The 55,457-nt window shown below is 76.1% G+C and carries 51 protein-coding genes (2 of these 51 cut by a window edge); 25 read left to right on the top strand and 26 right to left on the bottom strand.

What is annotated here, in order from left to right; all coding sequences use genetic code 11:
* Together BDZ31_RS01295 and BDZ31_RS01300 are read left to right on the top strand one after the other, a co-directional pair.
* Positions 1-304 carry the 3' portion of an ArsR/SmtB family transcription factor gene (locus BDZ31_RS01295; RefSeq protein ID WP_343075499.1) on the top strand. Its footprint begins 41 nt before the window's first position, so 304 of the gene's 345 nt are visible here — the last part of the coding sequence; its start codon lies off the left edge, out of view; the stop codon is at positions 302-304.
* 268 nt (positions 305-572) lie between these two features.
* Positions 573-1,346, top strand: coding sequence for a 23S rRNA (adenine(2058)-N(6))-methyltransferase Erm(C) (locus BDZ31_RS01300; protein WP_183338228.1), 774 nt, complete (start codon positions 573-575; stop codon positions 1,344-1,346).
* Positions 1,347-1,498: 152 nt separating this feature from the next.
* Here BDZ31_RS01300 and BDZ31_RS01305 read toward each other — a convergent pair whose 3' ends face one another.
* The 4 genes from BDZ31_RS01305 to BDZ31_RS01320 all read right to left on the bottom strand — a co-directional run bounded on the left by BDZ31_RS01305 (position 1,499) and on the right by BDZ31_RS01320 (position 4,433).
* Positions 1,499-1,939 carry a YciI family protein gene (locus BDZ31_RS01305; protein ID WP_183338230.1) on the bottom strand — a complete coding sequence of 147 codons (441 nt, stop codon included), beginning with the start codon at positions 1,937-1,939 and terminating at the stop codon, positions 1,499-1,501.
* A 135-nt stretch (positions 1,940-2,074) separates the two neighbouring features.
* A complete protein-coding gene (locus tag BDZ31_RS01310) occupies positions 2,075-2,875 on the bottom strand; it encodes an ABC transporter permease (protein ID WP_183338232.1) in 801 nt (266 codons plus the stop codon).
* Entirely contained in the window at positions 2,872-3,870 is a 999-nt protein-coding gene (locus BDZ31_RS01315) for an ATP-binding cassette domain-containing protein (RefSeq protein ID WP_183338233.1), read from the bottom strand. The genes BDZ31_RS01310 and BDZ31_RS01315 overlap by 4 nt, the downstream gene beginning before the upstream one ends.
* Positions 3,871-3,929: 59 nt before the next feature.
* Positions 3,930-4,433 carry a MarR family transcriptional regulator gene (locus BDZ31_RS01320; protein WP_221242777.1) on the bottom strand — a complete coding sequence of 168 codons (504 nt, stop codon included), beginning with the start codon at positions 4,431-4,433 and terminating at the stop codon, positions 3,930-3,932.
* Positions 4,434-4,596: 163 nt separating this feature from the next.
* Between BDZ31_RS01320 and BDZ31_RS01325 the strand changes: the two genes are divergently transcribed.
* The gene (locus tag BDZ31_RS01325) at positions 4,597-5,778 is read left to right on the top strand and encodes a winged helix DNA-binding domain-containing protein (protein ID WP_183338235.1); all 1,182 of its coding nucleotides are present in this window, start codon (positions 4,597-4,599) and stop codon (positions 5,776-5,778) included.
* A 62-nt stretch (positions 5,779-5,840) separates the two neighbouring features.
* On the opposite strand, the gene BDZ31_RS25745 is transcribed toward BDZ31_RS01325, so the two are convergent.
* Positions 5,841-6,746: an FCD domain-containing protein gene (locus BDZ31_RS25745; protein WP_183338237.1), complete on the bottom strand. Its 906-nt coding sequence runs from the start codon at positions 6,744-6,746 to the stop codon at positions 5,841-5,843.
* A gap of 62 nt (positions 6,747-6,808) precedes the next feature.
* Here BDZ31_RS25745 and BDZ31_RS01335 point away from each other — a divergent pair, with 62 nt between their 5' ends.
* Complete coding sequence (locus BDZ31_RS01335) at positions 6,809-7,573, top strand: LamB/YcsF family protein (RefSeq protein WP_183338238.1); 765 nt, start codon at positions 6,809-6,811, stop codon at positions 7,571-7,573.
* A gap of 26 nt (positions 7,574-7,599) precedes the next feature.
* Entirely contained in the window at positions 7,600-9,090 is a 1,491-nt protein-coding gene (locus BDZ31_RS01340) for an amidase (protein WP_183338240.1), read from the top strand.
* A gap of 19 nt (positions 9,091-9,109) precedes the next feature.
* Here BDZ31_RS01340 and BDZ31_RS01345 read toward each other — a convergent pair whose 3' ends face one another.
* Complete coding sequence (locus BDZ31_RS01345; RefSeq protein WP_183338242.1) at positions 9,110-10,444, bottom strand: chloride channel protein; 1,335 nt, start codon at positions 10,442-10,444, stop codon at positions 9,110-9,112.
* Positions 10,445-10,563: 119 nt separating this feature from the next.
* Between BDZ31_RS01345 and BDZ31_RS01350 the strand changes: the two genes are divergently transcribed.
* Positions 10,564-10,950, top strand: a complete 387-nt coding sequence (locus BDZ31_RS01350) for a DUF7144 family membrane protein (protein WP_183338244.1) — start codon at positions 10,564-10,566, stop codon at positions 10,948-10,950.
* A gap of 111 nt (positions 10,951-11,061) precedes the next feature.
* Positions 11,062-11,877 (top strand): alpha/beta hydrolase, encoded by an 816-nt coding sequence (locus tag BDZ31_RS01355; protein ID WP_183338246.1) that lies wholly within the window; start codon positions 11,062-11,064, stop codon positions 11,875-11,877.
* Positions 11,878-11,908: 31 nt separating this feature from the next.
* Here BDZ31_RS01355 and BDZ31_RS01360 read toward each other — a convergent pair whose 3' ends face one another.
* Positions 11,909-13,891, bottom strand: coding sequence for an SGNH hydrolase domain-containing protein (locus BDZ31_RS01360; RefSeq protein ID WP_183338248.1), 1,983 nt, complete (start codon positions 13,889-13,891; stop codon positions 11,909-11,911).
* Positions 13,892-14,079: 188 nt separating this feature from the next.
* Here BDZ31_RS01360 and BDZ31_RS01365 point away from each other — a divergent pair, with 188 nt between their 5' ends.
* Positions 14,080-15,576 (top strand): sulfatase family protein, encoded by a 1,497-nt coding sequence (locus BDZ31_RS01365; RefSeq protein WP_183338250.1) that lies wholly within the window; start codon positions 14,080-14,082, stop codon positions 15,574-15,576.
* Positions 15,577-15,609: 33 nt separating this feature from the next.
* On the opposite strand, the gene BDZ31_RS01370 is transcribed toward BDZ31_RS01365, so the two are convergent.
* Positions 15,610-17,073: an FAD-binding oxidoreductase gene (locus BDZ31_RS01370; RefSeq protein WP_183338252.1), complete on the bottom strand. Its 1,464-nt coding sequence runs from the start codon at positions 17,071-17,073 to the stop codon at positions 15,610-15,612.
* Positions 17,074-17,281: 208 nt separating this feature from the next.
* On the opposite strand from BDZ31_RS01370, the gene BDZ31_RS01375 reads away from it, so the two are divergent.
* Positions 17,282-18,307 carry an NADPH:quinone reductase gene (locus BDZ31_RS01375; protein WP_183338254.1) on the top strand — a complete coding sequence of 342 codons (1,026 nt, stop codon included), beginning with the start codon at positions 17,282-17,284 and terminating at the stop codon, positions 18,305-18,307.
* Positions 18,308-18,433: 126 nt separating this feature from the next.
* On the opposite strand, the gene BDZ31_RS01380 is transcribed toward BDZ31_RS01375, so the two are convergent.
* The 3 genes from BDZ31_RS01380 to BDZ31_RS01390 form a co-directional block, all read right to left on the bottom strand.
* Entirely contained in the window at positions 18,434-19,882 is a 1,449-nt protein-coding gene (locus BDZ31_RS01380; protein WP_183338256.1) for an MFS transporter, read from the bottom strand.
* A gap of 64 nt (positions 19,883-19,946) precedes the next feature.
* Positions 19,947-20,360, bottom strand: a complete 414-nt coding sequence (locus BDZ31_RS01385) for a VOC family protein (protein ID WP_183338258.1) — start codon at positions 20,358-20,360, stop codon at positions 19,947-19,949.
* Positions 20,357-21,217 (bottom strand): MerR family transcriptional regulator, encoded by an 861-nt coding sequence (locus BDZ31_RS01390; protein WP_183338260.1) that lies wholly within the window; start codon positions 21,215-21,217, stop codon positions 20,357-20,359. Before BDZ31_RS01390 ends, BDZ31_RS01385 begins: the two co-directional genes overlap by 4 nt.
* 151 nt (positions 21,218-21,368) lie before the next feature.
* Between BDZ31_RS01390 and BDZ31_RS01395 the strand changes: the two genes are divergently transcribed.
* The gene (locus BDZ31_RS01395; RefSeq protein WP_183338262.1) at positions 21,369-21,731 is read left to right on the top strand and encodes a VOC family protein; all 363 of its coding nucleotides are present in this window, start codon (positions 21,369-21,371) and stop codon (positions 21,729-21,731) included.
* Positions 21,728-22,717 carry a UV DNA damage repair endonuclease UvsE gene (uvsE, locus tag BDZ31_RS01400; protein ID WP_183338264.1) on the top strand — a complete coding sequence of 330 codons (990 nt, stop codon included), beginning with the start codon at positions 21,728-21,730 and terminating at the stop codon, positions 22,715-22,717. The genes BDZ31_RS01395 and uvsE overlap by 4 nt, the downstream gene beginning before the upstream one ends.
* Before the next feature lie 113 nt (positions 22,718-22,830).
* On the opposite strand, the gene BDZ31_RS01405 is transcribed toward uvsE, so the two are convergent.
* Positions 22,831-23,535, bottom strand: a complete 705-nt coding sequence (locus BDZ31_RS01405) for an enoyl-CoA hydratase-related protein (RefSeq protein WP_183338266.1) — start codon at positions 23,533-23,535, stop codon at positions 22,831-22,833.
* A complete protein-coding gene (locus BDZ31_RS01410) occupies positions 23,532-23,714 on the bottom strand; it encodes a hypothetical protein (protein ID WP_183338267.1) in 183 nt (60 codons plus the stop codon). The genes BDZ31_RS01405 and BDZ31_RS01410 overlap by 4 nt, the downstream gene beginning before the upstream one ends.
* Positions 23,715-23,824: 110 nt before the next feature.
* On the opposite strand from BDZ31_RS01410, the gene BDZ31_RS01415 reads away from it, so the two are divergent.
* Positions 23,825-24,643 (top strand): alpha/beta fold hydrolase, encoded by an 819-nt coding sequence (locus BDZ31_RS01415; RefSeq protein ID WP_183338269.1) that lies wholly within the window; start codon positions 23,825-23,827, stop codon positions 24,641-24,643.
* Positions 24,644-24,767: 124 nt separating this feature from the next.
* On the opposite strand, the gene BDZ31_RS01420 is transcribed toward BDZ31_RS01415, so the two are convergent.
* Together BDZ31_RS01420 and BDZ31_RS01425 are read right to left on the bottom strand one after the other, a co-directional pair.
* Positions 24,768-27,518, bottom strand: a complete 2,751-nt coding sequence (locus BDZ31_RS01420; protein WP_183338272.1) for an AAA family ATPase — start codon at positions 27,516-27,518, stop codon at positions 24,768-24,770.
* A 10-nt stretch (positions 27,519-27,528) separates the two neighbouring features.
* Positions 27,529-30,270: an AAA family ATPase gene (locus BDZ31_RS01425; protein ID WP_183338273.1), complete on the bottom strand. Its 2,742-nt coding sequence runs from the start codon at positions 30,268-30,270 to the stop codon at positions 27,529-27,531.
* A 250-nt stretch (positions 30,271-30,520) separates the two neighbouring features.
* Here BDZ31_RS01425 and BDZ31_RS01430 point away from each other — a divergent pair, with 250 nt between their 5' ends.
* From BDZ31_RS01430 to BDZ31_RS01440, 3 genes are all read left to right on the top strand, one after another.
* The gene (locus BDZ31_RS01430) at positions 30,521-31,420 is read left to right on the top strand and encodes a sensor histidine kinase (protein ID WP_183338275.1); all 900 of its coding nucleotides are present in this window, start codon (positions 30,521-30,523) and stop codon (positions 31,418-31,420) included.
* Positions 31,421-31,564: 144 nt separating this feature from the next.
* Complete coding sequence (locus BDZ31_RS01435) at positions 31,565-32,503, top strand: RNA polymerase subunit sigma-70 (RefSeq protein WP_183338277.1); 939 nt, start codon at positions 31,565-31,567, stop codon at positions 32,501-32,503.
* Between the two features lie 145 nt (positions 32,504-32,648).
* Positions 32,649-33,596 (top strand): NAD-dependent epimerase/dehydratase family protein, encoded by a 948-nt coding sequence (locus BDZ31_RS01440; RefSeq protein ID WP_183338279.1) that lies wholly within the window; start codon positions 32,649-32,651, stop codon positions 33,594-33,596.
* Between the two features lie 4 nt (positions 33,597-33,600).
* Here the strand turns inward: BDZ31_RS01440 and BDZ31_RS01445 are convergent, their stop codons facing one another.
* Positions 33,601-34,233: an STAS domain-containing protein gene (locus tag BDZ31_RS01445; protein WP_183338280.1), complete on the bottom strand. Its 633-nt coding sequence runs from the start codon at positions 34,231-34,233 to the stop codon at positions 33,601-33,603.
* A gap of 155 nt (positions 34,234-34,388) precedes the next feature.
* Here BDZ31_RS01445 and BDZ31_RS01450 point away from each other — a divergent pair, with 155 nt between their 5' ends.
* Complete coding sequence (locus BDZ31_RS01450; protein ID WP_183338282.1) at positions 34,389-35,435, top strand: LuxR C-terminal-related transcriptional regulator; 1,047 nt, start codon at positions 34,389-34,391, stop codon at positions 35,433-35,435.
* 19 nt (positions 35,436-35,454) lie between these two features.
* Here the strand turns inward: BDZ31_RS01450 and BDZ31_RS01455 are convergent, their stop codons facing one another.
* The gene (locus BDZ31_RS01455) at positions 35,455-37,377 is read right to left on the bottom strand and encodes an acyltransferase family protein (protein WP_183338284.1); all 1,923 of its coding nucleotides are present in this window, start codon (positions 37,375-37,377) and stop codon (positions 35,455-35,457) included.
* A 118-nt stretch (positions 37,378-37,495) separates the two neighbouring features.
* Between BDZ31_RS01455 and BDZ31_RS01460 the strand changes: the two genes are divergently transcribed.
* The 5 genes from BDZ31_RS01460 (at position 37,496) to BDZ31_RS01480 (ending at position 41,923) form a co-directional block, all read left to right on the top strand.
* On the top strand, positions 37,496-37,996 hold the full coding sequence (locus BDZ31_RS01460) for a hypothetical protein (protein ID WP_183338286.1): 501 nt from the start codon (positions 37,496-37,498) through the stop codon (positions 37,994-37,996).
* A gap of 128 nt (positions 37,997-38,124) precedes the next feature.
* On the top strand, positions 38,125-39,528 hold the full coding sequence (locus tag BDZ31_RS01465; protein WP_183338288.1) for a Vgb family protein: 1,404 nt from the start codon (positions 38,125-38,127) through the stop codon (positions 39,526-39,528).
* Between the two features lie 144 nt (positions 39,529-39,672).
* Positions 39,673-40,044 carry a VOC family protein gene (locus BDZ31_RS01470; RefSeq protein ID WP_183338290.1) on the top strand — a complete coding sequence of 124 codons (372 nt, stop codon included), beginning with the start codon at positions 39,673-39,675 and terminating at the stop codon, positions 40,042-40,044.
* Positions 40,045-40,164: 120 nt separating this feature from the next.
* Positions 40,165-40,581: a YciI family protein gene (locus BDZ31_RS01475; RefSeq protein WP_183338292.1), complete on the top strand. Its 417-nt coding sequence runs from the start codon at positions 40,165-40,167 to the stop codon at positions 40,579-40,581.
* 94 nt (positions 40,582-40,675) lie between these two features.
* Positions 40,676-41,923: an RNA polymerase sigma factor gene (locus BDZ31_RS01480; RefSeq protein WP_343075542.1), complete on the top strand. Its 1,248-nt coding sequence runs from the start codon at positions 40,676-40,678 to the stop codon at positions 41,921-41,923.
* Positions 41,924-41,945: 22 nt separating this feature from the next.
* Here the strand turns inward: BDZ31_RS01480 and BDZ31_RS25750 are convergent, their stop codons facing one another.
* The 6 genes from BDZ31_RS25750 to BDZ31_RS01510 form a co-directional block, all read right to left on the bottom strand.
* Complete coding sequence (locus BDZ31_RS25750; protein WP_183338296.1) at positions 41,946-42,656, bottom strand: FCD domain-containing protein; 711 nt, start codon at positions 42,654-42,656, stop codon at positions 41,946-41,948.
* Between the two features lie 27 nt (positions 42,657-42,683).
* Positions 42,684-44,210: an aminomethyl-transferring glycine dehydrogenase subunit GcvPB gene (gene gcvPB / locus BDZ31_RS01490; protein WP_221242779.1), complete on the bottom strand. Its 1,527-nt coding sequence runs from the start codon at positions 44,208-44,210 to the stop codon at positions 42,684-42,686.
* The gene (gene gcvPA, locus BDZ31_RS01495; protein ID WP_183338298.1) at positions 44,207-45,598 is read right to left on the bottom strand and encodes an aminomethyl-transferring glycine dehydrogenase subunit GcvPA; all 1,392 of its coding nucleotides are present in this window, start codon (positions 45,596-45,598) and stop codon (positions 44,207-44,209) included. The genes gcvPB and gcvPA overlap by 4 nt, the downstream gene beginning before the upstream one ends.
* Positions 45,599-45,899: 301 nt before the next feature.
* Positions 45,900-47,411, bottom strand: coding sequence for an MFS transporter (locus BDZ31_RS01500; protein WP_183338300.1), 1,512 nt, complete (start codon positions 47,409-47,411; stop codon positions 45,900-45,902).
* 219 nt (positions 47,412-47,630) lie between these two features.
* A complete protein-coding gene (locus BDZ31_RS01505) occupies positions 47,631-48,695 on the bottom strand; it encodes a sigma-70 family RNA polymerase sigma factor (protein WP_183338302.1) in 1,065 nt (354 codons plus the stop codon).
* Positions 48,692-49,369, bottom strand: coding sequence for a TetR/AcrR family transcriptional regulator C-terminal domain-containing protein (locus BDZ31_RS01510; protein ID WP_183338304.1), 678 nt, complete (start codon positions 49,367-49,369; stop codon positions 48,692-48,694). The genes BDZ31_RS01505 and BDZ31_RS01510 overlap by 4 nt, the downstream gene beginning before the upstream one ends.
* A gap of 232 nt (positions 49,370-49,601) precedes the next feature.
* Between BDZ31_RS01510 and BDZ31_RS01515 the strand changes: the two genes are divergently transcribed.
* The gene (locus BDZ31_RS01515) at positions 49,602-51,050 is read left to right on the top strand and encodes a DHA2 family efflux MFS transporter permease subunit (RefSeq protein WP_183338305.1); all 1,449 of its coding nucleotides are present in this window, start codon (positions 49,602-49,604) and stop codon (positions 51,048-51,050) included.
* A 6-nt stretch (positions 51,051-51,056) separates the two neighbouring features.
* Here BDZ31_RS01515 and BDZ31_RS01520 read toward each other — a convergent pair whose 3' ends face one another.
* Positions 51,057-52,403, bottom strand: coding sequence for an NAD(P)/FAD-dependent oxidoreductase (locus BDZ31_RS01520; protein ID WP_183338307.1), 1,347 nt, complete (start codon positions 52,401-52,403; stop codon positions 51,057-51,059).
* Between the two features lie 150 nt (positions 52,404-52,553).
* Between BDZ31_RS01520 and BDZ31_RS01525 the strand changes: the two genes are divergently transcribed.
* Complete coding sequence (locus BDZ31_RS01525) at positions 52,554-53,201, top strand: MOSC domain-containing protein (protein WP_183338309.1); 648 nt, start codon at positions 52,554-52,556, stop codon at positions 53,199-53,201.
* A gap of 49 nt (positions 53,202-53,250) precedes the next feature.
* On the opposite strand, the gene BDZ31_RS01530 is transcribed toward BDZ31_RS01525, so the two are convergent.
* Together BDZ31_RS01530 and BDZ31_RS01535 are read right to left on the bottom strand one after the other, a co-directional pair.
* The gene (locus BDZ31_RS01530) at positions 53,251-53,766 is read right to left on the bottom strand and encodes a GNAT family N-acetyltransferase (protein WP_343075543.1); all 516 of its coding nucleotides are present in this window, start codon (positions 53,764-53,766) and stop codon (positions 53,251-53,253) included.
* A gap of 43 nt (positions 53,767-53,809) precedes the next feature.
* Positions 53,810-54,127, bottom strand: coding sequence for a hypothetical protein (locus tag BDZ31_RS01535; RefSeq protein ID WP_183338313.1), 318 nt, complete (start codon positions 54,125-54,127; stop codon positions 53,810-53,812).
* 142 nt (positions 54,128-54,269) lie between these two features.
* Between BDZ31_RS01535 and BDZ31_RS01540 the strand changes: the two genes are divergently transcribed.
* Both BDZ31_RS01540 and BDZ31_RS01545 read left to right on the top strand, forming a co-directional pair.
* Entirely contained in the window at positions 54,270-54,506 is a 237-nt protein-coding gene (locus tag BDZ31_RS01540; protein WP_183338315.1) for a hypothetical protein, read from the top strand.
* Between the two features lie 128 nt (positions 54,507-54,634).
* A protein-coding gene (locus BDZ31_RS01545) for an ABC-F family ATP-binding cassette domain-containing protein (protein ID WP_183338317.1) crosses the window boundary here: on the top strand, positions 54,635-55,457 show its 5' end (the start). 1,037 nt of this gene lie beyond the right edge of the window; 823 of the gene's 1,860 nt are visible here — the first part of the coding sequence; its start codon is at positions 54,635-54,637; the stop codon falls past the right edge of the window.

Here is a 55,457-nt window from a genome sequence, read left to right on the forward strand (position 1 = left end):
CGACCACGACGAGGCCGAGGCGCTCGCCGAGTCGATGCGGGCGTTCGCGACCGGCAGCCGGCTGCGGCTGCTGTGGGCACTGCTCGACGGCGAGCTGACCGTCGAGCAGCTGGCCGAACGGACCGGCCTCTCGCCGAGCGCCGCGTCGCACCAGCTGCGGGTGCTGCGCCAGGGGCGGCTCGTGTCGGTGCGGCGCAGCGGCCGCCACGCCCACTACCGGCTCCACGACCCGCACATGGTCGACCTGCTCGCGGCGCTGCGCCACCACCACGAGCACGTCAACCCGCCGGCGCCGGCCGCGTAGGCCGTGCCAGCCGCTACGCTCTCGCCCATGCTCGCCGGCATCCACTGCCCGCAGTACTTCATCCGGCTTCGCCGTCGCTGACGGCGAGGCCGTCCTGAGGCGCTGAGCCGCGCCTCCGTCGCGGTCCCTCCCGGGGCCGCGACGCTCTGGGCTGCGCCCCGTCGTCGCCGGGCGCCCTTCGCGGGCGCCCGCACCGTCGCGCGCCCGGACCGGCCTTCCGCTCACCCCGTCCGGGCGCCTTCGCGCACCCCGACGAAGGAGAGCCGCCATGCCGGCCAGGGCATCGTCCCGTCCCCGAGCCAACCACTCGGGCATCCACCATCTGCAGTCGTCCGCCGTCCTGCGCGCGCTCGTGCGCTCGGCGGCGATCGAGCCGACCGACCGCGTCTACGACCTCGGCGCCGGCCCGGGCACGATCACCGCCGCGCTCGCGCGCACCGGCGCGCAGGTCGTCGCGGTCGAGCGCGACCCGCGCTTCGCGCGCGAGCTGCGGCGCCGCTTCGACGGCGACGCGCGCGTCCGCGTCGTCGAGGCCGACCTGCGGACGGTCGCCGTCCCCCGCGACGCGAGGGTCGTCGCGAGCATCCCGTTCGCGACCTCCTCGGCGCTGGTCGCGCGCCTGCTCGACCCGCCCGGTCGACCGCGCGTCGGCGCCGACCTGATCGTCGAGCACGGCTTCGCGCGCCGGCTCGCCGGACGGCCGCGCTCGGAGCGCTCCGCCTGGTGGGCCGCCCGCTACGAGCTGCGGGTGGCGCGCACGGTCGGCCGCCGCGCCTTCGCGCCGGCGCCGGCGGTCGACGCGGCGCTGCTGCGGATCCGCCCGCGCGAGCCGCTCACCGCCGACGCCGAGCGGCGCCTGCGCGCGCTGCTGCGGATCGTCTACGGCGGCCGCCATGCGCGCGCGGGAACGGTCGCGCGACGGTTCGCCGGACGGACTGCCGGGCCGGCGCTGCTGCGCGCCGCCGGCGCCGATCCCGCCGCCCACCCGCTCGCGGTCGCGCCGCACGCGTGGGCGGCGGTCGCGGCGGGCCCGCGGCCGTAGGCCGGCCCGTGGTCGTAGGCCGGCCCGTGGTCGCGTCCGGTCCGCGTCCGTAGGCGAGCGCGCGAGAGGCGCGGCGCTCGACCGCCGTGGCTCGACGCGCCTCGCGGCTCATGCCGCGAGGCGCGAGCCGGCGGCCGCTCGCCGCCAGGCGCTCAGCCCTCGCCCTGCCGGGCGCGCAGCTCGGCGGCGAGCCGCTCCTCCTGCTCGGCGACCTCGGGGGTGTAGGCGTCGCCGAAGTCCTCGACCGTCGCGATCGGGCGGATCTCGAGGATCTGGCGCAGGCCGGCGTCGGGGTCGGAGGGGCATCTCTTCGCCCACTCGACCGCCTCCTCCAGCGAGTCGACCTCCCAGATCCAGTAGCCGGCGATCAGCTCCTTCGCCTCGGTGAAGGGGCCGTCGACGACGCTCACGTCGGCGCCGTCGAAGACGACGCGGGCACCGCGCTCGCTCGGGAGCAGCCCCTCGCCGCCGATCATCACGCCGGCTCTGACGAGCTGCTCGTTGTAGGCGCCCATCGCCTTGAACATCTCCTCGGTCGGGGCGATCTTGCTCTCGTCGGCGCCGGCGCCCTCGATCATCACGATGACCTTCATCTCTGACTCCTCGGTGTGGTGGTGTCGCGCCTCTGTCTCGTCGTCGAGGCGCCGTCTCAAACACGACGACGAGCGGGCGGCGGCGATTTCGACACGGTCGCCGCCACCCGCTGCTGTTGGCGCGTCGACGCTCGCCTACGCCCGCCGGAAGGCGCGCACGGCGAGCGGGACGAAGACGACCAGCAGGCCGGCCAGCCACGCCAGCGTCCCGAGCGCCGGGCCGAGCGCGTCGCCGTAGCCGATCGTCAGCGCGCGGGCGGCGTCGACCGCGAGCGACACCGGGTTGACGTCGGCGAACGCCTGCACGACGCCGGGCATCGACTCGGTCGGCACGAACGCCGAGGAGGCGAACGTGAGCGGGAAGACCCAGATGAAGCCGGCCGACTGCGCCGTCTCGGGGTCGCGGACGGCGAGTCCGATGAAGGCGCTGATCCACGAGAAGACGTACGAGAAGCCGAGCACGAGCAGCAGCGCCAGCGCGATCGACCAGACCGGTTCGTCGGGGCGGAAGCCGACCGCGAAGCCGACGAGCAGCATCACGCCCAGCGTCAGCACGTTCATCACCGCGTCGGCGGCGGTGCGGCCGACGAGCACGGCCGAGCGGGCGATCGGCAGCGAGCGGAAGCGGTCGATCGCGCCCGCGTTGAGGTCCTCGCTCAGGCCGATGCCGGTCATCAGCGCGCCGAAGACCGCCGTCTGGACGATGATCCCCGGCATCAGGAAGTTGACGTAGTCGACGCCGCCGGTGTTGATCGCGCCGCCGAAGACGTAGCGGAACAGCAGCACGAACATCACCGGCTGCACGAACGCGAAGACGATGAAGACCGGCTTGCGCATCACCTTGCGCAGCTGCCGCACCGCCATCACGCGACTGTCGGCGATCGTCTCCGCCAGCGTCAGGCGGGAGCGCTCGGCTCGGTCTGCGACGGCGCTCATGCGGCCTCCCCAACTCGTGCGTCGGCCGCTTCGGCGGCGGTCTCCTCGTCGGCTTCGGCGCGACGGCCGGTGAGGGTCAGGAAGACGTCGTCGAGGCTCGGCTGCTGCAGCTCGACCGCCGCGATCGCCAGCCCGCGCGCGTCGAGCCGGCGGACCGCCTCGGCCGACGCGCTCGAGTCGGCGACCGCGAGCCGGACCTCGCCGGCGGCGGCGTCGGCGATCGGCTCCTCGCCGGCGGCGAGCGACGCCAGCTCGGCGGCCGCCTCCGCCGTGCGGGCCGTGTCGGCGACGCGCACCGACAGCATCTCGGTGCCGACCGCGCCCTTCAGCTCCGCGGCGGTTCCCTCGGCGACGATCCGTCCGTGGTCGACGACCGCGATCCGCTGCGCCAGCCGGTCGGCCTCCTCCAGGTACTGGGTCGTCAGCAGCACGGTCGTGCCGTCGCGGCGCAGCTCCTCGACGGTGTTCCACAGCTCCTGGCGGGTGCGCGGGTCGAGGCCGGTCGTCGGCTCGTCGAGCAGGATCACCGGCGGGCGGCCGACGAGGCTGGCGCCGAGGTCGAGCCGGCGGCGCATGCCGCCCGAGTAGGTCGAGACGCGCCGGTCGGAGGCGTCGGTCAGCGACAGCCGCTCCAGCACCTCGGCCGCGCGGCGGCGGGCCTCCGGGGCGGACAGGCGGTAGAGGCGGCCGACCATCTCGACGTTCTCGCGGCCGGTCAGCTCCTCGTCGACGGCCGCGAACTGGCCGGCGAGGCCGATCCGGCGGCGGACGGCGAGCGGCTCGGCCACGACGTCGTGGCCGAGCACGGTCGCGCGGCCGCCGGTCGGGCGCAGCAGCGTCGCGAGCACGCGCACGAGCGTCGTCTTGCCGGCGCCGTTGGGGCCGAGCAGGCCGAAGACGGTGCCCTGCGTGACCTCGAGGTCGAGACCGTCGAGCGCGACGACGTCGCCGAAGGTCTGGCGGACGCCCTCGGCGCGGATCGCGGGGGCGGTCATCGTCGGCGGGCGAGTCGGGTGCGGGGCATGGTCTCTCCTGGGTGGGGTGGGAAGGTCGCTCAGTCAGGCCCGGGCAGCACGCCGGCGGCGCGCAGCTCGTCGCGGCGGACGCGCCACTCGGCGGCGATCGTCGGCATCCGCTCGGTCAGGAACTCGCCGAAGGCGGCGAGCTCCGCGAGGCGGGCGCGACGGGCCGGCGGCGCATCCGCCAGCAGCTCCAGGCCGGTCCGCGCGAGCGCCGCCAGCGCGGCGTACTCGGCCGACGCCTCGAGGCTGTCGACGCCGAAGCCGGAGCGGATCGCGACGCGGTCGGCGCGCTCGCCGGGGGGACGGGTCCGCTCCGCCATCCCCCAGCTCTCCAGGGTCGTGACGGCGCTGCCGACGGCGCTGCGGCTGATCCCGAGCCCCGCGGCGATCGCGGCGGCGGTCTGCCGCGGCGGCTCGCAGATCAGCAGCCAGCCGACGACGCGGCCGACGACCGGCGCGACGGCGTACTGGCGCGCGAAGTAGCGCCCGACCTGGTCGACGTAGGAGCGTTCCGCCTCGCTGAGCAAGGCGCCCACATTACAGGAATCCCAGGAAACTCAGTCAGCCGCCCGTTCCGCTCCCGGGAGGAGCGGCGCCTTGGGGGCGCATATCACCCCCTGGGCGCCACTCCTCCCGGCGCCGGGGGTGAGCCGGGCGGGGGCATGGCTCCTCGCGGCGCCGGGGCGGGATGATGGGGCGATGCCGACGATCTCGACCGCCGAGCGCCGCGCGCGGCTCGCGCTCCGCCACCGTCTCGCGCCCGGCCACCGCGCCGCCGACGTCGTCGAGGCGGCCGAGAGCCTCGTCGCGCTCCATGCGACCGACCAGCCGACGATCCACCTGTCGACGTGGGCGCGCGTCGACAGCATGACGACCGCCGACGTCGACCGCGCGCTCTACGACGACCGCACGCTCGTGAAGCACATGGCGATGCGCCGGACGCTGTGGGTCGTGCCGCGCGCGACGCTCGCGGCGGTCCAGGCCGGGGCGAGCGAGCGGGTCGCCGACAGGGAGCGGCGGAAGCTGGTCGCCGACGTCGAGAGAGCCGGGCTGCGGCGCGACGGCGCGCGCTGGCTGGCGGCCGCCTGCGACGCGGTCCTCGCGACGCTCGCCGACGGGCGCGAGGCGACGATGGCCGAGCTGCGCTCCGAGCTCCCGCTGCTGGAGGGGTCGATCTCCTACGGCGAGGGCAAGTCGTGGGCCGGGAAGATGCCGGTCGGCCCGCGCGTGCTGACCGTGCTGTCGGCCGAAGGGCGGATCGTGCGCGCCTCCAACGACGGCAGCTGGGCGGTCTCGCGGCCACGCTGGGCGTCGACCGCCGCGTGGCTCGGCGAGCCGATCGAGCCGCTGAGCGAGCAGGAGGGGACCGCGCGGCTGGTCGAGCGGTGGCTGCGCTCGTTCGGGCCCGGCACCGAGAGAGACGTGAAGTGGTGGCTCGGCTCGACGCTGAGGGCGGTCCGCCGCGCGCTCGAGCAGGTCGGCGCGGTCGCGGTCGGGCTCGACGGCGGCGCGACCGGCTGGGTGCTGCCCGACGACCTCGACGCGCCCGCGCCGATCGCGCCGTGGGCGGCGCTGCTGCCGTCGCTCGACCCGACGACGATGGGCTGGGCCGAGCGCGACTGGTATCTCGGCCCCCACCACGCGCAGCTGTTCGACAGCGCCGGCAACGCCGGGCCGACCGCGTGGTGGGACGGCCGCATCGTCGGCGGCTGGCGCCAGCGCGACGACGGCTCGGTCGAGCTGCAGCTGCTGGAGGATCCCGGCGCCGACGGCCGCGCCGCACTCGAAGCCGAGGCCGAGCGCCTGACCGCGTGGTTCGACGGCAGGCGCGTCCTCCACCGCTTCCCGTCCCCGCTGTCGAAGGCGCTCGCGGAGGGCTGAGCCCCACCGCCGCACCCGTCGGGGAGACGACGGCAGGCGGGGCGGGCGGCGGGCGGCGCGCGTCAGGCGCGCCGGGGCGGCTCGATCGCCGGGTGGGCCGGCTCGGCGGCGAGCGCGGCGATCGCGACCTCGTCCTCGCCGCGCTCGCGCAGGGCGGCGGCGCGCAGCTCGGCGAGGTGGCGCATGTGGACGTCGAAGGCGCGCTCGGCGGCGTCCGGGTCGCCGGCCTCGATCGCGGCGAGGATCGCCGCGTGCTGCTCGGCGATGCGACTGCGGTCGAGCAGGTCGAAGACGACCGTGTTGGTCCACGGCCGGATCAGGTGGATCGCCGTCATCGGCAGCTCCAGCACCTGGTTCTTGGCGGCGCGGCAGATCGCGATGTGGAAGTCGAGGTCGCGGCGCAGGAAGACGTCGAGGTCGCCGTCGTCGTCGCGGGCCCGCTCGACCGCCTCGCGGATCGCACGCAGGTCGTCGTCGTCGCGGCGGTGCGCGGCCAGCCGCACGCAGATCCGCTCGATCGCCTCGCGCGCCTCGCTGACCTCGGCCAGCGACGTGCTGCCGGAGGCGAACCAGAGCGAGAGCGTGTCGCCGATCGACGCCGCGACCGTCGCCGGCTCGGGCAGCACGACGAAGGTGCCGCCGGAGGCGCCGCGGGTCGACTCGACCAGCCGCGCCGCGGACAGCAGCTTGATCGCCTCGCGCACGGTCGCGCGGCTGACGTCGTACTGCTCGGCCAGCTCGTGCTCGGAGGGAAGGCGCGCGCCGGCGGTCAGCTCGCCGCGCAGGATCGCGTCGCGCACCTGGTCGGCGATCTGCGTCGCCGCGCTCGCGCGCGTGAGACGGCGGGGCCGAAAGCCGCCCGCGCCCGCGGCGTCGCGCTCGGCCGCGCCGCTCGCGCCGGCACCGCCCGCGCCCGCATCGGCCGCGCCTCCCGCGCCGGAGGACCCGTTGGTGGTCTCGCTGCTCACCCCCCAACCCTAACGGCAACCCTCAGAAGGCGTTAATGCCTGACATTTGAAAGACTGCCGTTATGGCGATGCGAGTCGACCTCAACGCCGACGCCGGAGAGAGCTACGGGCGCTGGACGCTCGGCGACGACGCGCGCCTGTTGCCGCTCGTCACCTCGATCAACGCCGCCTGCGGCTTCCATGCCGGCGACCCCGCGACGATGCGGCGGACCATCCGGCTGGCCCGCGAGCACGGCCTCGCGCTCGGCGCCCACCCCGCCTACCCCGACCTCGCCGGCTTCGGCCGCCGCGAGCTGCGCGCCTCCGCGACCGAGATCGCCGACCTCGTCACCTACCAGCTCGGCGCGCTCGCGGCCTTCTGCGCCGCCGAGCAGGTGCCGCTCCAGCACGTCAAGCCGCACGGCGCGCTCTACGTCCGCGTCGCGCGCGACGCCGAGGCGGCCGACGCCGTCGCCGCCGCGATCCGCGCCGTCGACCCGACGCTCGCGCTCGTCTACCCGGCCGGCGACGCCGCCGACGCGCTCGAGCGGCGCAGCGGGATCCGCGTCGCCCGCGAGGCCTACGTCGACCTCGACACCGGCGACGACGGGATCGTCGTCGTCGAGCCCTCACCGCGCAGGCGCGATCCCGCCGAGGTCGCGCAGCGCGCGCTCGACGCCGTCCGCGGCCGGATCGCGACCGTCGGCGGCGGCGCGATCGAGACGCGCGTCGACACGATCTGCATCCACGGCGACGCCCCCGGCGCCGTCGACAACGTCAACGAGATCCGCCGTCGCTTCGCGGCGGAGGACGTCGAGCCGCGCCCGCTGGCCGACGTCCTGCGATGAGCCCACCACCGATCCAGAGAGGTCCCATGGCGTCCGCGAACCCCCAGCTCGACGAGGTGACGATCGCCGGTCTGCACCGCGGCTACCGCGACGGCTCGCTGACGGCGACCGCCGTCGTGCGCGAGTACCTGAGCCGGATCGAGCGACTCGACCGCGGCGGCCCGAGACTGAACTCGATCCTCGCCGTCGACGCGGCCGCCGAGGAGACGGCCGCCGCGCTCGACCGCGCGCTCGCCGAGCGCGGCGAGCTGAGCGGCCCGCTGCACGGCGTCCCGGTCGTCGTGAAGGACAACATCCTCGCGGCCGGCATGCCGACGACCTTCGGCTCGATCGCGCTCGACGGCTACCGCTCCGAGCGCGACGCGACCGTCGTCGCGCGGCTGCGCGCGGCCGGCGCGATCGTGCTGGCGAAGACGACGCTGCCCGACTGGGCCTCGTCGTGGTTCTCGTACTCGTCGCAGAGCGAGACGACCCGCAACCCGTTCGATCCCGACCACGACCCGGGCGGCTCCAGCTCCGGCTCCGGCGCCGCCATCTCGGCCAACCTCGCGACCGCCGGCCTCGGCACCGACTGCGGCGGCTCGGTGCGGCTGCCGGCCTCCTTCTGCGGGCTCGTCGGCGTGCGCACCACCCCCGGCGTCGTCCCGCGCACCGGCTCCTCGTGGCTCGTGAAGCAGCAGGACACGATCGGGCCGATGACGCGCACGGTCGAGGACGCCGCGCGGCTGCTCGACGTGCTCGTCGGCTGGGATCCGGGCGACCCGTACAGCGCCGCCGCGACGATCGGCGCGCGCGACCGCGGCTACCTCGCCGCCGTCGGCGACCGCTCGCTCGTCGGCGTGCGGCTCGGCCTGCTCGTCGACGCCTTCGGCGACGACGGCGACCCGGCGCGGGCGGCCGTCAACGCGGTCGTGCGCGCCGCCGTCGACCAGGTCGTCGCGGCCGGCGCCGAGATCGTCGAGGTCTCGATCCCGAACCTGATGGACCACATCGTGAAGACCTCGATGTACGGCGACCGCTCCAAGCACGACCTCGACGCGACGCTGCGCGGGCTCGGCGACGCGCCGGTCGCGAGCATGGCGGAGATCCACGCCGCCGGCAGATACGACCGCCGCCTCGACCTGTTCGACAACCTGATGGACGGCCCCGACGACCCCGAGGCCTCGCCCGAGTACCTCGCCCGCTTCGCCGCCCGCCACGCCTTCACGCTCGCGGTCGAGCAGGCGCTCGCCGGCGACCGCCTCGACGCGCTCCTGTTCCCGACCTCGCAGCTGCCGGCGCCGTCGATGGAGGAGCGCGGCGACTGGACGACGCTGACCTTCCCGACCAACACGCTGATCGCGTCGCAGACGTGGACGCCGGCGGTCACCGTCCCCGGCGGCTTCACCGACGCCGGCCTGCCGGTCGGCGTCGAGCTGGTCGGGCGCCGCTTCGACGAGCTGCGCGTGATGCGCGTCGCCGGCGCGGTCGAGGCGGCGACGCGGGCGCGCAGAGCGCCGGTGCTCGGCGGCTGCTGAGCGGCGCGCGGCAGGCGAGCTACGCGGCGGGCGCGGCGTCGTCCGCCGCGCCCGCCCCCGCCCGCCGGTCGAGCGCCGAGGAGACCAGCCACGCCGTCGCGCCCGCGATCACGGTCGCCGAGATCGCGTCGCGGCCGGCGGTGCCGACCAGCAGCGTGGCGAACAGGATCGGGGAGACGAGCAGGCGCGTCTGCGCCGCCATCCCGGCCGCCGTCCCGACCGAGATCGCGAGCGTCGGCGAGATGTCGAACCAGGCGACCGCCAGCGACGCGAGCGCGACGCCGAGGAAGCAGGCGGGGAAGATCGGGCCGCCGCGGAAGCCGCAGCCGAGGCTGACCCCGTAGGCGAGGAACTTCGCCGCGATCACGACGACGATCACGGCGGTCGACCCCTCGGCGACGATCGTCGGAAGCGAGCTCTGGCCGGAGAAGAGCACGTCCTGCGAGTCGGCGCCGAGCAGGTCGGCGAGCTGCGCCAGCAGCCCGACCGCGAGCCCGCCGGCGAGCAGCAGCGCGACGACGCCGAAGCGCCCCCGCTCGCCGTCGACGCGCCGGCCGAGCCATCTCACCGCCGCGACGACGAGCGCCCCCGCGATCCCGATCACGACGGCGACGAGCAGCCCGTCGAGCTGGGCGCCGTCGTAGTCGGCGAGGTGCGGGATCTGCAGCCCCGGCGCGTCGAGCCCGCCCCAGTCGCCGAAGCCGATGAAGATCACGTAGCCGATCGCGGCGGCGACGAAGCCCGGCAGCAGCACCGCCGTCAGCGCGCGCAGGCCGGCGCCCGCGCCGGCCTCGACGAGCAGCACGCCGGCGACGAGCGGGCCGCCGAACAGCGCCGAGATGGCCGAGAAGGAGCCGGCGTTGGAGGCGACCGCCGACGCTCTCGGCCCGAACCGCACGAGGCCGGCGGCGGCCATCCCGACCGCCGAGCCGAGCGCGATCACCGGCCCCTCCGGACCGAGCACGGCGCCGAAGCCGAGCGTCCCGATCGCCGCCAGCGCGACGCCGGGGGCGTGCTTGACCGGCGTCGGGACCGTGCTGAGGCCGATCAGCGGCGAATGGCCGCCGTCGCCGGGCAGCAGCAGGCGGGCGGCGGCGACGAGCGCCGCGCCGGCGACCGGCAGCCCGATCACGAGGTACCACGGCGGCGCGGAGTCGCCGAGCGCATCGGGCAGGTCGTCCCACAGCCAGTGCTGCAGCTCGTGGACGAAGCCGAGGAAGAGCGCGGCGACGAGCGCGGCCGGGATGCCGATCGCCGCCCCGAGCGCGACCAGCTTCAGGTAGGCGCGACCGTCGATCGCCTCCTCGGGCGGCTCGACCGGCGAGGCCGCACTCGATTGCGGTGTCGCAGCCACCCGCGCAACCTACCGGCGGGCGCGGGCGGGACGCGAGCGATCGGTCCGCGTGGCTTGCCGGGCGGGCGCAGTGGGAATACGCCAGGCAGCCCGGGAGATCCAACGGAAGGGGGCAGTCGATGGCGTCGGTGCAGCAGCGCGGCAGCGGGTGGGTGACGTTCGCGGGGATCATGGTCGCGATCGTCGGGGTCCTCAACGTGATCTACGGCATCGCCGCGATCGACAAGGCGTCGTTCTTCGTGGAGGAGCAGCGCTTCATCATCAGCAACCTGCAGACGTGGGGTTGGGTGACGCTGATCCTCGGGGTGATCCAGCTGTTCGCCGCCGCCTCGATCTGGCGCGGCGGGATCTTCGGGCCGATCGTCGGCATCTTCGGCGCGAGCCTCAGCGCGATCGCGGCGCTGCTGTCGATCCCCGGCTACCCGTTCTGGTCGCTGGCGATCTTCGCCGTCGACGTGCTCATCATCTACGGCCTCGTCGCCCACGGCGGCGAGCAGGCCGCCTGACACCGGACCGCCGGGGAGGCGCCCCGCCGGCCGGCACGGTCCGACGGCGCGCCGCCCCGGCGCGGTCGGCGCGGCGCCGCCTCGCGCGCGCGAACCTGCTCTCATGGCGGCATGCGCATCGTCCTGCTGGTCGCCACGCTCCTCGGTGCGTTCACGACCCCCGCCGCCTCCACGCCGCCCGCGGCCGCCGCCGTCGTCGCCGAGCGCTACGGCCCGCGGCCGCTGCAGACGGTCGACGTCCACCGGCCGCCGACCGCGAGGGCCCGCGCCGGGCTGCCGGCGGTGCTGCTCGTCCACGGCGGCGGCTGGTTCTCGGGCGACAAGCGCAAGATGGCGCCGATCGCCGAGACGCTCGCCGCCGCCGGCTTCGTCGTCTTCAACGTCAACTACACGCTCGCGACGCCGTACCGCCCCGGGCTCCCCGTCCAGCGCCGCGATCTGCGCCGCGCGCTCGACTGGGTGGCGCACGAGGCGCCTCGCTTCGGCGCCGACCCGCGGCGGATCGGCGCGCTCGGCAGCTCGGCCGGCGGCAACCTCGCCGCGCTGCTGGCGACCGGCGCGTGGGCGCCGGCGCAGCGGCTGCGCGCGCTCGCGACCTGGTCGGCGCCGCTCGACCTCGCGAGGCTGCCGCACGGGCAGCTGCGTGGACTGGCCGCGCGCTTCACCGGCTGCCCGCGGCTCGTCTGCCGCGCAAGGATCGCCGGCGCCTCGCCGCTGCGGCACGTGACGCCGTGGACGCCGCCGACGCTGCTCGTCAACGCCCGCCGCGAGCTGGTCCCGTCGCGTCAGGCGGTCGAGATGGCCGCCGCGCTCGACCGCGCCGGCGTCGACCACGAGCTGCTGATCGTGCCGGGGGCGCTGCACGGCCGGCACCTCGCGCCGCAGGCGCTCGGCGCGACGATCGCCTTCCTGCGCGCCCGGCTCTGAGCGGCCGCGGCTCCTGAGCGGCCCGCGACCGTCAGGCCGTCGACAGCTTCGGCAGGCGCCGCTCGAGCCATGGCGCGAGCGTCGCCGCGAAGGTCGCGCTGAGGTGGTACTCGTCGCGGTAGACGAGCGCGTCGCCGATCACCGACGGGCAGCGTCTGCCGCGGCAGAGGACGTTGAGCGGGTCGAGCACCCGCACGCCGCGGACGCGGCGCGCGCCGGCGGCGTCGAAGCCGTTGCCGGCGATCCGTCTGCGCTCGAAGGCGCAGCGGCGCAGGTCGCGCGGGTGGGTCGCGACGCAGTCGGGCGGGTTGAACGAGGTCTTGATCTGGTCGCGCAGCACGACGACCTCGGCGCCGGTCCGCCGCAGCCGTCTGAGCGTGCGCGCGTAGCCGGCGATCAGCAGCGGCTGGCTGTCGGCGCGGCTGAGCCGCTTGCCGTCGCGTCTGACGCGGATCCGGTCGGCGGTCGAGCTGCTGGTGACGACGAGCGCCGGGCGCTCCTGGCGCTCGATCCGCCGCAGCGTGTTCTCGCGCCACGCGTCGCAGCCGTCGAGGTAGCTGACGTCGGCGATCGGGCAGCCGGCGCGGGTGAGGCCGACGAGCCGCCAGCCGCGGTCGAGCGCCAGCCGCTCCAGCGCCGGGAAGTACTGCATCGCGTGCGAGTCGCCGAACAGGACGACGGTCGTCGCCGACTTCTCGACGCCGTAGACGCAGCGGCGTGAGGTCATCCGCGAGCGCTCGGTCAGGCAGCCGTCGGCGAACATCTTGCCCTTGTCGTCCTTCGCGTCGCGCGGCGTCGGGCGGATCTTCCCGACGCGCTGCTGGATCGTCAGGTCCTTCCGTCTGACCGCGACGGCGCCGGCGACCTCGCTCGCCGGCGCCTCCTGCAGCGTCGGCTGGACCTGCGACAGGCCGACCGCCAGCATCACCGCGGCGGCGGTGCAGGCGCCGCCGAGCGCGAGCGAGCGGCGCGGGCGACGGGCGAGCGAGCGCGATCTGCGGAAGCGCTCCTCGATCGCGTGGTGGGTGATCGTCGCCGGGATCCACGCGAGCGCGGTGACGATCAGCAGCTCCGCCGGCGACAGGTCGCCGAAGCGGGTCTCGGCGAAGACGATCGCCGGCCAGTGCCACAGGTACCAGGCGTAGGAGATCTTCCCCAGGTACTGGAAGGGCGCGTGCGTCAGCAGCCGCACCGGCGCGCTCGTCCGCACCGCCGTCCCGGCGACGATGAAGGCGGCCGTCGCCAGCGTGGCGATCAGCGCCTGCCAGCCGGGGTAGGGCGTGCGGTCGTCGAGCAGCAGCGTCGCGGCGACGATCGCGGCCAGCCCGCCGCCGCCGAGCAGCGCGCCGAGCCCGCGCGCCAGCCGCAGGCCGCGCGGCAGCGCCAGCGCGAGCGCGCCGCCGAGCGCCAGCTCCCAGCCGCGGCTGAGCGTCGAGAAGTACGCCTGCTCGACGTCGACGGCGGTGAACCAGACGCCGTAGGCGAACGAGGCGAGCCCGAAGGTCGCGACGACCGCCCACAGCGCCGCGCGCGGCTCGCGCCCGAGCCGGCGCGCGACGCCGACGGCGCACAGCAGCGCCAGCGGCCACAGCAGGTAGAACTGCTCCTCCAGCGACAGCGACCAGTAGTGCTGGACGGGGCTCTGCGCGACGTCGGTCGCGAAGTAGTCGACCGACTCGGCCATGAAGCGCCAGTTGACGACGTAGAGGCCGGCGGCGCCGACGTCCTCGGCGGTCGAGGCGGCCCGCACCGGTGGGAACAGCAGCAGCGCGCCGACGACGATCGCCGCGAGGACGGTCAGCGACAGCGGCAGCAGCCGGCGCGCGCGGCGGCCGTAGAAGCGCAGCAGCGAGATCGTCCCGCTGCGGCGCAGCTCCTCCACCAGCAGGCCGGTGATGAGGAAGCCCGACAGCACGAAGAAGATGTCGAGCCCGACGAAGCCGCCCTGCGCGAACGGCAGCTCGGCGTGGCACAGCAGCACGAGCACGAGCGCGAAGCCGCGGATGCCCTGCACGTCGGTGCGGAAGCCGGTCTCGGTCTGAGCGCCCGAGACCGGCGCGGGATTCGGCGTGTCGTGAGGTCGCTGGATGGGAGCAGGCAGGACTGGCGTACGGCGGTCCTCAACCCCCAACACGGCGACGCGCCAGAAGGAGCGCGTTCAAGAAACGCAACGTTCGCGTCCCGCTTGTGTCCTCACCCCATATGGACTCAAGGATCGACCGCCGTCGCTTCGTCGGGATCGCGGGCGGCGGCGTCGTCGCCGCGGCCGGCGGTGCGGCGCTCGTGCGACGCAGCCGCCGCGGAGGCGGCCGACCGGTCCCCGACGGACCGAACCTGATCGTGATCATGCTCGACACGCTCCGCTACGACTACGTCGGCGCGAACGGGAACAGCTGGATCAGAACGCCGAACATGGACGCGCTCGCGCGCGAGAGCATCCGCTTCACGCGCGCCTTCCCGGAGGCGATGCCGACCGTCCCGGCGCGGCGCTCGCTGATCACGAGCCGCCGCGTCTACCCGTGGAGAGACTGGGCGCCGACGCGCAACCTGCCGAACACGCCCGGCTGGACCGGCCTCGCCGAGCATGAGGAGACGTGGCTGAAGCTGCTGCACGGGAAGGGCTACTGGACCGGCTACGTGACCGACAACCCCTTCCTCGGCTTCTCGGAGGAGTGGGCGGCGCTGCGGCGCGGCGTCGACTACTTCAAGAAGATCGGCGGCCAGGTCGGCGCGCTGCGACCGGCGTCGAGCGTCTCGATGGCGACCGCGCGCAGATGGCTGCCGAGGGACATGGCGAGCGGGAACTACCTGAAGGGGATGCGCCAGCACCTCGCCAACATCGGCGAGGGACGCGACGAGCGCAAGCAGTGCGCGGCGCGCGTCTTCTCCTACGCGCTCGAGGCGCTCGACGAGGCGAGACGGGCGCAGCGGCCGTTCGCGCTCGTGGTCGACAGCTTCGACCCGCACGAGCCGTGGGTGCCGGTGAAGAAGTACCGCGACCTCTACGGCGCCTCCGACTACGACGGCCACGAGCCTGCACGCGTCCGCTACCGCCCGTCGGAGTACCTGACCGAGCAGGAGCTCGACCGGCTGCCGAGACTGTACGCCGCCGCGGTCACGCAGACCGACGCGTGGCTCGGCCACTTCCTCAGCCGCTTCTACGACAGCGGCCTCGCCGACGACACCGCGATCGTGCTGCTGAGCGACCACGGGATGGTGCTCGGCGACCGCGGCTGGACCGGCAAGCCGGCGCTCGAGCTGCACCCCGAGCTGATCCAGGTGCCGTTCATGCTGCGCGGGCCCGGCGCGCCCCGCGGCGGCACGACCTCGCGTCACTTCGCCTCCCCCCACGACGTCGGCCCGACGCTGATGGCGCTCGCCGGCTATGAGCCGCCGGCGTCGGCGCGGATGGACGGCTCGGACCTGTCGCCGCTGCTGCGCGGCTCCAGACCGCGCGAGGAGCGGCCGTTCTGGTTCGGCGGCTACGCCAACCACTGGTACTACCGCGACGACAGATGGGCGATGATCGCCGACGGCAACAACAGCGGCCGCGAGCTGTTCGACCTCAGGAGAGATCCCGGCGAGACGACGACGATCGGCGCCGACAACCTCGACGTGATGGAGCGGATCTACGCGCGCGTGCTGAGAAGAACGGGGCTCGACTCACTGCCGTACTTCGGCCGCGACGACGACGCCTGAGCGCCGCGGGCCGGAGTCCCGCGGCCCGCGCCCTCAGCCCGCGGGCGGGGCGATCCGGTGGGTGGAGCCGAACAGGCCGGTCGGGTCGAGCGCGCCCTTCAGCCGCACGAGCCGCTCCCAGTCGGCGGCGGTGTAGGCCTCCCGCGTGCGCGACTGGTCGGCGAGGAAGTTGAGGAACGAGCCGCCGGTGACGTGCTCGGCGAACGGCTCGACCGCGCTCGCCGGCCCGTCGATCTTCAGCGAGAAGGGGACGCGGCGGTGGCCGGCGGGCCCGGCCTGCGGCCCGGCGTCGGCGACGGCGCCGTCCCAGCATCTGAGCTCGACCGCGGCGGCGGCGCCCCGCTCGCCGTCGACGAGCGCCAGCGCGGCGGCGATCGCGTCGTCGGGCAGGTCGGGCAGCAGCTCGAAGCAGCGCGGCGCGGTGCCGCCGACGGCGGCCCGCCCGTACGGCGTCGTGCGGTAGCCGCCGGCGACCGGCGCGCCGGCGACCTCCAGCAGTCCCCGCATGGCCCGCTCGCCGTCGCGGCCGTCGCCGGCGTACAGCGCGCGGATCCCGAGCGCCGGGCCGGCGATCCAGGTCTCCGGCGGCGCCGCTCTGACGAGCATGACCGCGGTCGTCAGCTCGCGCGGCTGCTCGCGCAGCGCCCACGTGCGGTAGCGGGCGAGCGTCGCGGCCGCGCGCTCCAGCGGGAACCAGGCGACGCCGCCGTGGACGCGCGGCAGGCGGTGGAGCCGCAGCTCGAGCGCCGCGACCGCGGCGAAGCTCCCGCCGCCGCCCCGCAGCGCCCAGAAGAGGTCGCTGTTGCGGGTGGCGCTCGCGGCGACGACGCGACCGGCAGCGGTCACGACCTCGGCGCGCAGCAGGTTGTCGGCGGCGAGGCCGTGCTTGCGGGCGAGCCAGCCGGCGCCGCCGCCGAGCGTGAAGCCGGCGACGCCGACCGAGCGCGTGTCGCCGGAGGTCGGCGCGAGCCCGTACGGCGCGGCGGCGTCGATCACCTCGCCCCAGGTGGCGCCGGCGCCGACGCGCGCGACCTCCCACTCGGGGTCGATCGAGACCCGCGCCATCCGGCCGGTCTTCACGAGCAGCGCGCCGTCGGCTGCGACGACCGTGCCGTGGCCGGTTCCCTGCAGCGCGAGCGGCAGCCCGTGCGCGCGGGCGACGCGCACGGCGGCCCGCAGGTCGGCGGCGCTCGTCGCCTCGGCGACCAGCGCCGGCTCGGCGGCGACGGTGCCGCTCCAGTTCACGCGCTCCCGCTCCCACCCCTGCGAGCCGGGCAGGTGGAGCGGGCCCGCGAAGGCGCCGCGCAGCTCGCGCAGCGCCGCGGCGAGCGATGGGACCGGTGGGCGGCTGCCGCGGTCGGCGCGCCGGGCGCGGTCGGCGCGCCGGCGGCCGCCGCCTGAAGCGGCGCGGCGGGCGACGGCGGGGGCGGCGGTGTCGGGGCCGCCGCCTGAAGCGGCGCGGCGGGCGGCGGTGTCGGCGTGCGGTGCGTGGCTCATCTCGGGCTCCGTGGTCGGCTGCTGCGGTCTTGCGGGTGGAGACCGCGGCGCGGGGCGGAACTCATCGCTCGCCGCCCAGCGGCCCTGACGGGGCCGACAGCCAGGGCTCGACCGCGGCGAGGTCGACGCAGACGATCGCGGTCGCGCCGTAGGAGGGCGCGCGCAGCGGGTATTCGTTTCGGGACGACCCCGAGCGACCAGGAGCAACATGAAGGCGATCGTCTACACGCAGACCGGCCCGGCGGAGGTGCTCGAGCTCGTCGAGCGCGAGCCGCCCAGCGCGCCCGGAGCGGGCGAGGCGCTCGTGCGCGTCGTCGTCTCCGGCGTCAACCCGACCGACTGGAAGTCGCGCGCGGCGGCGCCGGGGAGAGCGCTGGAGCGGCCGCAGGTGCCCAACCAGGACGGCGCCGGCGTCGTCGAGGCGGTCGGCGACGGGGTCGACGAGCTCGCCCCGGGCCAGCGCGTCTGGCTGTGGGACGCGGCGTGGAGACGGACCGACGGGACGGCGCAGGAGCTGGTCGCGCTGCCAGCGCGGCAGGTGGTCCCGCTGCCCGACGACGCGACCTTCGAGCTGGGCGCTTCGCTCGGGATCCCCGCGCTGACCGCCCACCGCGCGCTGACCTGCTTCGAGGGCGCGCCGGAGCGGCTGGCGCCGGGCGCGCTCGCCGGGCGGACGGTGCTCGTCGCCGGCGGCGCCGGTGCGGTCGGCCACGCCGCGATCCAGCTCGCGCGCTGGGCCGGCGCGACCGTGATCGCGACCGTCAGCAGCGACGAGAAGGGCGCGCTCGCGCGCGCGGCCGGCGCCGACCACGTCGTCGACTACCGCGCCGAGGACCTCGTCGCGCGGGTGCGGGAGCTGGCGCCGGACGGCGTCGACCCGATCGTCGAGGTCAACCCGAACGCCAACGCCGCCGCCGACGTGCGGGTCGTCGCGCCCGGCGGGACGATCGCGATCTACGCCGACGCCGGCGAGGACGACGTGCCGATCCCCGTCCGGCCGAGCATGGCGCGTAACGTCCGCTGGCAGTTCCTGCTCACCTACACGACGACCGAGCGGCAGAAGGACGACGCCGTCGCGGCGGTCGCGGCGGCGGTCGCCGACGGCGCGCTCCCGGTCGGCGAGGCGGCCGGCCTGCCGCTGACCCGCTTCCCGCTGGAGCGCACCGCCGACGCCCACCGCGCCGTCGAGGAGGGCGCCGTCGGCAAGGTGCTGATCGACGTGGCGGAGGGGTAGGCGCGCCGGGGCGCGCCGCGCCGGGGCGGTCCGCGCGCGGCGGAACGGCCTGCCCGCCCCGCGCGCAGGGGCGCACCGCGCCGGGGCGGCCCGCGCAGGGCGGCGCGGCCGGCCCGCCCCCGTCGCTCACGCCCCCGCCGGCTCCTCGGCGGCCGGCGTGGGCGCCGGCGCCGGCGCCCCGGCCTGCCGCGGCAGCAGCAGCGCCGCGACGACGCCGAGCAGCGCCCCGACGGCGATCACGCGCATCGTCGTCGCGAGGTTGTCGGCGGTCGCGACCCGCAGCGCCTCGCCGCCGAGGCCGCCGAGGCCGTCGGTCGCGATCCCGACCAGGATCGCGAGGCCGGCGCCGGCGCCGGCCTGCAGCGCCGTCGAGGCCATCCCGGAGGCGGTCCCCTGCTCGGCGGCGTCGACGCCGCTGGTCGCCGCGATGAACATCGGCGGGAAGATCAGCCCCATCGCGAGGCCGGTGACGAGGATGCCGGCGAGCACCGTCGCGTACGAGGCGTCGGCGCTCATCTGCGCGGCGAGCAGCAGACCGCCGCCGAGTCCGACGACCATGCCGGCGATCAACGTCACGCGCGTGCCGAAGCACGCGACGAGGCGGTCGGCGAGGAGGTTGCCGGCGGTGATCGCGAGCGTCGGGCCGAGGAAGGCGACGCCGCCCTCCAGGGCGCTGAAGCCGAGCACGTCCTGGAAGTAGAGCGTGAGGAAGTACGGAATGCCCTGGAGCGTCAGCCCGAAGGCGAAGATCACCGCGAGCGCGGCGGTGAGGCCGCGGTCGCGCAACAGCCGCAGCGGCATCAGCGGGCTGGGGCTGCGCGCCTCGACGGCGACGAACAGCGCCAGCAGCGCGACCGCCAGCAGCGCCGCGACGACGACCGGCGCCGAGCCCGCGCCCTGCTCGGGCGCCTGCGCGATCGCCAGCACGAGCAGCGTCGCGCCGGCGGTGCCGGTCAGCGCGCCGGGCAGGTCGAGCGGTCGGTCGCGCTCGCGTGGACCGTCGGGCGGGAGCAGGGCGAAGGCGGCCGCCGCCGCGATCGCGACCAGCGGGACGTTGACGAAGTAGACGCCCTGCCAGCCGACCGCCTCCGTCAGCACGCCGCCGAGCAGCGCGCCGAGGCTCAGGCCGGCGGCGCCGGCGCTCGCCCACACCGTCATCGCGCGGTTGCGCTCGCGCCCCTCGGCGAAGGTCGTGCTGACGAGCGACAGCGTCGCCGGGGAGACGATCGCCGCGCCGATCCCCTGCAGCACGCGTGCCGCGATCAGCTGTTCCGGCCCGCCGGCGAGCCCGCCGAGCAGCGACGCGCCGCCGAAGAGGAGCATGCCGACGACGAACATCCGGCGGCGGCCCGCGACGTCGGCGAGCCGGCCGCCGAGCAGCAGGAAGCCGCCGTAGGCGATCGCGTAGGCGCTCACGACCCACTGCAGCGCGTGCGCGGAGAAGCCGACGCCGCGCGCCATCTCCGGCAGCGCGACGTAGACGATCGTGAAGTCGAGCGCGGTGATCAGCGAGCCGAACGCGAGCAGCGCGAGCGGCCAGCCGGGCGAGCGCCCGGTCGGTGACGAGGGTGGCATGACGGCTCCTTGTCGAAGGTGAGCTGAGGCGCCGTCAAGCTTGCATCTTCAAGTCAACTTGAAGTCAAGCCCCGTACTGCGCGGCGAACTCCGGCGACGCCGGGATCACGGTGACGACGTCGACGAGCACCCCGTCGGGATCCTCCGTGATGAAGTGGCGCTGGCCCCACGGCTCGTCTCTCAGCGGCACGTGGAACGGCAGGCCGCGCGCGACGGCGCGGGCGTGGACGGCGTCGACGTCGTCGACCTCGACCGTCACGAGCATGCCGGCGGCCCCCGCGCGGAACGGCTCCGGCACGCTGTCGTGGGAGCGCGCGACGATCCCGAGCTGGACGGTCTCGTCGCCCGCCGCCGCGAGGCTGACGTACCAGTCGGAGGCGAACGCCTCGGTCAGCCCGAGCAGCTCGGCGTAGAAGGCGTGCGCGCGCGGCACGTCGTCGGTCATCAGGACGGGGTAGAGCGATGCGATCGCGGTCATGGCGCGGTTCCTCCTGTGTCGTGGAGCAGGATCGAGACCTCGGTCCGCAGTCGCTCGGGCGCGACGGTCGCGGGGTCGTCGAGGTGGCGCTCGCGGACCGGGCCGACGGCCGGATGGCCGCGCTCCTGGAGCCACGCGAGCAGCGGGAAGTAGGCGAGCGGCAGCTCGTCGTGCGAGCCGACGTGGAGCACGCGCGCGACGGGACCGCCCGGGAGGTCGAGGGGCTCGACGCCGGGCGGGAGCGGTTCGCGCGCTTGGGGCGGGACGGCGGCGGCCGGCGGAGCGCCGGGCGCCTCGCCGGCCGCGGCCGGCGGCTCGACCCCGACATGGAAGGCCAGCTCGCCGTCGAGGTCGAGCGGGTAGAGCCCGACGACCGGCGGGTCGGGCGCGACCGCCCACGGCAGCGCCTCGCCGAGCCGCGCGACGAGCGCGGCGGCGTCGGCGTGGAGGTGCTCGGCGTCGCTGGTCCCGCGCAGCGCGAGCAGCCGCCGCGGCGGCTCGATCGCCGTCTCGACCGGGTAGGGCATCAGCTCGCGCTCGCTCGTCAGCCGCTCCAGCGCGCGCAGCGTCCGCTCGCGCGCGGCCAGCTCGGCCGCCACCCTCGCCCGCTCGCCGGCGAGGATCCGCTCGGCGCCCTCCTCGTCGGCGACGAGCAGCTCGGCGATCGCCGGCAGCGGCACGTCGAGCGAGCGCAGCAGCGCGATCGTCACCGCCGTGCGCGCCTGGCGCGGGTGGTAGTAGCGGTAGCCGGTCTCCGGGTCGACGCGCGCCGGCGCCAGCAGGCCGAGCGCGTCGTAGCTGCGCAGCTGCCTGGCGCTGAGCCGGGTCATGCGGGCGAACTGTCCGACGGTCATCATCGCGTCGAATCGTGCACCTTCCCCAGGGGTCAAGGTCAAGCCCTGTGGCCGAGCGGCGCCGGCGCGAGCGCGCCGAGTTCAGGACCAGCGCTGACCGCAATGGGTAGGACGATGGCGGCATCAACCCGGAGAACCGACCGAGGAGCCACGCATGCCGACGATCGCCAGACTCGACTACGTCACCGTCCCGACGCAGGACTCCGAGCGCGCGTGCGCGTTCTACGGCGAGACGCTCGGCCTGAGAGCGGACGACAGCGCGCCGACCGAGTTCTGGGTCGGCTCGACCTGTCTCGCGATCTGGGAGCCGGAGAGATTCGGCATGCCGTTCGCACCGCAGAAGAACGGCCACCTCGCGCTCCACGTCGACGACGTCGCCGCCGCGCGCGGTGAGCTGGAGGCGCAGGGCGTCGAGTTCACGGGCGAGACGGTCGACAGCGGCGTCTGCCACATGGCCTTCTTCACCGACCCGGACGGCAACGACCTGATGCTCCACAGCCGCTACGCGCCGCATTGAGCCCGCCGGGGCGTCGTCTCGGCTTCGCGGTCAAGGTGCTCGGCGGCGGCGGTCTGCCGTCGCACGACACCCGCCGCTGGCAGTCGGCGCCGCACCTCGACCGCTCGCTCGACCGCCTCGAGGCGATCTTCGAGCGGCTCGCGAGCGACGACGTGCGGATGTACCGGATGTCGTCGGACCTCGTCCCGTACGGCAGCCATCCGGAGCTGACGCGGTTCCACGGCCAGGTCGAGCGCTGCGCGGAGCGGCTCGCCGCCCTTGGGGAGCGGGCGCGGACCGCCGGCCTGCGGCTGTCGTTCCACCCCGGCCAGTACGTCGTGCTCAACTCCGAGGACGCCGACGTGCGGCGCGCGGCGGCGCGCGACCTCGAGCTGGCCGCGTCGGTGCTCGACGCGATGGGGCTGGGGCCGGAGGCGGTCGTCGTGCTCCACGTCGGCGGCGCTGCCGGCGGGACGGCGGCGGCGCTCGACCGCTTCCTCGCCGGCGCCGAGCAGCTGTCGGCGGCGGCGCGCGCCCGGCTCGTGGTCGAGAACGACGACCGCCGCTTCGGCCTGCGCGACGTGCTGGCGCTGTCGGAGCGCAGCGGGCTGCGGGTCGTCTGGGACGTCCACCACCACCGCTGCCACGACCCCGACGGCATCCCGGAGGCCGAGGCGCTCGCACTGGCGCTGGCGACGTGGCGCGACTCCGGCGCGGTGCCGAAGATCCACTGGTCCTCGCCGCGCACCGCGGTCGAGGAGCGCAGCAGACGGGTCGGCCGCCGCGTCGAGCGGACGCTGGTGCTGCCGCCGCTGCGCGCCCACGCCGACCTCGTCGACCCGATCGCCTTCGCGCAGTTCCTGACCGGCCCCGGCGCCGACGGCGACTACGACGTGATGCTGGAGGCGAAGGCGAAGGACGTCGCGCTGCTGCGCCTGCGCGACCAGCTCGCCGAGCGCGGCTTCGGCTGGGCCGACGGCCGCCTGCTCGCGCCGGCCGGCCGGTGAGCGGGCGGTCGGGCCGGTCCCAGCGGGCGGCGCCGTCGCGGCGCCCGCGCACGGTGGCGGCGGCAGTCGCGCCCGGTCAGCCGCGGGCGGTTGCGGCGCCCCCCGTGCCCGCGTCAGCCGCCGGCCACCGTGAGCCAGCCGTCTGCGAGCGGGTCGGGGCCGTCGCACTCGGCGAGCGCGGGGGCGCGCAGGCGCAGCTTCGTGTCGGCGTAGGCGCGGGCGTCGAGCGCGGCCAGGTCGCGCGCCGCGGCGAGCGCGCGCTCGCCCACCTCGGCGGCCGGGACGACCTCGTCGACCGCGCCGCCGTCGACGAGCGACTCGGCCGCGACGTTCTCCGCACCGAGCGCGAGCCGGCGGGCGGCCGGACCGGTCAGCTCGGCCCGCACGACCGCGAGCGCCGCGCGCGGATAGGGGATCCCGACGCGCACCTCGGCCAGCCCCAGCGGCGCGCCCGCGGCGGCGACGCGGCGGTCGGCGCAGAGGGCGAGGATCATCCCGCCCGCGATCGCCGCGCCGCCGACCGCCGCGACGACCGGCAGCGGCAGCGCGTACCACGCCGTGAAGGCGGCGTCGAGCGCCGCGACCGTCCGCCGCTGCCCGGCCGCGTCGAGCGCCGGCGTCGAGCGCAGGTCCATGCCGGCGCTGAAGCAGCGCCCGGCGCCGGTCAGCACGACCGCCCCTGGCCGCTCCTCCGCGAGCCGCTCCGCGGTCGCCGTCAGCGCCTCCAGCAGCTCGGCGTCGAGCGCGTTGACCGGCGGGCGGTCGAGCGTCACGACCGCCACGTCGCCGGCGGCGGCGACCGTCACCACGCCGCTCACGGCCGCACCGCCGCGCCGCCGTCACACCCCACGCCGGCCGCCCGCGGCCGCCGCTCGACCTGCACCGCCGCGCCGCCGTCACGGCCCACGCCGGCCGCCCGCGGCCGCCGCTCGACCTGCACCGCCGCGACGCCGTCACACCCGGCCGCTCGCCGCCGCTCGATCGTCTGCCGCCCCATCTCGTCGCCTCCTCGCTCGACCGCTGACGGCCGCCACGCTATCGCCGCGCCGCCGCCGTCGGCGCCGCCTCGGCCCGCCGCCCGCCCGCGACCGTCTAGCCTTGCGCCGCATGCGCGCGCCCGCCCGTCTTCCCGCCGCCTTCACGCCGCTGCACCGCGGCGGCTCCGGCGAGCCGCTCGTGCTGCTGCACGGCTTCACCGACACCTGGCGGACGTGGGAGCTGACGCTGCCGGCGCTGGAGCGCCGGCACGACGTGCTCGCGCCGACGCTCGCCGGCCACGCCGGCGGGCCGCCGCTCGACGGCGAGCTGCACATGGCGCTGCTCGCCGACGAGGTCGAGCGGGCGATGGACGCCGCCGGCTTCGAGACCGCCCACGTCGCCGGCAACTCGCTCGGCGGCTGGGTCGCGCTGCAGCTGGCGGCGCGCGGCCGCGCGCGCACGGTGACGGCGCTGGCGCCGGCCGGCGGCTGGGACGAGGGCGACGACTCCTTCCGGGAGGTACTCGCCCACTTCACCGAGATGCGCATGCAGCTCGCGCCGCTCTTCCCGCACGCCGACGCGATCGCCGCAACGGAGGAGGGTCGCCGCCGCGCGATGCGGCTGATCGCGACCAACTGGGACCACATCCCGGCCGAGCTCGTCGCGCATGAGATCCGCGGCGTCGTCGGCTGCGACGGCGCCGAGGCGATGATCGCGCTGGCGCTGCGCGAGGGCTGGCCGGTCGAGGCGGAGAAGATCGCCTGCCCAGTGCGGGTCGTGTGGGGCACCGGCGACCAGGTGCTGCCGTGGCCCTCGGCGGCGGCGCGCTACCGCCGCGACTGGCTGCCGCACGCCGACTGGGTCGTTCTCGACGACGTCGGCCACTGCCCGCAGCTCGACGTCCCGCTCGAGGCCGCGCAGCTGATCGCCGGCTTCACCGGCGCCTGACGCGGGACGGACCCGCCGCCGCGCGGGAGCATCGGCTTTCCGCACGTGCTGAGGACGTGCAAAGAGCCAATGCGGCGTCGGGTGGGGGCCGGGCGGGGGCTGGCTGGCCGAGGCGCCGGGGCGCTCAGCCCGTCTCGCCGGCGAGCATCGCCGCCAGCTGCGTGCGCGAGCGGAGGCCGAGCTTGCGGTAGATCGCGCTGAGGTGGTGCTCGATCGTCTTCGCGCTGAGGAACAGCGCCGCCCCGACCTCGCGGTTGGTGCGGCCCTCGGCGACGAGCAGCGCGACCTGCAGCTCGTGCGGCGTCAGCTCCTCGACCGGCGTCACCGCGCGCGCCGGCGCACCGGCCGCCGCGCCGGTCGCGCGCAGCTCGGTGCGGGCGCGGCTCGCCCACGGCTCGGCGCCGAGCCGGTCGAAGGTCGCGAGCGCACGCTCGAGCCGCTCGCGCGCGGCGGCGCGGCGACGGGCGCGTCGCAGCCGCTCGCCGAGCAGCAGCTCGGTGCGGGCCCGCTCGAACGGCATCTCGACCAGCCCGTGCGCAAGCAGCGCCTCCGCGCCGATCCGCTCGACGTCGGCCTCCTCGGCGAGCAGCAGGCGACCGCGCGCGGCGACGGCGTCCGACCACGCGCCGGCGGTGCGATCCGCGCCCTCCTCGAGCCGCGCGAGCGCCCGCGCGGCCTCCTCGCGGCGGCCGGCGCGCACGAGCGCCTCGACGAGATCGGGCGCGTACATCGTCAGCGCCGGCTCGCCGAGCGGCAGCCCGCGGTCGATCGCGTCGGCGCGCGCGAGCACGGCGGCCGCCGCCTCGGCGCGGCCGGCGGTCAGCTCGGCGAAGCCGAGCGCCGCGAGCGAATGGAGCACCGTCGCCGCGCCGGCGGCGACCTCGGCGAGCGCGACGCCCTCCTCGCCGTGGGCGCGCGCCTCCTCCAGCCGCCCGATGCCGGCCTCCGCGCGCGTCAGCGCCGCGAGCGTCAGCGCGAGCGTGCCGGTCTGCCCCGTCTCGCGCGCGAGCCGCACCGCCTCCTCGGCGTCGGCGTAGGCGGCCGCCCACCGTCCGCGGCGCCAGTGGAGCTGGGAGCGGACGCCGAGCGGGAACGGCAGCCGGCCGACCGCGCCGGCCTCGCGGGCGATCGCGATCATGCGGCCGGCGATCCGCTCGACGCGCTCGAACCGCTCGATCCACAGCGACGCCATCGCCGCCATCCCGACCAGCTCGGCGAGATCCGACAGCGGGTCGAACTCGTGCAGCAGCGGCTCGGCGCCGCTCAGCAGCGCGTCCCCCTCGCGCGAGCGGCCGAGCGCGATCAGCGCCTCGCCCTCGGCGACGCCGGCCGCCATCGCCAGCTCCGGCGAGACGCCCTCGGCCTGCGCCCGCGCCTGCGCGGCGAGCTCCGACAGCTCTGCCATCTCGCCGCGGTACATGTGCGCGAACGACGCCTCCAGCAGGTAGCGCGCGCTCGCCGCCCGGTCGCCCCGCGCGGCGGCGCGCGCCGCCAGCGAGCGCAGCGCGCCGACCGCCTCGAGCGGGTCGCCGCCGCGCATCAGCACGTGCGCGCGCAGGTGCTCGGCGCCGGCCCGCACCGCGGCGTCGTCGCTCTCGGCGGCGCGGCGGGCCAGCTCCAGCGCCCGCTCGCCGTGGCCGGCGACGGCGTGGTCGCGCGCCGCCTCCAGCTCCAGCGCGGCGCGCGCGGTCGGCTCGCGCGACAGCTCGGCGGCGCGGCCGAAGGCGCGCGCCGCCTCGGCGTGGGCGCCGCGCTCGCGCGCCTCCTCGCCGGCCGCGCGCAGCGCCGCGGCCGCCTCCTCGTCTGGACCGAAGGCGGCGCCGGAGAGCTGCCAGGCGCGGTGCTGCACGTCGCCGAGCGCAGCCGCGAGCGCGCGATGGGCGGTGCGGCGCTCGCCGCTCGGCGCGGCGTGGTAGGCGGCGGCGGTCAGCAGCGGATGGCGGAAGGCGAGGCCGCCGTCGCGCTCGACCAGCAGCCCGGCGGCGCGAGCCGGCGCGAGCGCGTCGCCGTCGGCGCCGACGGCGGCGAGCGCCCGCTCGATCGCCTCCGGCGGTGAGCCGGCGCCGGCGGCGAGGAGGCAGAGCGCGGCGCGGGTCGTCGCCGGCAGCTGCGCGAGCTGGCGCTCGAAGGCCGCCTCGACGCGGCCGCCCGATGCCGGCGGGCCGCTCAGCGGCGCCTGCCCCGTCCGCTGCGCGGCCGACAGCGCACGCGGCAGCTCGCGCAGCGCGAGCGGGTTGCCGGCGCTGACCCGCAGCAGCGCCTCCGCGACGTCGTCGGCGAGCGGCGCCCCGTCGCGCAGCAGCGCGAGCGCGTCGGCCCGCGCCAACGGCTCCAGCCCCAGCCGCTCGACGCTCGGCGCCGCGACCGGACCGCCGTCGCTGTCGCGCGCGGCCAGCACGATCCCGACGCCCTCGGCGTCGATCCGCTGGGCGGCGAACAGGACCGCCTCGCGCGACGCCGGGTCGAGCCAGTGGACGTCGTCGACGACGACCAGCAGCGGCCGCTCGTCGGCGGCGAGGCCGAGCAGCCCGAGCACCGCGGCCGGCACGGCGAAGCGGTCGCGCGGCAGCGCCCGCTCGAGCGCGAGCGCCCCGGCGAGCGCCGCGCGCTGCGCCTCCGGCAGCCCGTCGAGCAGGTGCAGCGCCGGCGCGAGCAGCTCCGACAGCGCGCCGTACGGGATCCCCGCCTCGGCCTCGAAGCCGGCGGTCCGCAGGACGCTGGCGTCGGCCGGCGCCTGCGCGACGGCCTCGGCGAGCAGCACGCTCTTGCCGATCCCGGCCGGCCCCTCGACGAGCACCGCGAAGCTCCGCCCCGCGCCGGCGCCGCGGACGAGCTCCGCGAGCTGCTCGCGTTCGCGCGACCGTCCGTACAGCATGGGCGCCAGTCTAGGCCGGCGGCTCGGCCTCCGATGCGGCGAGCGCGCGCGCCAGCTCGGTGCGCGAGCCGACGCCGGCCTTGCGGTACAGCCTCGTCAGCCGCCGCTCCAGCGTCTTCTCGCCGAGGTGGAGCGCGGCGGCGATCTCGCGGTTCGTGCGGCCGTCCGCGACCAGCCGCGCGATCTGCCGCTCCTGCGGCGTCAGCGGGACGGCGTCGGCCGCCGTCGCCGGCGCGGCGTCGAGACCGACGCGCGAACGGGCGGCGAACGGGGCGGCGCCGAGCCGCTCGAAGCCGGCGAGCGCCCGCGCGAGCGGACGGCGCGCCTCGGCGCGTCGCTGCGCGCGGCGCAGCCGCTCGCCGATCGCCAGCTCGGTGCGGGCCAGCTCGAACGGCATCGCGAGCGACTCGGCGGCGGCGAGCGCGGTGCGCGCGCGCTCGTCGAGCTCGGCGTCGGGCGCGAGCGCGAGCGCGCCGCGCGCCGCGACCGCGGCGGCCCAGCGGGAGCCGGTCTCCCGCGCTCGCGCGGCGAGCGCGTCGACGGCGGCGCGCGCCTCCGCGGCGCGGCCGGCGGCGAGCTGCGCGTCGATCAGCTCGGCGGCCCACATCGTCGCGGCCGGATGGCGCAGGTTGCGATTCGCCTCCAGCTCGGCCGCTCGCTCGGCGGCGCGCACGGCGGCGTCGGCGCGCCCGGCGACCAGCGCGGCGAGCGCGGCGGCGGCGTGGGCGTGGATCGCGATCCCGTCGGCCCGCTCGCGGTCGGTGATCGCGAGCGCCTCCGCGACGCCCGCGCGCGCCTCCTCCCCTCGGCCCTGCGCCGCGTCGACGCGCGCCAGCCAGGCGAGCGCGAACGCCAGCAGCGTCTCCTGGCCGGTCTCGCGCGCGACCTGGACCGACTCGCGCGCCGCCTGCGCGGCGGTCGACCAGCCGCCGCGGCGGAAGGCGAGCTGCGCCCGCACCGCGAGCGGATAGGTCAGCCGCCCGAGCGCCGAGGCGCGGCGGCAGGCGGAGACCATCGCGTCGGCGATCGCGGCGGCGCGGTCGAAGTCGCCGCTCCACAGCGAGGTCTGGGCGGCCATCCCGACGATCTCGCCGTGCGCGACGAGATCGACCGCGTCGAGCCGCTCGACGGCGGCGGCGAGCGTCGCGCGTCCCCGCGCCTCGCGGCCGAAGGCGATCTCGGCCTCGCCGGCGACCAGCTCGACCAGCACCTCCTGCTCGCCGCCGGTGCCGGCCGCGGCTCGCCGCGCCCGCTCGACGATGTAGACCTGCTGCTCGACCTCGCCGGTCATGAACGGCGCGACCGACGCCTCCAGGAACAGCGCGGCGGCCGCGGCGCCGTCGCCGGCCGCGAGCTGCCGCTCGCCCTCGGCGGTCAGCTCGCGCAGCGCGCGGTGGGCCTCGCCGCGGCGGATCGCGAGGTTGCCGCGCAATCTCGCGACGGCCGCGCGGACCGGTTCGCCGGCGTGGCCGGAGGCGGCGTCGAGCAGCGCGAGGGCGCGATCGTGGTCGCCGGCGGTCGCGGCGTCGGCCGCGGCCTCCAGCTCGCGCAGGCCGCGCGCGGCGGCGGTCGCCGACAGCTCGGCGGCGCGCTCGAAGGCGGCCGCCGCCTCGGCGTGGCCGCCGACCGCGCGCGCCTCGCGGGCGACCGCCTCCAGCGCGTCGGCCGCACCGGCGTCGGAGTCGTCCGCGGCGGCCGCGAGGTGCCAGGCGCGCAGCGGCGCGGCGGGCGCAGTCGCGGCGAGCGCCCGGTGGGCAGCGCGGCGCTCCGCGGGGGCGGCCGCGTAGTAGGCGGCGACCCGCATCAGCGGATGGCGCAGCTCGACGCGGCCGTCGTCGACGCGCACGACGCGCGTGCGCTCGCCGGCGTCGAGGGCGCGCGCCGGCAGCTCGAGCCGCGCCAACGCCGCCAGCAGCCACGACAGCGGACCGCGCTCGAGCGCGGCGGCGACGGTGATCGCGCGCCGCGCGTCGGCGTCGAGCCCGTCGACCTGCCGCGCGAACGAGCGCTGCAGCAGCGGCCCGAGCCGCAGCGGCAGCTCCAGCGGCGCGCGGCCGGCGCGCTGCGCGCGGGTGAGCCCGGCCGGCAGCTCCAGCAGCGCCAGCGGGTTGCCGGCGGCGGCCTTCGCGACCGCCTCCCGCACCGGCTCCGACAGCGCGCCGCCGACGTCGCGCAGGACCGCGCGGGCGCTGTCGCCGTCGAGCGGCCCGACCGGCAGCCGGTCGACGCCGGGCGCGTCGACCGCCTCCTCGCCGTCGCGCGCCGCCAGCAGCAGCGCGACGGGCAGCGCACCGAGGCGGCGGGCGGCGAAGACGATCGCCTCGCGCGAGGCCGGGTCGAGCCACTGGAGGTCGTCGACGAGCGCGAGCACCGGCCACCGCTCGCCGGCGACGCCGAGCAGCGCGACGAGCGCCAGCGGCACCGCCAGCCGCGCCTGCGGCGTCGGCGGCTCCAGCGCCAGCGCGACGCCGAGCGCCTGCGCCTGCACCGGCGGCAGCCGCTCGCGCAGCTCCAGCAGCGGCTCGACCAGCTGCCGCAGGCCGGCGTAGGGGATCGCCGTCGACGCCTCCGAGCCGGTCGCGCGGACGACGGTCATGCCCTCGCCGGCGCGCGCGGCCGCCGCGGCGACGAGCGCAGTCTTGCCGATCCCCGGCTCGCCGTCGAGCAGCAGCGCGCCGCCGGCGCCGCGACGGGCGCCGTCGATCAGCTCATCGATGCGCGCCAGCTCGTGCGCGCGCCCCCACAGCAGCACGGGCGTCAGTCTCGCACCGCGCCGCGCGATGAGGAACCCTCCCGATCCCGTGCCGCGCTCGGGATCGCGGCGCGCGCGGCGTCGGCTGCGCGTGGCAGGCGGGGAGCCCCGCACGGGCGCGCGGCGGCTTGGCGGCGGCGCGCGCGGCGTCGGCTGCACGTGCCAGGCGGGGAGCCCCGCACGGGCGCGAGCAGAAAATGAGGAGGCCCCCCGATGTGGGATCGGCGGGTGACTGCGACCGTCGAGCGCGATGTTGCTGGCGACCGAGACGGAGCGACCGGTCGGCGCGTCCCCGCGCGAGCGCCTCCATGACGCGGCCGCCGCCGCGATCGCCGAGATCCACGCGCACGCGACCGCGGCGCGGACGCTCGTCGGGCGCGACGACGCCGCCGCGCGGGCCGCGATCGCCGCGATCCGCGCCCGCGCCGCCATCGCGCTCGGCGAGATGCGCGCGCTCGTCGCGCTGTTGCCGGCGGCCGCGGGCCGCGCCCTCGCCGACGACGTCCACGACACGCTCGGCCACGCCCTCTCGCTCGCCTCGCTGCTGGCCGGCGGCGCCGCCGCGCGGCTCGCGACCGAGCCGGCGCTGGCGCGCGACGCGCTCGCGCAGCTGGCAAGGCTGAGCGCCGACACCTCCGCCGAGCTGGAGCGGCTGCTCGGTGCGGAGGCGGCAGGCGAGCGCGGAGTGGCGACGCCGCCCACCGGCGAACGCGGAGCCCGGCTCTCAGCCGTCGCGCCGCTGGCACCGCCGCCGAGCGGGGGCCGCGGCCGCCGTTCGCAGGCCGCCGCCGCGGTCGAGCAGCTGCGGAGCCTCGCGTGCGCCGGATCGGTGACCTTCGACGTCGACGGCGCGGCGCTCGCGGCCGCGCCGCCGGAGGTCGCGGCCGCCGTCCATCGGATCGTGCGCGAGGCGCTCACCAACGCCCGCACCCACGCCCGCGGGGCGCCGGTCCGCGTCCGCGTCGCCGACGATGGCGGCGGGGCGCTCGCGGTCGCGGTCGTGAACCCGCCGGCGCACTCGCCCGCGGCGCCCGGCTCGGGACGCGGCATCCCCGGCATGCGGCGCCGCGCCCACGCGGTCGGCGGCGCGCTCGCCGCCGGCCCGACCGGCGACGGCGGCTTCCGCGTCGACGCCCGCCTGCCGCGCTGAGCGGCGGCCCCGCCTCGATCGCGCGGCCACGCGTTGCCTGGCGGCTCGGGCCGGTCGGCCGCGCCGCCCGCTGGCGCGCAGCGCCCTCGGACAGAATGAGCGGGTGACCGATGAGTTCCGCCGCCGGCCGGCGTTGGAAGAGACATGACGACCGCTCCCGACGACGACTTCGCGGCGAGACTGGCGCCCTACCGCCGCGAACTGCACGTCCACTGCTACCGGATGCTCGCCAACTTCGACGAGGCGGAGGATCTCGTGCAGGAGACCTTCCTGCGGGCGTGGAGCAGACGCGAGACCTTCGGCGGCGAGCTGAGAGTGCGCGCCTGGCTCTACCGGATCGCGACCAACGCCTGCCTCGACGCCCTGCGCCGCAGCAGACGGCAGGCGCCGACCGGCTCCTACGCCGAGATCCCATGGCTGCAGCCCTACCCGGACCCGCTGCTCGACGAGGCCGCGCCCTCCGAGGAGGCGCCCGACGCGGTCGTCGTCGCGCGCGAGACGATCGAGCTGGCCTTCCTCGCAGCGATCCAGCTGCTGCCGCCGCGCCAGCGGGCGGTGCTGATCCTGCGCGACGTGCTCGAGTGGTCGGCCGCCGAGACCGCCGACGCGCTCGACCTCACCGTCGCCTCCGCCAACAGCGCGCTGCAGCGGGCGCGCGCGACGCTGGAGCAGCGCGCGTCGCGCGACCGCCCCGCGGCCGCGCCGAGCCCCTACGAGCAGGAGCTGCTCGCGCGCTTCGTCGACGCGCACGAGCGCCAGGACGCGGACGCCGCGCTCGCCGCCGTGCGCGACGACATCCGCGTCACGATGCCGCCCTACCCGTGGCTGTTCGAGGGCGTGGAGGCGATCGCGGGCCTGCTGGCGAGAGCGTTCGGCGGCGGCGAGTTCGGCGGCGACTGGCGGCTGCTGCCGACCGCCGTCAACCGGATGCCGGCGGCGGCCAGCTACCTGCGCAGGGATGGCGACACCGTCTTCCGTCCGATGAAGCTCGACGTGCTGCGGGTCGAGGGCGACCGGATCGCCGAGATCACGACCTTCGGGCCGCAGCCGTTCGCGGCGCTCGGCCTGCCGCCGTCGCTGTAGCGGCGCCGGAGGGCGGCGGCGCGCTCTCCCGCCGGCCGCGTTGGCCCGCTCGACGCGCATGCGATTGGTCCTTCACGCGGACCACTTCCGCGCGTACGCTGGCCGCGTCCGCACCGGACCTGGCCCTTCCACCGAGGAGATCGACATGCGGGTGTTCCTTGCCGGTGCGACCGGCGCGATCGGCCGGCCGCTCGTCCGCCGCCTGCTCGCCGCGGGCCACGCGGTCGTCGGGACGACGCGCACGCAGGGGAGAGCCGCCGCGCTGCGCGCCGCCGGCGCCGAGGCGGTCGTGCTCGACGCGCTCGACGCCGCCGCGCTGCGCCGCGCGGTGCTCGACGCCCGCCCCGAGGTCGTGCTCAACGAGCTGACCGACCTCTCGGCGCCGCTCAACCCGCGCCGCTACGCCCAGTGGCTGGAGAGCACGCAGCGGCTGCGGACCGAGTCGACCGCGACCCTGCTCGACGCCGGCCGCGAGGCGGGCGCCCGCCGGATCGTCGTCCAGTCGGTCTGCTTCGTCACCGCCCAGCGGGGACCGTGGGTGCTCGACGAGGACGCCCCGCTCGACGACGCCGCGCCGGAGCTGACCGAGCCGGTCGCCGCGATGGAGCGGATGGTCGTCGACGCCGACGGGATCGAGGGGCTCGTGCTGCGCTACGGCTGGTTCTACGGCCCGGGGACCTCGATCGGGCCGGGCGGCCAGCACGCCGAGATGGTCCGCCGCCGGCGGCTGCCGATCATCGGCGCCGGCGACGGCCGCTGGTCGTTCGTCCACGTCGACGACGCCGCCGCGGCGACCGTGCTCGCGCTCGACGCCGGCGGCCGCGGCGTGCTGAACGTCGTCGACGACGAGCCGGCCCCGCAGCGCGAGTGGGTTCCGGAGCTGGCGCGCGCGATCGGAGCGCCGCCGCCGCGAACGGTGCCGGCGTGGCTGGCGCGCGCGGTCGGCGGCGAGCTGATCGTCCGCACTGGCACGACGATGCGCGGCGCCAGCAACGCCCGCGCACGTGAGCGGCTCGGCTGGAGACCGGGGCGGCCGAGCTGGCGCGAGGGCTTCGCGGAGACCTTCGCGGAGCGCGCCGCCGCGAACGTCTGAGCGCTCACACGGGGACGTGGTGACGGCCGCGCTCCCAGCTGCGGCGGCGCTCGCTCCAGCCGGGCGGGAGCCCGCCGTCGACCGCCTCGACCAGCTCGAGCCAGCCGAGCGCGTCGGCGTAGTCGCCCATCGCCGCCGACCGCGCCGCCCAGCGCAGCGAGCGCCCGACGGCGCGCCGGCGGCGCGCCGCCAGGTCGCCGCCCGCCGTCGGCGCGAGCGGCCCGTCGCCCGCAGCCCGCGGCGGTGCGGCCGCGTCCAGCGCCAGGCGCGCATCGACCCTGGTCGGAACCGGCCACAGGCGCAGCTCTCGATGAGCGGTGAAGATCCGTGCGTGCAGCGCCTCGGGGTTGCGCATGACCGCGGCGACCGGGCTCGCGAGCGTCGCGGTGGCCACGATGCGGAGCAGCCGTCCCTGCTGCCCCGCATCGAGCTCACCCGCCGCGCTCAGATCGAGCACGAGCCCGAGGCGGGCTTCCGCCGTCAGCTCCTCGATCCTGTTGCGCAACGTCATGGCGGCGGCGCGGTCGAACGGCCCTTCGAGCACGAAGAGCGCCGCACCGTCCGGGGGGAAGGCGAGCCGCCAGCGGCGTCCGAGCGATGGGCCCGTGACCGCCGCGGTTGCTTTGCAACCGTTCACCATTCCACCGTATCCGCCGCCACCACCACTCAAGGATGGTCGTGCGCTACTCGTTGGGGCGGCCCCGCCAACACGCCTTAATCCTCATGGAAGCGAGCCAAACGCGGGAGACTCGGACCTGCGGCGCCTCCCGAACCGAGGAACGAGGTGGTCTCATGGCTGCGAGCGCCAACTCCAGAGCGGTCAGAGCGCGCGATGCGCTCGCGGACGCACCGGCCGCCGACCCGCGCGAACCGCTGTGGTCGCATGAGCCGGCGCGGATGACCGTCGCGCCGGACGGGACGATCGCGACATGGAGCGGGGAGGCGCGCGAGCTGCTGGGGTGGGCGGAGCGCGAGGTGCTCGGCAGAGCGCTCTCGTCGCTGCTGACGAGCCCGTCGCCGGAGGAGGCGCGGCGGCTGCTCGACGCCGTCCTCGACGGGCGGCCGCTCGACGGGCTCGCCTGCGCCTGCCGCACGAAGGAGGGGCCGGCCTCCCCGCTGCGCCTGAGCGCGGCGCTCCGTCGCCGCGGCGAGGAGCCGGCCGTGCTGGAGGTGCGGCTCGCCTGCGCCGGCCTGACCGGCTGGTCGCTCGCCGAGCACCCCGAGCTCGACCTCGAGCGGATGGCCGGCATCGGCACCTGGAAGTGGTCGTACGCGACCGGCGAGATGACCTGGTCGCGCCAGCTCGCCGTGCTGCACGGCGAGCATCCGGCGCGGACCGGCTCCGGCGACCGGCGGCTCGCGGCCGCCGCGCATCCCGACGATCGCGCCGCGCTCCAGCTGCTGCTGGAGCGGGCGGCGCTCGACGGCGGGCCGGTCACCGCCCGCTATCGGCTGATGCGCGCCGACGGCGGGCTGCGGCACGTCCACCTCCACGCCGAGGTCGTCTGCGACGCGGACGGCGTCGCCTCCGCGCTGGTCGGCTACGTCCAGGACGTCACCGCCCTGCCGGCCGTGATCCACGACGGCGGCGCGGAGGGGATGCGCTCCGCGCCGGGCGAGACGGTCCTGCTGCGCCGGCTCAGCGCACGTCAGCGGGAGGTGCTCGCGCTGCTGTCGGATGGGCTCGGGACGGCGGAGATCGCCGCTCGTCTCTACCTGTCGGAGTCGACGGTGAAGTGGCACGTCAAGAAGATCCTGCGCGCCCTCAACGCCGCCAACCGCGCCGAGGCGGTCGCGCGCTACCTGCGCGCCCTGGCCGCGGCGCCGGCGCCGCGCTGAGGCGCGGTGCCGGCCCCGCTCAGCGCCGGATCGCCGCGGCGACGGCGCGCATGTAGGCGACGGCGCCGGCGGGGCGGGGATGGGTGCCGTCGTCGTACAGGAGGTCGCCGTCGTCGCTCGCTTCGTGCCAGTCGGCGACGGTCGCCTGCGGCCAGGTCGAGGCCAGCTCGTCGAGCTTCGCGTTCGTCTCGTCGGCCCAGCTCGCCTCCGGGGAGCGGACGTTGACGAGCACGACGCGCGGCACGCCCCTCAGCGCCTCCTTCAGCTCCAGCAGGTCGTCGCGGTAGAGCGGCCCGTTCTCGCCGGTCTGCACGACGACGACCGGCGGCAGGCCGCCGCTGTCGCGGTACTCGCGCAGGCGGGCGGCGATCTCGGCCGGTTGACGCGAGACGGCCGCGTCGACGCGCGCATGCAGGCGCCGCTGGAGCGGCTCGATCGCCGCCAGCATCACCGACGCGCCGACCGCCAGTATCGGCCCGCGCGGCGCGGCGCGCCGTCGCGACGCCGGCGCCGCACCGGAGCCGGCGGCGTCCCTCGCCGCTTCGCCCGCTTCGCCCGCGCCGCCCGCCCCGCCCGCGCCGCCCGCGCCGCCCGCACCGCCTGCGCCGCGCGCCCCGGCCGGCCGCCTGCCGTCGCCGGCGGCCCCCAGCGGCGGGCGGCCCGCCGACGCCGCCAGGCCGGCCGCGGCGGCGGGGGCGCGTGCGAGCGCCGACTCGGTGTGGGCGGCCGGCAGCTCCCGCTCCGCAGCCGGCCACGCCACCGCGCCCGCGACGAGCAGCGCCAGTGCGGCCGGCGCGGCGGCCAGCGCGACGCGGCGGCGCGGCGCGGTCAGTCCGCCGAGCCACGCCCGCAGCCGCGCCTGGGCCTCGCCGTGCCGGACCGGCATCTCGACCCAGCGATAGGAGAGCGCGGCCAGCGCCACCGTCGCGGCGATCTGAAGCGGGACGAGCAGCCGCAGGTCGAGCCGCACGTCGAGCTCCGGCCGCGTCAGCGCCATCACCGGCCAGTGCCACAGGTAGATGCCGTAGCTGCGCGCCCCGATCCAGACGAGCGGCGCCCAGCCGAGCGCGCGCGCGACGCGGCTGGAGGGATGGGAGGCGCTCGCGATCAGCAGCGCCGCGCCGACGGCGACCAGCGTCAGGCCGCCGGTGTAGACGAACGGGTCGCGGTCGACCCAGCCGAGCACGCCCCACAGCACGATCGCGAGGCCGACGACGCCCATCAGGTCGAGGTCGAGCCGCGCGCCGCCGCCGACCATGCGGACCCCCGGCCGCATCGCCGGCCAGGCGAACGCGAGCGCGACGCCGATCAGCAGCGGCGTCGCGCGCGTGTCGGTGCCGTAGTAGATCCGCGTCGGGTCGGCGGCGGGATCGTGGAGCAGCGCCATCAGCAGCGCCGAGGCGGCCGCGGCGGCGAGCGCCAGCAGCGCGACGCTCGCCGGCCGCAGCCACCGCAGCCCGAGCAGCAGCAGCGGCGGCCACAGCAGGTAGAACTGCTCCTCGACCGCCAGCGACCAGAAGTGCTGGAGCAGCGACGGCCGCCCGAACGCCTCGAAGTACGAGCGCTCGGCGAAGACCTGATGCCAGTTGTTGACGTACAGCGCGGAGGCGAGCGCGTCGCCGCGGAGCGCCGGCAGGTCCTCGGAGGAGAGCAGCGCCACGGCCGCCAGCGAGACGACGATCACGAGCAGCGCCGCCGGCAGCAGCCGCCGCGCCCGTCTGAGCCAGAAGCGCAGAAGATCGACCGACCCGGTGCGCGCGTGCTCCTGCAGCAGCAGCGAGGTGATCAGGAAGCCGCTGAGGACGAAGAAGAGGTCGACGCCGAGGAAGCCCCCGGGAACCCAGTCCACCCGTCCGTGGAAGAGCACGACCATCGCGACCGCGAGCGCGCGGACGCCGTCGAGCCCCGGCCGATACGCCAGGACCTTGCCCTGACCCGTCACCAGCTCAGGGTAGCCTCGCTGACGGCCCCACCGAGACCGAGCGCGGGCGCGCCCGTTTCCCATCGGCGCGCGCGGGAATGACCCGCGTGACGCACGACCGAACCAAAGGACCCACCGCATGACCGTTTCCCTGCCCAACCGGATCGCGCTGCTCGCCGTCGCGCTCCTCGCGATGCTCGCGCTTCCCGTCGCCGCGCGCGCCGACGACCAGTCGTTCGCGCGCACCGCGATCGAGCGATCCCAGGCGCTGGGCAGATACGAGCGCGCCGTCAACAGAGCGATGAACCGCCTCGCCCGCACCGGCCCGAAGTCGTACGCCGCGACCCGCAGAGTCGTGAGAACCGCGATCCGCCAGGTCGTCCGCACGCGCACCGGCATCAGAAAGCTCGAGACGTCGACGCCGGCCGGCGCCGACGCGAAGGCGACGCTGCTGCGTCTGCTCGCGGTCGAGCAGCGCGCCTACCGGACGCTCGACCGCGCGATCGCCGCCGGCCAGCGGGGCAAGTCCGGAACCGCGCGGACGCTCGTGACGCGCGCCAACCGGCAGCTCAGATCGATCACGAGAGAGGCGATCGCGCTCGGCATGGAGCTGAGCCGGCTCGCCGCCGGCGTCGCCTGACGCCCGGGCGGCCGCGCCGCTCGCTCTGTCGCCGACTCGACAGAGCGAGCGTGCGGACGCCGACAGTCGCCGTAAGCTGCGGGCGCGAGTCTGTCGGAGCACGCCGAACTCGACCGAACGAGGCCCCGATGCGATCGATCCGCCGTCCGCAGCTCACCGCGCGCGCAGCGCTCGCCCCCGCCGCGCTGCTCGCGCTGGCCCTCTCGCCCGCCGCCGCCGGCGCCGCGCCGGCCGTCGCGGGCGAGCTCAGACTGACCGAGACGCCCCGCCAGCTGGCGCAGGGACCGGACGGCGCCGTCTGGGTCGCGCTCGCGGGCCCGACGAACGAGCTGGCGCGCATCGCGCCCGACGGCACGGTCACCGAGTACGACAACCCGAGATTGAGATCGCCGGTCGGGATCGCCGCCGGGCCCGACGGCAACCTGTGGCTGACGCAGGCGGCGGAGGTCGTGCGCGTCTCGCCGGCCGACCCGACGAACGGCACCGCCTTCCCCGCTCCGGCGATCGGAACCGCCCAGGAGATCGTCGCCGGGCCGGACGGCAACCTCTGGACCGCGTCGCTCGACAACGCGCTGCGGATCACGCCGGCCGGCAACGTCAGACAGTTCCTCGTCTCGGGCATGCAGGCGCGCGGGATCGCCGACGTCGGCGACGGCACGCTCGCGATCGCCGACTTCGGCGGCGCGCGGATCGTCCGCCTGACGACCGACGGGGCGGCGACCTTCGTCCCGACTGGCGGCAACCCGATGGACGTCGCCGCCGGCGCCGGCGGCCAGCTCGCCTACACCAACCCGCTCGCGACGCCGCAGCAGCTCGGCCGCATCGCGCCCGGCGGCGGCGCCGTCACGACCGACGTGCCGCAGACCGACCCGTTCGGGATCGCCTACGGCGCCGACGGCGCGTACTGGGTCGCGAACTTCGCGGGCGACAGCGTCAGCCGCTTCACCGCCGACGGCGCCGTCGCGCCGCTGCCCGGGCTGAGCGCCGGCGCCGGGCCGCGCTGGGTCGCGCCCGGCCCCGGCAACACGCTGTGGGTCGCGCTGGAGACGGCGAGAGCGGTCGCCCGCATCACCGGCGTCGAGCCGGCGCCGACCGGCGGCGGGAGCGGCGGAGGCGGGAAGGGCGGCGGCGGGGGCGGCAGCGGAGCGGACACGACCGCGCCCCGCGTCACCGGCGTCGCCGTCGACCTGCGGCGGACCGCCAGGGGATCGCGCGGCCGGCTGCTGCTGACGCTGTCGGAGCGGGCGACCACGACGATCAAGGTCGAGCGGCGCGTCGCGGGCCGCCGAGCCGGCGGCCGCTGCGCGGCGCCGAGACGGGCCCGCCGCGGCGCGCGGAGATGCGTCCGCTGGGTCTCCGCCGCCAAGCCGGTCCGCCGCCGGCTCGGGCGGGGCCGCCACGTCGTCCGGCTCGCCGGCGGGCGGGTGCTGGCGCCGGGCCGCTACCGCGTCGCGATCGCCGCCCGCGACGCCGCCGGCAACGCGATGCGCACCCGCACGTTCGCCTTCCGCGTCGTCAAGCTCGCGCGCTGAGCGGACCGCGCGGTCCGGCGCCGCGGCCCACCCCCCGTCGGCGGGCTGCGACGCCGCGCCACCGTCTCCGCGCTGACCGCGACCGATGAGCCGCGGCCGCGCGGGCGGTCGACAGTGCGAGCAACCAGATCTGGAGGCATCGCGATGTTCGGGCAGACGAAGGCGTTCAGCGGGTTCTCGGTCGACGACCTGGAGGCCGCGCGCCGCTTCTACGCGGAGACGCTCGGGTTGAGAGTGACCGAGGGGAACGGCCTGCTGACGCTCCACCTCGGCGGCGAGGTGCCGGTGCTGGTCTACCCGAAGGGCGATCAGCACGAGCCGGCGTCGTTCACCGTCCTCAACTTCCCGGTCGACGACGTCGACGCCGCGGTCGAGCAGCTGACCGAGCGGGGCGTGTCGTTCGAGCGCTACCCGCAGTTCGACCAGGACGAGAAGGGCGTGATGCGCGACAACGGCCCGACGATCGCCTGGTTCAAGGACCCGGCCGGCAACGTCATCTCGGTGCTGGAGGCCTGAGCACGGCAAGCGCCTGCGCGCCAACTGGCGCCGTCTGTCGAATCCGCCGGTCGCCGATTCGTCGTCTCGGTGACGGCGGAGTCGGCGAGACTTCGCGCACGACGACCAGGAGGACGGCAGATGCCGCGCTTCATGATGTTCATGCAGCCCAACGTCTCCGACGACCGATGGGAGCCGACCCCCGCGGAGGTCACGGAGATGATGACGTACAACGAGGAGCTGACGAGAGCCGGCGTGCTGCTCGCGCTCGACGGCCTCCACCCGCTCTCCGACGGCGCCCGCGTCCGCTTCGGCGGCGGCCGCGCGACGACGCTCGACGGCCCGTTCGCGGAGGCGAAGGAGGTCGTCGGCGGCTACTGGATCATCCAGGCGGGATCGCTGGAGGAGGCGACCGAGTGGGCGCGCCGCTGTCCCGCGCGCGACGGCGATCAGATCGAGGTCCGCCGCATCCAGGAGATGAGCGACTTCCCCGAGGACGTCCAGGCGGTCGCGCACCTCTCGAGCGAGCCGCCCGAGCAGACGGTCGCCGGCTCATAGGATCGGGACCGTGAGGGGCGAGGCGCGTGGAGGAGGGAGCGGCGGACCGGGCGGCGGCGACGCCGCCGCCCGCGCCCGGCGCACCGTCGACGCGATCTGGCGGATCGAGTCGCCGCGGCTGATCGCGGCGCTGACGCGGATGGTGCGCGACGTCGGCGTCGCCGAGGACCTCGCACAGGACGCGCTCGTCGCCGCGCTGGAGACGTGGCCGCGGTCGGGCGTCCCGGACAACCCGGGCGCGTGGCTGATGGCGACCGCCAAGCACCGCGCGATCGACCTGATGCGCCGCGCCCGCACCTACGAGGACAAGCGCGAGCAGGTCGAGCGCGAGGTCGGGCTCCAGTTCGCGCTCGGCGCCAGCGCGTTCGACGCCGCCCACGAGGAGGTCGGCGACGACCTGCTCGCGCTGATGTTCATCTGCTGCCACCCGCTGCTCGGCCGCGACGCCCAGGCGGCGCTGACGCTGCGGCTGCTCGGCGGCCTCACGACGAAGGAGATCGCGCGCGCCTTCCTCGCGCCCGAGGCGACGATCGGCCAGCGGATCTCGCGCGCGAAGAGAACGCTCGCCCAGGCGAGAGCGGCCTTCGAGGTCCCCGCCGGCGACGAGCTGGGAGAGCGGCTGGCGGCGGTGATGCGGGTCGTCTACCTGATCTTCAACGAGGGCTACGCGGCGACCGCCGGTGACGACTGGATCCGCCGCGACCTGTGCGAGGAGGCGCTGCGGCTCGGCCGCATGCTCGCCGAGCTGGCGCCGCGCGAGGGCGAGGTCCACGGGCTCGTCGCGCTGATGGAGATCCAGGCGTCGCGCCTGCACGCCCGCACGGGCCCCGACGGCGCGCCGATCCTGCTGCTCGACCAGGACCGCTCGCGCTGGGACCTGCTGCTGATCGGCCGCGGGCTGAAGGCGCTCGACCGCGCCGAGGCGCTCGGCGATGCGCGCGGCCCGTACGCGCTGCAGGCGGCGATCGCGGCCTGCCACGCGCGCGCCCGCACGCCGCAGGAGACCGACTGGCCGCGGATCGCGGCCCTCTACGCCGCGCTGGCGCAGGTCCAGCCGTCGCCGGTCGTCGAGCTCAACCGCGCCGTCGCGCTGGCGATGGCGTTCGGCCCCGAGGTCGGGCTGAGGCTGGCCGACGAGATCGCGGCGAGCGGCGCGCTCGACGGCTACCACCTGCTGCCGGCCGTCCGCGCCGACCTGCTCGCGAGACTGGGCCGCGCGGAGGAGGCGCGCGACGAGCTGGCGCGCGCCGCCGAGCTGACCGGCAACGAGCAGGAGCGCGGCCTGCTGCTCGCGCGCATGGCGACGCTCGGCGGCGAGGCAGCGCGCGCCAGGCGCGCCTGAGCCGCCGGCGCACCCGCGGGCGCTACCGCGGCTCTGCCGCCGGCTGCGCCAGCAGCTCGCGCGATGTCGCGACGTGGGCGCGCATCCGCTCGGCGGCGTCGTCGCCGTCGGCGGCCTCGATCGCGGCGAGGATCTCGCGGTGCCCCTCCAGCGAGACCGACGGGCGGCCGACGTGGGTCAGCGACGCGGCGGAGGTGCGGTCGACCAGCTCGGCGAGCTGGTCCATCAGATCTCTCAGCAGCGGGTTGCGGGCCGCCTCGACGATCGCGAGGTGGAAGGCGCGGTCGCCCTCGATCCCGTCCCCGCCGGCGGCGATCGACGCCTCCATCTCGTCGAGCGCGGCGCGCATCGCGTCGAGGTCGCGGTCGTCGCGGCGCTCGGCGGCCAGTCGCGCCGCCTGCGCCTCGATCCCCTCGCGCACCTCCCAGATCATCGGGTGGTCGACCTCGCTGCCGGCGATCTCGGAGGCGAGGCTGGGGATCACGTCGCGCGAGGAGCGCAGCAGGTAGACGCCGTCGCCGTGGCGGATGTCGACCAGCCCGAGCACCTTCAGCGCCGTCAGCGCCTGCCGCACCGAGGTGCGGCTGACGCCGAGCCGCGCCGCCAGCTCGCGCTCGGCCATCAGCCGGTCGCCCGGCCGCAGCTCCTGCGCGTCGATGAAGGCGCGCAGCCGTTCGACGACCTGCTCGTAGAGCGGGCTGCGCGGGATCGGTCTGAGGTCGGCGTCGGACACGGGCGGCTCGGCGTCGGCGGCTGGCGGCTACAGCGGCTGGCGGATCACCGGCCGCTTCGCCGCGCCGGCCTCGTCGAGCCGGCGGACCGGCGTGGTGTACGGGGCGTTGCGCGCGATCTCCGGATCCTCCTTCGCCTCGCGCAGGATCTCGGCGACGACCGCGGCGAAGTGGTCGAGCGTCTCCTTCGTCTCGGTCTCGGTCGGCTCCAGCAGCAGGGCCTCGTCGACCAGCAGCGGGAAGTAGACCGTCGGCGGGTGGACGCCGTGGTCGAGCAGCCGCTTGGCGAGGTCGAGCGTTCTGATCCCCAGCTCTCTCTTCATCGGCGCGCCCGACAGCACGAACTCGTGCATGCAGACGCGGTCGAAGGCGGCCGGCAGGTACTCGGCGACGCCCGCTCTTCTCAGCAGGGCGAGCAGGTAGTTGGCGTTGAGGACGGCCGTCTCCGACGCGTCTCTCAGGCCGGCGCCGCCGAGCGAGCGGATGTAGGCGTAGGAGCGGACGAAGACGCCGTAGTTGCCCTGGAAGCCGCGGAGCTTGCCGATCGACTTGGGACGGTCCTCGTCGAGGTCGAAGGTCCCATCGCCGCGCTTGACGACCTGCGGCTTGGGCAGGAACGGCTCGATCCGCTCCGAGACGGCGATCGGGCCGGCGCCGGGGCCGCCGCCGCCGTGCGGCTGCGTGAACGACTTGTGCAGGTTGAAGTGCACGATGTCGAAGCCCATGTCGCCCGGACGGGTGATCCCCATGATCGCGTTGAGGTTGGCGCCGTCGTAGTAGAGCGTCGCGCCGACCCCGTGGACGATCTGCGCGATCTCCTCGATGTTGCGGTCGAAGACCCCGAGCGTGTTGGGGTTGGTCAGCATCAGGCAGGCGACCGACTCGTCGGCCTTCGCGCGCAGGTCGTCGACGTCGACCCCGCCGTCGGGCGCGGTCCCGACCTTGACGACCTCGTAGCCGGCCATCGTCACCGTCGCCGGGTTGGTGCCGTGGGCGGTGTCGGGGGTGAGGACCTTCGTGCGCTTCTCGCCGCGGTCCTCGTGGTAGGCGCGCGTCAGCAGCAGGCCGGCCAGCTCGCCGTGCGAGCCGGCGGAGGGCTGGAGCGAGACGTGCGGCAGCCCCGCCACCTCGGCGAGCGCCTCCTGCAGGCCGTGCATCAGCTCCAGCGCGCCCTGCGCCCGCTTCGGGTCCTGCAGCGGGTGCAGCCGGGCGTTGCCGGGCAGGCCGGCGACCCGCTCGTGCAGCTTCGGGTTGTGCTTCATCGTGCACGAGCCGAGCGGGTAGAAGCCGGTGTCGAGGTCGAAGTTGCGCTTCGACAGGCGGTTGTAGTGGCGCACGATCTCCGGCTCGGAGACCTCCGGCAGCGCGGCCGGCGTCGTGCGCAGGAAGCGCTGCGGGATCAGCTCGGCGAGCGGTCGCTCGGGCACGTCGAGCGGCGGGGCGGCGAAGGCGCGGCGGCCGGGGACCGAGCGCTCGTAGATCGTCGTCGCGTCGTCGCGCTGGAACGGGATGCCCGTCTGCGGCGCGTCGGCGATCTTGTCGAAGGTCGCGCTCATCGTCCCGCCTCCGCGCCGGCGCCGACGGTGGCGCGTCGGTGGGCGGCGACGGCGCCCGCGAGCGCGTCGGCGAAGCGGTCGATCTCGGCCTTCGAGCGCTGCTCGGTGATCGCGACCAGCAGGCCGTCGGCGTATTCGTCGTAGCTGCGGCCGAGGCGGTAGCCGGCGTTGATCCCCTGCGCGGCGAGCTGCTCGACGACCGCCTCGACGTCGGCGTCGAGCCGCAGCGCGAACTCGCGCACGACCGGCGCGTCGTGGAGCGCCGTGACGCCGTCGATCGCGGTCAGTCGCTCGCGCGCGTAGGCGGTCCGGCGCACGAGCAGCTCGCCCAGCTCGACGAGCCCCTCGCGGCCGAGCCACGACAGGTAGATGACGCCCGCGAGCGCGTTGAGCGCCTGCGCGGTGCAGATGTTCGAGGTCGCCTTCTCGCGGCGGATGTGCTGCTCGCGCGTCTGCAGCGTCAGCACGAAGCCGCGGCGGCCGTCGACGTCGGTCGTCTCGCCGGCGATGCGGCCGGGCATGCGGCGGATGTGCTCCTGCGCGGCGGCGAAGAAGCCGAACGACGGGCCGCCGAAGTCGAGCCGGTTGCCGAGCGTCTGGCCCTCGCCGACGGCGATGTCGACGCCCTGCTCGCCGGGCGGCTGGAGGATCCCGAGCGGGATCGGGTCGCAGGCGCAGATCACGAGCGCGCCGTGCTCCTTGGCGACGGCGGTCAGCGCCGCGACGTCCTCGACCGAGCCGAGGAAGTTCGGCTGCTGCAGGACGACCGCCGAGACGTCGTCGGCGAGCGCGGCCTTCAGCGCCTCCAGGTCGGTGACGCCGTCGGTCAGCGGGATCTCCTCGACCGTCTGGCCGTAGCCGTGGGAGAGCGTCTCGAGCGTCTCGCGGCTGTGCGGGTGGACGCCGCGGGAGGCGAGCACGCGCGGGCGGCCGTTGGTCAGCTTCGCGAGGTAGCCGGCGGCGCCGACGGCGCTCGGACCCTCGTAGACGGAGGCGTTGGAGACCGGCAGGCCGGTCAGCTCGCTGATCGCCGTCTGGTACTCGAACATCACCTGCAGCCCGCCCTGCGAGATCTCCGGCTGGTAGGGCGTGTAGGGCGTGAGGAACTCCGAGCGCAGGATGATCGAGTCGATCAGCGCCGGCACGTAAGAGTCGTACATCCCGGCGCCGAGGAAGCTCACCTCGTCCTCGGCCGAGACGTTCCTGGCGGCGAGGTCGCGCAGGTGGGCGTAGACCTCCTGCTCGGACAGCCCCGCGGGCAGGTCGAGGCCGCGCCCCAGCCGCAGCGCGGCGGGGATGTCGGCGAACAGCGCCTCGACCGAGTCGACGCCGATCGCGTCGAGCATCGCGCGACGGTCGGCGTCAGTGACGGAGGTGTACGTGCTCATGCGTGCTCGGCGCCCTTTCTGGAGCAGGTCATGCCGCGGCGGTCGCGGAACGGGGGAATGGCTGGTCGTCCAGAGGTTGGACCACTGGAACAGAACGGTAGCGAACCGGCGGGCGGATCGGGCGACGCCGGCGGCGCAGGCGACGCGGGCGACACACGCGGCGCGCGCGGTGCAGGCGCCACCGGCGGCGCAGGCGAGGCAGGCGCCACGGGCGACGCGGGCCGCGCGGCGGCGCCGGCGATCAGCGGCGCGACGCGGGGCGCCGTCGCCGCCACCCACGCGCCGCGCAGGGCGCCGAGGTTCACGCCGCCTCCGCGCGCACCGGCGCCGGACGCCGCTCGCCCCGCCCGCCGCCGCCCACTGCCCGCTCGCCGGACGCCGCCGCGCCGGCCTCGGCCGGGCGGCTCGGGCGCAGCACGGTCAGCGCGACGACCAGCGCGACCGCCGCGAGGCCGGCGCCGATCAGGAAGGCGAAGTGGAAGCCGCCGGTCAGCGCCGCGAGCTGCCCGTCGCCCTGCTGCGCGAGCCTGTCGGCGCGGGTCGCCGACAGCGTCGCCAGCACCGCCAGCCCGACGGCGCCGCCGACCTGCGCGGTCGTGTTGACGAGGCCGGAGGCGAGCCCCGCCTCGTCCGGGCGCGCGCCCGACATCGCGAGGTTCATCAGCGCCGGGAAGGCGAGGCCGGCGCCGAGGCCGAGCAGCACCATCACCGGCAGCAGGTCGACCCAGTAGTCGCCGGCGACCGGGACGCGCGCGAACCACAGCAGCGCCGCGGCGATCGCGACGATCCCCGGCAGCATCGTCGCGCGGGCGCCGTAGCGGGTGACGAGCCGCTCGGAGTAGCCGATCGACAGCGTCCCCATCACCAGCGTCGCCGGCAGGAAGGCGAGGCCGGTCCGCAGCTCGTCGTAGCCGAGCACGCGCTGGAGGTAGAGCGCGCCGAGGAAGAACATCCCGAACATCCCGGCGACGAGCAGGATCTGGATCGCGTTGGCGCCCGAGACGTTCGCGGAGCGGAAGATCCGCAGCGGCACGAGCGGGTTGCGCGCGGTCGCCTCGCGCGCGACGAAGGCGGCGAGCAGCGCCAGCGCGACGGCGCCGAACAGCAGCGTCGGGGCGGCGCCCCAGCCCTCCTCGGCGGCCGGCTTGACGATCGTGTAGACGCCGAGCATCAGCGCGCCGGTGACCAGCAGGGCGCCGGGCGCGTCGGTGCCGTGGCCGAGCCCGAGGCCCGGCTCGTCGGCGAGCAGGCGCGCGGCGAGCAGCGCCGTGCCGATCCCGATCGGCAGGTTGACGAAGAAGATCCAGTGCCACGAGATCGACTGCGTGATCGCGCCGCCGGCGAGCAGCCCGATCGAGCCGCCGGCCGAGGCGACGAAGGCGAAGACGCCGATCGCCTTCGCCTGCTCCCGCGGCGCGGGGAACATCGTCACGATCATCCCAAGGATCACCGCCGAGGTCATCGCGCCGCCGGCGCCCTGCACGAAGCGGGCGACGACGAGCATCCCGCTGCTCTGCGCCAGCCCGCACAGCAGCGAGGCGAAGGTGAACAGCGCGAGGCCGGCGAGGAAGATCCGCTTGCGGCCGACGAGGTCGCCGATCCGCCCGGCGAGCAGCAGCAGCCCGCCGAACGCGATCATGTACGCGTTGACGACCCACGCGAGGCCGGACTGCGAGAAGCCGAGGTCGTCCTGGATGTCGGGCAGCGCGACGTTCACGACGGTCGCGTCGAGCACGATCATCAGCATGCCGGTGCAGAGGACGTAGAGGGCGATCCAGCGCCTGCGATCCGGTGGTGCGGTGGTGGCGGTCATCACGAGCTCCATGCGTCGGGGTCGTGAGTAGGACCGACCCCCGCCGCCGAACTCATCGCCGGCCGCGCCCGCGTCGGCGCGGCGCCGCTCGCTCGCCGCGCCGCTCTGCGCCCGACCGCGGCGCCGCTCGCCGCCGCGCCGCTCCCGCCGCGCCGCTCGCCGGCCGCGCCTGCGTCGCCGCGGGCGCCGCTCCCCGCGCGCGCCGCCTCGCCCCGCCTCCTACGCCGGCAGCGACGCCGGCAGGCCGAAGCGCGTGAAGAGCGCGGGGCTGACGAAGCCGGTGATCTCGGCGATCCGGCCCGCTCTCAGCGTCAGCACCTGGAGGACGGTCGGCATGTGCGCGCCCTCGGACTCGACCCAGCTGTAGGTGCCGAAGGCCGGCTGGCCGTTGGCGGTCGTCGGCACGACCTTGACGCGGCGGCGGCCGAGCGAGTCGTAGACGCGGCCGTTGAAGGCCCACTCGCGCAGGAAGACGACGATCTGCTCGTCGCGGTACCAGGTCGCCATCGGCGGCATCGTCAGGACGGCGTCGTCGGCGAGCATCGCGACGACCGCCTCGACGTCGCCGCGCTGCCAGGCGTCGACGTAGCCCTCGACGACCTCGCGCAGTCCGTCGTCTCCGAGCGCCCGCAGCGTCTCCTGCTGCGACTGCTCCGGCAGCTTGTCGTCGACCGCTCTGCGCGCCCGCTGGAGCGCGCTGTTGACCGACGGGACGGTCGTCTCGAGCGAGTCGGCGACCTCCTTGGCGGAGAAGCCGAGCACCTCGCGCAGGATCAGCACGGCGCGCTGGCGGGCCGGCAGGTGCTGCATCGCGGCGACGAACGCCAGCTCGACGCTCTCGCGCTGCTCGTAGCGGGCCTCCGGCGCGGCGAGCCCGTCGGGGATCGCGAGCGGGTCGTCGGGGAACGGCTCGATCCAGACGGTCTCGCTCAGCGGCGCGCCGGGGCCGGGCGCGGCGTCGGCGGGCGGGCCGTACTCGAGCGGCGTCGTCCGTCTCGGCCGCTTGCCGATCAGGTCGAGGCAGGTGTTCGTCGCGATCCGGTAGAGCCACGAGCGCAGCGAGCTGCGCGCCTCGAAGCGGCCGATCGCCCGCCAAGCGCGCAGCAGCGCGTCCTGGAGCGCGTCCTCGGCGTCGTGGATCGAGCCGAGCATCCGGTAGCAGTGGGCGAGCAGCTCGCCGCGGTAGCGCTCGACGAGCTGCTGGAAGGCGCGCTCGTCGCCGCCGCGGGCGGCCTCCAGCTGCAGCTTCTCGGTCGTCGTGGGCGTGATCGGTCCGGGGCTCATCGTCTCTCCAGGAAGCGGCGCTCGATGCCGTCGAGCAGCACGTCGAGGGCGGCGTCGAACGAGGTGTCGTGCGGTCTTCCGCGCATCGCCGGGAAGACCTTCGCCATCTGCGGGAACGAGCCGGGATCGGCTCTGGACAGCTGCTGCTCCAGCGCGGCGTCCTCGCGCAGCGTGACGACGTGGAGCGCATGGCCCATCGTCCACTCGTGGACGATCCGCAGCGCCGTCCACGCGTCGGCCGGGTCGATCCCGAGGCCGGCGACCGCGGTCGCCGACTGCTCGGCGCGGCGCAGGTGGTTGGGCCCGACGCGCGGCCCGCGCCCGAAGGCGCTCAGCATCCACGGGTGGGCGAGGTAGGCGGCGAAGGCCTGGCGCGCGATCGCCCCGATCGCCTCGCGCCAGCCGCTCGGCAGCTGCGGCACGATCAGCTCCGCCGAGACCTCGTCGAGCATCAGCGCGACGAGGTCGTCCTTGGAGGCGATGTGCGTGTAGAGGCTCATCGGCCGCGCGCTCAGCGCCGCGGCGACTCTGCGGATCGAGACGGCGTCGAGTCCCTCGGCGTCGGCGATCTCCAGCGCCGCGGCGACGATCGTCGCGCGCGTCAGCCCGCCCCTCGCGGCCGCGCCGCCCGCGACGGCCTCGCTCCACTCCAGCTCTGACGCGCGATTGGGCACGGCCTCCGAGCCTACCGACCGTTCCGCGCGCCGCTCCCCGCGCCCGCGCGCCGTCCCGCGCGCCGTCCCGCCGACGCTCGTGCCCTCCCGGCCTACGCGCCCTCCCGCCGACGCTCGCGCCCCGCGCCCTCCCGCCGGCGCCCGCATTGGCCTTCCGCACGTGCTCAAGACGTGCAGAAAGCCAATGCGCCACTGCCGTACACCGTATCGGCCGTGCGATACGGTGTACGGCATGACCATCGAGACTGCCCCTCGGCCCGCTTCCGACCGCGCGCTCCGCGCCGTCGCGGGCGTCGTCGTGCTCGGGGGATTCCTGACGATCCTCGACACGACCGTCGTCACCGTCGCCGTCGACACGCTCGCGCGCGGGCTGGATGCGCCGCTGGCGACGATCCAGTGGGTCACGACCGCCTACCTGCTGGCGCTCACGGCGACGATCCCGCTGACCGGCTGGGCCGCCGACCGCTTCGGCGCCGCCCGTCTGTTCGCCGCCGCCGTCGCGCTCTTCACCGCCGGCTCGGCGCTCGCGGCGGCGGCGTGGTCGGCCGAGTCGCTGATCGCCGCCCGTGTCGTGCAGGGACTCGGCGGCGGGGCCGTGCTGCCGGCCGGGATCACGTTGATCGGCCAGGTCGCCGGGCCGGAGCGAATGGGCCGGGCGATGAGCGCGGTCGGCGTGCCGATGCTGCTCGGGCCGGCGCTCGGTCCGGTGTTCGGCGGTTGGCTGCTCGACGTCGCGTCGTGGCGCTGGATCTTCCTCGTCAACCTGCCGGTCGGACTGCTCACGCTGGCGCTCGGGGCCCAGCTGCTGCCGGCCGAGCGGCCGACCCGCCCGGCGCAGCAGCTCGACGTGCGCGGCCTCGCGCTGCTGTCGCCCGGCATGGCCCTGCTCGTCTACGGCCTGTCGAAGACGGCCGCGAGCGATCCCGGCGCAGCGCACGCCGTCGTCCCGACCGTCACCGGCCTCGCCCTCGTGGCGCTGTTCACGGCCCATGCGCTGCGCCGCCGCCCCGGCTCCGCCACGGCGGTCGGCGACGGCCCCACCAGCGGCCGCCCCGAGCCCCTGCTCGACCTCCGCCTCCTGCGCGTCCCGTCGGTCGCCGCCTCGGCGGTCGCGCTGCTGCTGCTCGGCGGCGCATTCCTCGGGACGCTCTTCCTGCTGCCGCTCTATTTCCAACAGGTCCGCGGCGAGTCGCCGCTCGACACCGGTCTGCTGCTGCTCGGGCAGGGGCTCGCCGCGGCGCTCGCGATGCACCTCGCCGGCCGCGCGGCGGAGCGGTTCGGCGCCGGGCGGGTCGTCGTCGCCGGCCTCGTGCCGTTCGCGCTCGCGCTCGCGGCGCTGACGCAGGTCGGCGAGACGACCTCCTATCTCGCGGTCGAGGGCGCGCTGCTGCTGTTCGGCGTCGGGATGGGGACGACGATGATGACCGCGATGACCGCCGCCTACCGGACGCTCGCCCGGCCGCAGGTCGCGCGCGCGACGGCGCTGCTGACGATCGTCCAGCGCCTCGGCAGCTCGCTCGGCGTCGCGCTCGTCGCCGTCTCGCTCCAGCGCGGCGGCGCGGGCGCCGCGGGCGCTGCACCGGCCGGCGCCTTCGCCGACACCTTCCGCTGGCCGCTGCTGCTCGTCCTGCTGGCGCTGCCGGCGGCCGCGCTGCTCACGCGCGAGGCGCGGCGGACATGACCGCGCCTACGCGTGGACGCGGACCCGCTCGGGAGCGGGGGCGGCGCGCGCGGAGCTGTCGAGGCTGGTCTGGCTGATCAGCCGCTCGCGGCGGTTGCGGGCGACGATCGTCCACATCCAGCGGGCGACCGCCTCGAAGCGGTTGCCCCAGCCGACGAGGTAGGCGATGTGGACGAAGCCCCAGATGTAGAAGGCGAGCAGGCCGGTCAGCTTCATGCCGAAGACGTTCGCGACCGCGTGGGTGCGGCCGATCGTCGCCATCGTCCCCTTGTCCTTGTACCTGAAGGCCGGCGGCTCGGGCTGCTCGCCGATGCGGGCGGCGATCACCTTGCCGACGTGGCGCCCCTCCTGGATCGCGGCCTGCGCGACGCCGGGGACGCCCGGCCGCGCGACCATGTCGCCGATCGCGAAGACCTCGGGATGGACCGGCAGCGTCAGGTCGTGGCGGACGAGCAGGCGGCCGGCGCGGTCGGTGCTCGTCCCCGACGCCTCGGCCAGCATCGCGGCCAGCGGCGACGCCTGCACGCCGGCGGCCCACAGGACGGTCCGCGACGGGACGCGGCGCTCGCCCGCCTCGTCGCGCACGTCGATGCCGTCCGCGTCGATCCCGACGGCCATCGCGCCGAGCTCGACGTCGACGCCGAGCTTGCGCAGGTCCTTCTCGGCGTGGCGACGGAGCTTCTCCGGGAACGGCGGCAGGACGCTCGGCGCGGCGTCGAGCAGCACGACCCTCGCCTCGCGCGGGTCGAACGAGCGATGCTCCTTCTTGAGGATCTTGCGCGCGAGGATCGCGATCTGGCCGGCCAGCTCGACGCCGGTCGGGCCGGCGCCGACGACGACGAACGTCAGCAGCGCCGCGCGCTCCTCCGGCGTCTGCGCCTGCTCGGCCTGCTCGAACGCGAGCAGGATGCGGCTGCGGACGCGGTTGGCGTCGTCGAGCGTCTTCATGCCGGGGGCGTCGGGCGCCCACTCGTCGTGGCCGAAGTAGGAGTGGGTCGCGCCGGCGGCGACGATCAGCGTGTCGTAGGGGACCTCCAGCTCGTGCTGGCCGGCCACCTGGACGACTCTCTGCTCGAGGTCGAAGCCGTGGACGTCGCCCATCAGCACCCGGACGTTGTCCTGGCCGCGGAAGAGGCTGCGCATCGCCGGGGCGATCTGGCCGGGCGAGAGCATGCCCGTCGCGACCTGGTAGAGCAGCGGCTGGAAGAGGTGGTGGTTGTTGCGGTCGATGAGGGTGACGTCGACCGGCAGCCGCCTCAGGGCCTTGGCGGCGCGCACGCCGCCGAAGCCGCCGCCGACGATCACGACGCGATGCCGCCGTCTCTCGTCGTTGTCCTTCGAAGTCCACCCCATGAGCCTCTGTCCTTCTCGATCACATTCGACCAGGCACACACATTGAAAAGCGGTGACAGTCCGGCCTCTGTGAGATCGCTCGCACAGACGCGCACGCGACGAGAGGGGTGCCGATCGCCACGAGCGCGCGGCCGGCTACGCTCCACCGCGATGGCCACCCTCCTCTCCGTCAACGTCGCCAGGCCGGAGCCGATCGGGCTGCGCAGGGGCCGGCCGGTCCCGAGCGCGATCGCCAAGCGGCCGGTCGAGGGACGCGTGCGGGTCGAGGGCGTCAACGTCGCCGGCGACGACCAGGCCGACCGGATCGCCCACGGCGGCCCCGACAAGGCCGTCTACGCCTATGCGCGCGAGGACGCCGACTGGTGGGCCGGCGAGCTGGGACGCGAGATCCCGCACGGCATGTTCGGCGAGAACCTGACGACCACCGGCGTCGACTGCACGAACGCCGTGATCGGCGAGCAATGGCGGATCGGCACGGTGCTGCTGGAGGTCTGCCAGCCGCGCGTCCCCTGCTTCAAGCTCGGCCTTCGCTTCGACGACCCGCAGATGCTGAAGCGGTTCGCGCAGGCGTCGCGGCCGGGCGCCTACCTGCGGATCGTCGAGGAGGGCGAGCTCGGCGCCGGCGACGCCGTCGAGCTGCTCGACCGCCCCGACCACGGCGTGACGATCCGGCTCGTCTCCGACGCGATGCTGCTCGACGAGGAGCTGCTGCCCCGCACGCTCGCCGCGCCGCAGCTCCCGGAGCGCCTGCGCGGCTGGATCGAGCAGCGCGCGGAGCAGCCGGACGCGGCGCAGTAGCCGGCCAGCGCCGCCGGCGACCGGCGTCGCGACCCGGGCGCGGCCCCTCCTACGGCCCGATCAGCTCGCCGGCGAGCAGGTCCATCAGCAGCCCGTCGCGCCAGACGCCGTCGGGGTCGCGCCAGTAGCTGCGCAGCACGCCGACCGGCTTGAAGCCGAGCCGCTCGTAGGCGCGGATCGCGTTGCCGTTGGCCGCCGCCGGGTCGATCGTGATGCGGTGGTGGCCGCGCGCCTCGAACAGGTGGCGCGCGAGCGCGGCGATCGCCTCGGGGCCGTAGCCGCGGCCTTGGTGGTCCGGGTGGAGCGCGAGGTCGATCCCGGCGTGGCGGAAGTCGGGCTCGTTCTCCTCCCAGCTCTGGATCACGCCGATCGTCTCGCCCCCGTCGCGCAGCTCGATCGCGTAGCTGTCGGTGCCCTCCTCCGGGGCGACGGCGTCGTCGAGGTTGCCGTCGGGATCGCCCCACCAGCGCGCCACCTCGGGCGCCGCGAGGATCTCGCGCATGCGCTCGCGGTCGCCCTCCCCGGCCGCCCGCAGCCGGACCCGTCTGCCCTCGATCACGGGCAGGTCGGCACGGAGGGGATGCCGAGCGTGTGCCCGACGCGTGGCGTCACGATCTGCAGCCATCGCCCCAGCGCGGAAAAGCGATCCCGTCGAGCACACGCTGTGCTTGTCGGCGCAGCGCTGCTCCGCTCGGCGGCGCCGCGATGTCCACGCTGACTTCGACGTAGTAGTCCGAGTCGCGCGCACCGCGCGCCGAGTACTCGACGACGTCCGGTCGTCCCTCCAGCGTGCCGCGCTGCATCTCGCTCAGACGCAGCGAAGCCTGCGTCAAGCGTGGGTAGCCCGCTGACGGTTGCACGCCCTCGCACAGTCGCTCGTCCGCTCTCCCGCCGGGCGCTCGTCGAAGCAGCAGCACCGTCACCATCGCGCCCGGTCTTCGGAGGTCGCCTGCAGGGCCGGTGCGACCAGTGAACTCCACGCCACGAGTGGCAGCGTACGCATCGGCGACCGCGCCCCGGCGTGTGAGCGCCGCGTCCTCGCGGACGACATGCCACCCACGCGGGAGCGTGTCGAACCTGGCCGCTTCGACCGTCGTCGCCGCTCGGCGCTCCGCGCGTGCGTCGTCGTCCGTGTCGCTGTCTGAAGCACAACCGCCGAACGCGATCATCGCGCACGCCAGCAGGCAACCGAGCGTCAACGTCCCGAATCCCGTCACGCTTGCCTCCCTCCCGCTGTTGATGCAACGCCTTGGCGATGATCTCAAAGCATGCGAACAGAACATGGCGCGCAAACCGATCGGCTGACCGCAGCCTCCGACGTGAACCCGGCCGACGCTTTGTAGAACCGGAGCTCCGATCGGCGGCGCCCGGCCGCCCGGTCCACCGGTCTGACCGCGCCGGGCCGGCGGCTTGCGGCAGGATTCCCGGAGCCCATGGCCGCCGCTCCGCGCAACCTCGTCAACCTCAAGTCGGCTTCGAAGGGCTTCGCCGCGCGCACGATCCTCGACGACGTGACGCTCGGCGTCGCCGCCGGCGACCGGATCGGGATCGTCGGCCGCAACGGCCACGGCAAGTCGACGCTGCTGCAGCTGATCGCTGGGACCGAGCAGCCCGACGGCGGCGCCGTCACGCGCGTCAACGGGCTCGACGCCGCGCTGCTCGGCCAGGGCGACGAGCTCGACGGCGCCAAGACGATCCGCGCGGAGCTGGTCGACGGCCGCGCCGACCACGAGTGGCAGGCCGACCGGCGCTTCCGCGGGGTGCTCGACGGCCTCCTTGGCGGCGTCGCGCTCGACCGCTTCCCGCAGGGCCTCGACACGCCGATCGCGCCGCTGTCCGGCGGCGAGCGGCGGCGGATCGCGCTCGCGCGCCTGCTGCTCGGCGATCCCGAGCTGCTGCTGCTCGACGAGCCGACCAACCACCTCGACGTCGAGGGGATCGACTGGCTGGCGCGCCACCTCGCCGGCCGCCGCGGCTCGCTCGTCGTGATCACCCACGACCGCTGGTTCCTCGACGCCGTCTGCACCCACACGTGGGAGGTCTCCGACGGCGCCGTCCACCAGTACGAGGGCGGCTACGCGGCGTACACGCTCGCGCGCGCCGAGCGCGACCGGCAGGAGGCGGCGCGCGACGCCCGCCGCCGCCAGCTGCTGCGCAAGGAGCTGGCGTGGCTGCGGCGCGGGCCGCCGGCGCGCACCTCCAAGCCGAAGTTCCGCATCGAGGCCGCCAACGCGCTGATCGCCGACGAGCCCGACC

Source organism: Conexibacter arvalis, from assembly GCF_014199525.1.
Lineage (GTDB): Bacteria > Actinomycetota > Thermoleophilia > Solirubrobacterales > Solirubrobacteraceae > Conexibacter > Conexibacter arvalis.

Bases quoted from the DNA above. Each gene is read 5' to 3' on its own strand.
- BDZ31_RS01300 (WP_183338228.1), top strand. From the start codon at position 573: ATGCCGGCCAGGGCATCGTCCCGTCCCCGAGCCAACCACTCGGGCATC.
- BDZ31_RS01305 (WP_183338230.1), bottom strand. From the start codon at position 1,939: ATGAAGGTCATCGTGATGATCGAGGGCGCCGGCGCCGACGAGAGCAAG.
- BDZ31_RS01310 (WP_183338232.1), bottom strand. From the start codon at position 2,875: ATGAGCGCCGTCGCAGACCGAGCCGAGCGCTCCCGCCTGACGCTGGCG.
- BDZ31_RS01315 (WP_183338233.1), bottom strand. From the start codon at position 3,870: ATGACCGCCCCCGCGATCCGCGCCGAGGGCGTCCGCCAGACCTTCGGC.
- BDZ31_RS01325 (WP_183338235.1), top strand. From the start codon at position 4,597: ATGCCGACGATCTCGACCGCCGAGCGCCGCGCGCGGCTCGCGCTCCGC.
- BDZ31_RS01335 (WP_183338238.1), top strand. From the start codon at position 6,809: ATGGCGATGCGAGTCGACCTCAACGCCGACGCCGGAGAGAGCTACGGG.
- BDZ31_RS01340 (WP_183338240.1), top strand. From the start codon at position 7,600: ATGGCGTCCGCGAACCCCCAGCTCGACGAGGTGACGATCGCCGGTCTG.
- BDZ31_RS01350 (WP_183338244.1), top strand. From the start codon at position 10,564: ATGGCGTCGGTGCAGCAGCGCGGCAGCGGGTGGGTGACGTTCGCGGGG.
- BDZ31_RS01355 (WP_183338246.1), top strand. From the start codon at position 11,062: ATGCGCATCGTCCTGCTGGTCGCCACGCTCCTCGGTGCGTTCACGACC.
- BDZ31_RS01365 (WP_183338250.1), top strand. From the start codon at position 14,080: ATGGACTCAAGGATCGACCGCCGTCGCTTCGTCGGGATCGCGGGCGGC.
- BDZ31_RS01370 (WP_183338252.1), bottom strand. From the start codon at position 17,073: ATGAGCCACGCACCGCACGCCGACACCGCCGCCCGCCGCGCCGCTTCA.
- BDZ31_RS01375 (WP_183338254.1), top strand. From the start codon at position 17,282: ATGAAGGCGATCGTCTACACGCAGACCGGCCCGGCGGAGGTGCTCGAG.
- BDZ31_RS01380 (WP_183338256.1), bottom strand. From the start codon at position 19,882: ATGCCACCCTCGTCACCGACCGGGCGCTCGCCCGGCTGGCCGCTCGCG.
- BDZ31_RS01385 (WP_183338258.1), bottom strand. From the start codon at position 20,360: ATGACCGCGATCGCATCGCTCTACCCCGTCCTGATGACCGACGACGTG.
- BDZ31_RS01390 (WP_183338260.1), bottom strand. From the start codon at position 21,217: ATGATGACCGTCGGACAGTTCGCCCGCATGACCCGGCTCAGCGCCAGG.
- BDZ31_RS01395 (WP_183338262.1), top strand. From the start codon at position 21,369: ATGCCGACGATCGCCAGACTCGACTACGTCACCGTCCCGACGCAGGAC.
- BDZ31_RS01410 (WP_183338267.1), bottom strand. From the start codon at position 23,714: ATGGGGCGGCAGACGATCGAGCGGCGGCGAGCGGCCGGGTGTGACGGC.
- BDZ31_RS01415 (WP_183338269.1), top strand. From the start codon at position 23,825: ATGCGCGCGCCCGCCCGTCTTCCCGCCGCCTTCACGCCGCTGCACCGC.
- BDZ31_RS01420 (WP_183338272.1), bottom strand. From the start codon at position 27,518: ATGCTGTACGGACGGTCGCGCGAACGCGAGCAGCTCGCGGAGCTCGTC.
- BDZ31_RS01430 (WP_183338275.1), top strand. From the start codon at position 30,521: ATGTTGCTGGCGACCGAGACGGAGCGACCGGTCGGCGCGTCCCCGCGC.
- BDZ31_RS01435 (WP_183338277.1), top strand. From the start codon at position 31,565: ATGACGACCGCTCCCGACGACGACTTCGCGGCGAGACTGGCGCCCTAC.
- BDZ31_RS01440 (WP_183338279.1), top strand. From the start codon at position 32,649: ATGCGGGTGTTCCTTGCCGGTGCGACCGGCGCGATCGGCCGGCCGCTC.
- BDZ31_RS01450 (WP_183338282.1), top strand. From the start codon at position 34,389: ATGGCTGCGAGCGCCAACTCCAGAGCGGTCAGAGCGCGCGATGCGCTC.
- BDZ31_RS01460 (WP_183338286.1), top strand. From the start codon at position 37,496: ATGACCGTTTCCCTGCCCAACCGGATCGCGCTGCTCGCCGTCGCGCTC.
- BDZ31_RS01465 (WP_183338288.1), top strand. From the start codon at position 38,125: ATGCGATCGATCCGCCGTCCGCAGCTCACCGCGCGCGCAGCGCTCGCC.
- BDZ31_RS01470 (WP_183338290.1), top strand. From the start codon at position 39,673: ATGTTCGGGCAGACGAAGGCGTTCAGCGGGTTCTCGGTCGACGACCTG.
- BDZ31_RS01475 (WP_183338292.1), top strand. From the start codon at position 40,165: ATGCCGCGCTTCATGATGTTCATGCAGCCCAACGTCTCCGACGACCGA.
- gcvPB (WP_221242779.1), bottom strand. From the start codon at position 44,210: ATGAGCGCGACCTTCGACAAGATCGCCGACGCGCCGCAGACGGGCATC.
- gcvPA (WP_183338298.1), bottom strand. From the start codon at position 45,598: ATGAGCACGTACACCTCCGTCACTGACGCCGACCGTCGCGCGATGCTC.
- BDZ31_RS01500 (WP_183338300.1), bottom strand. From the start codon at position 47,411: ATGACCGCCACCACCGCACCACCGGATCGCAGGCGCTGGATCGCCCTC.
- BDZ31_RS01505 (WP_183338302.1), bottom strand. From the start codon at position 48,695: ATGAGCCCCGGACCGATCACGCCCACGACGACCGAGAAGCTGCAGCTG.
- BDZ31_RS01515 (WP_183338305.1), top strand. From the start codon at position 49,602: ATGACCATCGAGACTGCCCCTCGGCCCGCTTCCGACCGCGCGCTCCGC.
- BDZ31_RS01520 (WP_183338307.1), bottom strand. From the start codon at position 52,403: ATGGGGTGGACTTCGAAGGACAACGACGAGAGACGGCGGCATCGCGTC.
- BDZ31_RS01525 (WP_183338309.1), top strand. From the start codon at position 52,554: ATGGCCACCCTCCTCTCCGTCAACGTCGCCAGGCCGGAGCCGATCGGG.
- BDZ31_RS01535 (WP_183338313.1), bottom strand. From the start codon at position 54,127: ATGGTGACGGTGCTGCTGCTTCGACGAGCGCCCGGCGGGAGAGCGGAC.